Below are 46165 nucleotides of genomic sequence, written 5' to 3'. Positions count from 1 at the left end.
TGAAGCTAAGTACATCCATTGAATCTAATCCATATGGTGAATCTGGTCCAAACAAGTCTACATTATTATCTAATTCGTCAAGAGGAATAGAAATGTCAAATAACTCCAAATAAATTTCTTTTATTCTTGTAATCATGTATAACCTCTCCTTTTAATTATGAATATATCTAAAGCAAAGTGAACCCCATAAAAAGCCTGCTCCAATTGCAGAAAATACAATATAGTCGTTATCAGAAACGTTTCCTTCTTTGACTGCTTTATAAATGCTTGAAAAAATAGTGGCCGATCCTGTATTTCCATATTCCTGCACTGTTACGGTTGTTTTGTCATATGGAACTTGTAAAGTGTCTAATGCTTCTCTAATAATATTAAGATTAGCTTGATGAATAATAAAATGGTCTATATCTTTAATCGTTAGTCCAGCTGATTGAACTGTATGCTGAATCGAAGAGGGAATTGCTCGAGTCGCTACATTCCATACTTCTCTTCCGTTCATTTTAATAAATAGATCAGTTGCATCTATACCGGAAGAACGTAAAGCGTCAGTTCCTCCCCCAGGAATTTGAACAGCATCATTTACTTCATCTTGCAAATCAAATGATAGCAAACCATAGCCATCCTTTGTTTTTTGTAAAACCATTGCTCCAGCAGCATCACCAAAAAATACTCTGGTTGAACGGTCTGTTGGATCAGTGACTCTAGATAGTACTTCGGCACCGACTACTAATACATTATTAATATTTTCGCTTTGTAATAGGTGAGCAGCTAAATAGATAGAATAAATTCCACCTGCACAGGCAGCTTGGTTTAAATCATATGGAATCGCGTTTACTGCCCCTAATTTATCTTTTAGTATCATTGCAGTTGAAGGCAAGCTCTGATCTGGAGTTACAGTGGTTAAAATAATAATGTCAACCTCTTCTGCAGTTATTCCAGCATCTATTAATGCTTCATTACAGGCACCTACACATAAATCCGAGGTAACATATGGCTCTTCTAAAAACCTCCTTTCTTGAATACCTGTCTTTGTTTGTATCCACTCTTCTGTTGTATCAAGACCTTTGATGATTTCTTTATTTGTGACCACAGTTTCTGGTACTTGAAATCCAATACCTTGAATATTAATTGGAACTTTAAGGCCAGTTGCATACTTGACTTCTCTTTTTAATTCAGTGATTATACTCAAATTTAAACTCCTCCTTTCGTTTTAATCTAAAATTAAAGAAATAATTAGGTACGAACTGCTAGTTTATTTTTTATGGCATCTGTTGTTACTAAATGCTCTGCCTGAAAGGGGATATCTGTGAAATTTAGTGACTTGGTAATAAACTGACCAGGTCCTATTACGATTACTTTTTCTACGCCTTGACGATAAATATATTTTAATGATCCATACCACTGGACTGGATTAGTATATTGTTTAATGAGTTCCTCCTTAATTTCGGCAGAGGAGGTAATCTCTTTACCAGTTACATTGCTTAACAATGGCATCTCTACTTCCTTTATTGCTACAGAAGGGGCATATTCATTTATATATCTGCGTTCAACATTTTCCATTAATCTACAATGAGAGGGGGGGCCATAAGGAACAATTACCCCTAATCCACCTTGAGTGGCTGCTTTCGTACTCAATTTCTCTAAGCTGTCAAAGTCGCCATTTACGATCATTTGTGTAGAATTCCCGAACATAATAGGTTCTAATGTTCCACCTTGCTGTCGAAATTCTTCCATGTACTCTAACAGCAGATTATTATCGATATTATAGAAGAAGTAAACTCCGTACCGGTTATCGGGGAATTCACTTATTTCGATATCAACCATTGCTTTGACCATCCTCAAAGTATCTTCAAATGACATTCTCCCGCTACAATGAATGGAATTAATTAGGCCTAGGCTTGGACCTAGGTAATAGTCAGCCTTTGGTAAGGTGTCCTTCACCATTTCATGAACAGCAGAGCAAATCGTAACCGTGCCACATCTTGCCACGACTCCTTCATTGATGATATCCTCATCATCTGAATAGAACTTTTCCTCCAGATTGAAACCTAAAATTTCACTGGCCTCGGTAAATTTCTTACGGACTTCCGGAAATTCTTTATAAAAGTCTTTGTAATCATTCTTTTTTAATTTCATTAATGGTGGAAATAATATAGCTGTTTTCATGTCTATCCCTCCTTCATTTGCGATTACATAAGCCCGCCATCTACTACTAATGTTTGACCGGTAATATAATTTGCTTTCTCAGATGCCAAAAAAGAAGCAGCTTCGGCAATATCATTTGGAGATCCTAAACGTCCCATCGCAATCTTCTTTTTATATTCGGTCATCGTATCCTCCGGTATTCGGTGCACCATTCCAGTATCTTGAATATATCCTGGAGCTATCGCATTAACTCGAACATTAAGTCAAGTATTTTCTCAAGCCTTGGTGCATCGATGTTCTTGTTTACGCAATCTTGGTATATTGTAAGAGTTCTAAATTTAGAGGCTGCAGTTGGAATGGTTATGATCGGTTCCAGTATACCTCAAATTATGATGTTATTTATTGGAGGTGTTATTGCGGACCGGATGAATAAAACGAAGTTGATGTTCTGGTCGGGTATGACGAGAGTGATACTTCTTTTACTATCGTTCTATATTTGCTTTCTTTCTCTACAGTCCCGATATTTCTATTTGTTTTTTATGCTGTTATTTTTGGTATATTATGTGGGAGGAAATAGACAGATGAAGAAACTATGTATTGCCTTTATGCTCCTGGTTATGCTGCTTCTAATGGGTTGTGCATCCGATGGCGAGGAAACACAAATAGCTAACTTGGAAGATGTGAATACGATATATATTGAACAAGGAAGCCATGATATAATAATAGAAAGCGAGGATCAGCCGGATGTGGAAGCTAATTATGGACGTGGGGTAACATTGGAACAGAGTGGTGAGAAAATTACGATAGGTGTAAAGAAAAGTTTGCTACCCTTTGGTCCAAAAGTAAATCTAGGTGATGAATTTAAGGTTATCATTCCTACCGATTTTAACGGAGACGTTGTGATGGAAGGGAACTCAGGAGATATCAGCTCCGAACTGCTTGCAAATTATAATTTAGAATTTACAACAAAAAGTGGTGATGTATCTCTAGTATTTACTGAGTTTCAAAGTAATGTGAAAGTCGTATCGAAAAGTGGTAATGTTGATATTGTGATACAGGAAGATAATCCGAATATGAAATTAAAAACAAAAACGGCAAGCGGAAATAACACGATTGCTTTCCCTGTTTCATTGGATGAAGCAGATAATGGAAAAGAGATAGATGCGGTTTCTGGTGAGGGAACGTTTACGTTGGATATCGAAACAAAATCTGGGGATATCAGCGTGAAAAATAATTAACTCAACAGAAAAGGAATAGATATAATCGTGCATGTCGGAAATATTAATGAGAATGGAGTTGCCCTGCTTGAATTTTATTGCTTGGATGATTGTAGCTTGTGAAATTGCGTTTTGGTTGGTTATAATATTAGGATTAGTGGTAAGATATGTTCTTAAGAAAGATAGGCTAGGCTTGTTTTTCTTAGCTTTAACCCCAGTTATTGATTTATTACTATTAGTCATTACAGGCGTGGATTTATATCGAGGGGCAGTTGCCACGATGGCCCATGGAATTGCTGCGATTTACATCGGTGTTTCGATTGTCTTTGGAAAAAGTATGATCAAGTGGGCAGACGAAAGGTTTCGTTATTATGTAACAAAAGAGGGACCGAAACCAGTTAAACGCTATGGTATTGATTATTCCATTCACTATTTGAAAGGCTTCGGAAGACATATACTTTCATATATTATTGGTGCCGGAGCATTAGTGGCTATCATATACTTTATCAACGATGCTTCACGAACGGAAGCGTTAGTTCAAATATGGAAGATTTGGTCTCTTGCTTTAGGGATTGATTTTGTCGTCACCATTTCTTATTTCATTTGGCCCCCAAGACAGAAGAGTATCAACTGAGGAACAACAAATGAAGAGTAAATGTAATAAATGATGGAAAATACAATCAAACACTTATAATCAGTATATACTTAGTATATGATGATTATAAGTGTTTTTTATTTACTTAACTATGTGTTATGATTGTTTTTGGTTTTACACTTTCGGAAAGTATATACTTAGTATATAATATTTTTGTGAAGATGGGAGGAATGAACAGATGATTCAAGTAAAAGGTTTAAAAAAGGAGTTTGTACAGGGACAGGAGCGAACAGAAGTATTAAAAGGGGTAGATTTAGAAGTGGAGGAAGGAGAATTTGTAGCTATTATGGGCCCAAGTGGTTCTGGAAAAAGTACATTGTTACAACTTTTAGGTGGTCTAGATCTTCCTTCCGAAGGAGATATATTGATTCGTAATAGTAAGATAAGTAATATGACCGAAAAAGAACGTACCATATTTCGTAGAAAGTATATAGGGTTTATTTTTCAAAACTATCAGTTACTGCCTACCCTGACAGTCGAAGAAAATATTGCATTTCCTCTCCATGCGGATGGTAGTCTGAAAAAAGAAAAGTCTGAACAGATTATAAATTTGATGGATACTGTTGGGCTAGAAGGACTTGGTAAGAAACGGGCGAATTTACTTAGTGGTGGTCAGCAGCAGCGGGTAGCGATAGCTAGAGCTCTAGTCAATCATCCTTCTGTGTTATTGGCGGATGAGCCAACCGGTAACTTAGACAGAAGCCGTGCAGAAGAAATTCTTACTTTAATTTCTAAGTTCAACCGAGAGAATAAGCAAACGATTATTATGGTGACACATGATATTTTCGCAGCGGGGTTTGCCGATCGTATTATTCTTTTTAAAGATGGCGTTATTGATCAGATAATCTCTAGAAAGGATGGAGACTATACTAATTATGTGGCGAATTTCATGGCGTAATATTACCCAAAACAAGAAACGTTTTTTCATCTCCATGCTTGGAATTACTTTAGGTGTAGCATTTGTTACATCGATGCTCATTGCCGAGCGGACTACGAATGATGTCTTCGAGTACTATGAACAAATGTATGTTGCAAATGCAGATTATTGGGTGTTAAGTGATGAACATACGTATCCAGAATCTGAGGTTTCAACAATCCTAACTCATTCCTCTGTAACCGATACATTGATTGCCCTTGATAAACAAGCGTTTTTAGAGGTGGAGGGGGATTTATCTCTCCAACAGCGATCTGTTCGGATAACAGGTGTGAATGATCAAAATAGCCCATTATTAAAACTTCCGGTAACAGAGGGGACTTTAGATAATCAGGGCCTAGTTATTCCAGATGTTTTAGCTGAGCTACTAAATAAAAAAGTAGGAGATACGATCAGCTTCACTAATCTAGGTGAGGCTAGAATTTCTGCTATTGTAGAATATACACAACTACTCGCAAGCCCAAGTACGTGGGAACGAGCTGAGCAAATGAGTTTTCGTGTGATGGCGCCTCTCCAACTATTAAGAGAATGGATTGGGATTGAAGATGAGATTTCATATCTTCGATTTCAAACGAATGCAGGCGGAGAAGAGCTTTTTCATTTGTTAGAAGAGGAATATCGTGATTCCAGTGTATATATTCAGCCGGTAGTTGCGGATGACCTACAAAGCAATGACATCGGTGGACTCTACACTTTCTTCTATTTAATAGCAGCATTATCGATATTTATAAGTGGATTTATTGTATTTAACATGATATATACGAGTGTTACAGAGCGAAAAAAGGAATTTGCGATTATGAAAAGTTTAGGCTATCTCCAAAGTTCTGTTTCCAAACTAATTCTGGTGGAAGTTCTCCTATTATCCATGTTAGGTACTATAATTGGAGTGCCGATAGGAATCTGGCTTGGCGATTTGTTTATGAAAACGCTGCTTAGTGTGTTTGAATTTGACATGGTTTACACGTTGAATTGGGAAATTCCTACAATCATTGCTGTGATGAGCGGGATTATATTTCCTGTTATTTTTTCATTAGTACCGATTTATTACGCAGGAAAAACCTCAGTATTATTGACTTTGAAAAATGAAGATCAAGCTTCATCCACTACTAGATATTTCGTAATAAGAGCTATTATTGGGATTGGTTTATTAGTGTTTATCTTTGTTGATCATCCATTTTCCTATGTAGCTATAATAGCTAGCATTATACTATTATTTCCTTTGCTTCTTCTCGCTCTAAGTTCGATTTCAAGACCTGTTTTACAAATCATGTTTGGCTATGCTGGTAGCCTAGCCACTCACAGTCTAAAAAAACAGTTGAATCGAAATGCGAATACGTCGGCTGTTCTAGCGGTTGGGGTAGCAGTTATCTTGTTATTAAGTGCTGTAATTGAATCTGCTCCAGAGGGATATGAGCACGAAATTAGAAATACGTATGGAGGAGATATAAGGATTACATCCGAAACACCTTGGACTGAGCAGGATATGGAAACACTTCTAGGCTATGGTTCAATTGCTGATGTGGAGCCACTAATGGAAGCAACACCAATAACATGGAAAACAACAGATGGAGAGGGCAGGCAATTTTCCGTTTATGCTATCGATGAAGCAGGACCTTCCTTATTTGAAGAGGAAAGTGAGCATATATATGATATGCTAAAAAAGGAACCCTCTGTTGTCCTTGGAGAAAGGGCTTTTAATGAATGGGGAGGTAATGTAGGGGAGCGAATATTTATCCAGACCCCTAATGGTCCACAAGAATTTCCGGTACTTGGTTCTGTAAAAACATCGAATTATTCTAGCTATGTCGCCTTTATGGATAAGCGACATTTCCCTCAAGAATTTGGTTGGTCGAATAGTTTCACGATGCTTCTAACATTAAAGGATGGAAGTGAAGGGGATTCATTACGGGATCAACTATGGCTCGATTTTGGTGAGCATCTATCTAAAGTGGAGACGGTCGAAGATGAAATACAATCAACGACATCTGCATTAACTGGAATGAATGAATTAATATTAATTATGCTCATTCTGGTTATCGGCCTTGCCAGCATCGGTACAGCTAATACGTTATTAATGAACACATTTGAACGGAGATCAGAAATTGGAACCATGAGAGCAATTGGTTTTACGAAAAAACAAGTTCGCAAGATGGTTTCCAGTGAAGGTTTACTTATCGGAATTTCTGGTGTGACCGGAGGAATTCTTCTAGGAATACTGTTACTATACGTTGCAAGCCACTCCGAAATGTTTGGAGATTTTGTAAGTTTTCAAATCCCAATAGGGAACATGATATTAGCTTTCGTTTCGGGTATATTCTTAAGCCTCTTTGCTTCTTGGATTTCTAGTACAACAGCAAGTAAAATAGATATAATATCAGCACTTAAAGAAGGTTAGAATGTATGTCGGTTAAATACGGAATATTGGCTTTGCTTTATCAACAAAAAACTCACGGATATGAATTAAAACTTGAACTGGAGGCCTTTCTTGGAATTAAAGGGAAGATCAATCCAGGTCAAATTTATACTACTGTAGATCGTCTTATTCGTGATCAACTCGTTTCATCGGTTGGAACAGATGACCAAGAAAGAAAACTGTATGAAATTACCGGAGAAGGCAGAAGAGAACTTGAAAAATGGCTACTCGAACCTATACCACATTATTCGACGAAAGATGATTTTCATTTTAAATGGAGCTGTGCTCGTAAAATTGGTTACGGCAAGGAAAGGCAAATGCTTGATCAGCAAAAAGCAATAATCATGAAGGACGTTATGGATTTAACAAAATTAAAAACCGAATTTCTCATTCAAGGGGATGAACATCGGTATTTATTAATAACAGGTTCCCTATTACGACTAGAAGCAGACCTTCATTGGATTCATCAGATTGAAAATCGAAGTCAATAAAGTAATAAATAGTTCGATTAATTTACAATATCGAATCACTAAAATCAAAACGAAAAGCCAGAGAATTGAGTAATATTCAACATTCAAAACGTCTATTTATAGTAATGTAGGTAGGCGTTTTTTGTTTGCCTTTATGTTTCTTTTTGCTGTTTTATACACAAAATTATTCCAAATCGTGTTTATGGTGGCTTTAATATTTATACTAATTGGTTGAAAGTTTACTTCATAAAGCATTAATATTTGTCTCGCCTGAAACATAAATCAAAAGCATAAAAAAATAGCCACCGTTTAGGCGACTATAATCTGATTTTTTATATTTATGGAATTTGGAGGTTGATAGAATAACAAAGTAAAGCTCGCTTCCTATATTTTTTCTAGGAGCCTAGGAGTCTAATTTTTATTGTTGATCGCTTTTGTTTTTTGTTTGTTTTCTTTTAAATATTCTTTGTAATTCTCTCCCCATTCATTCATTAGAGAAATAATGGGTTCTAGTGTCCTACCGAATTCAGTTAATGAGTATTCAACTTTAGGCGGGATTTCAGGATAAACTTCTCGATGAACAATTCCATCATCCTCAAGTTCTCGTAATTGCAGTGATAACATACGTTTTGTAATACCAGGCATCAATCTACTGAATTCGTTAAATCGCTTCTTCCCATCTAACAAATAAAACAAAATGACCCCTTTCCATTTACCGCCAATTACATCAAGCGTTCCTTCAACCGGGCAACCTTCGGGGCATCCGTAACCTTTCTTTCGATTTCTCATCCGTGCTCATACCTTTCTAACTGTCTTCATTCTTTCCTAAATTTGTAACATAGTTCATATCAGATTACAAGAATAAGAATACTTCTTCTTTTCATTTCTTTCCGTGCTAGTAACATTGGTGATACCTGATAACAAGAATGTGCGTACTTACCCTTAGTATATTTATTTTTTATAATAAACATGAATCAAAAAGGAGGGCTTTAAATGAAAGCAGTTGGATTATACAAATATTTACCCATTGAAAAGGAAGAAAGTTTGCTAGATGTCGAAATTGAAAAACCTACACCAACAAACAAAGATATCCTTGTTAAAATTAAAGCTATTTCGATTAATCCGGTCGATGTAAAGGTTCGTGCTCCAAAGGATAAGGAAGAAACAGAACCGAAGATTTTAGGTTGGGATGCAAGTGGAGTTGTGGAAGAAGTTGGACCAGATTGTACAATATTTAAACCAGGAGATGAAGTTTTTTATTCTGGGGACCTAACACGACCTGGGACTTATAGCGAATATCATTTAGTTGATGAAAGAATCGTTGGACTAAAACCAAAATCTTTAAATTTTGCTCAATCAGCTGCTCTACCATTAACATCAATCACAGCATGGGAAAGTTTATTTGATCGATTAATGATTGATATAAATAATCATAAGGAAAATCAAACTAGCAGCATTCTGATTATCGGTGGAGCTGGGGGAGTTGGATCTATAGCTATTCAATTAGCTAAATTGGCAGGTTTAAAAGTTATTGCTACAGCATCCAGAGAAGAGAGTAAGCAGTGGGTGAACAAATTAGGCGCTGATTATATCATTAACCATCATGAAAACTTTCGAGTTCAACTAGAAGAGTACGGTATCAAAGGTGTTCAGTATATTTTATGTTTGAATGAGACAGAGCAACATTGGGGAAACATGGCCGATATTATTTATCCTCAAGGAAGAATTTGTTCGATTGTAGAGATGGATCATCCTATTGATCTCACAGCTTTAAAAAATAAAAGTGTAACATTTGCTTGGGAATTTATGTTCACAAGATCCATGTATAAAACGACAGATATGATAAAACAACATGAACTTTTATCAAAACTTAGTAAACTAATAGATGAAGGGAAAGTAAAAACAACCCTAACAGAAACCCTAAGACCGATTAATGCAGAACAGTTACGAAAAGCACATAAATTAGTGGAAACAGGAAGTATGATTGGAAAAATAGTAGTAGAAAATTGATGTAATCGATGAAATGAAAGGTACCTGATATGTACTGCACCGAAAAAAGTCAGGAAGCACTTCGATAGCAATAAATTTCTGAAAAGTATATAAATATTTACGTGAACTATTTCGAAAAAGAAATAAACGAACTGGGCATGTATGAAGCGTTTGAAACATGGAAAAAAAAGGCTTGGGGAATGGTCAATAGTAGCGGTGCGAAATCTGAATTCAAAAATGAAGACCTTGCGAAGAAATTTGAAATCGAAATGAACGGAATTTTATCTGAATTATAAAGTTTAATTAAAGGACGTCCACGCACGGGCGTCTTTCTATTTTTCCAAAAAAAGAGGTCATTTTAAGATGAATGTTATCTGTTATTCGTCTCCAGCTTTTACCTCAATTGTATTCGTTACTACTATCAAAATAGTAATCATGAGAGATAGGGAATACCTATTTTTTTTTGACACTAATATACTGAACTTTTTGAACGGAGGATAATCATTGGATGAGTTTAAACAGTTATTTTAAATATTTGCTATATGTATCAGGAGATAAACTCTTTACTGAGGAATTTACGCAAGAAACAATTATAAAAGCCTTTTAGTTTATATACACCTTTAAAGGACTGTGCCATTCCTTTTATTTATCATTCTTCTGATCTATTTACTCAATAATGAAGGGAGAAAAATTTGATGGGGAGTAAAGATGTATAGTTTCCTTAATCTGGGAAGTTTAATTCTCGGACTGATTGTTTGGATCCTTTTTCCTAATCAATTTAATTTTATATAAAAATCATGATCATAGTAAATGGTTCACTTTTTCCATTATTAGCTTTTATTAATTTGAAGCTACGGGAACAGCTATTTCAAGTCATGAGATAAAATTGGCTCTAATCTAGTGATTTTTCACAAAGTCAATCTAATCTTTATTATAATGGAAGAAATGAGATTCGATTGTTAAGGAGGAAAGGATGGTTTATTTACATGATTTTTCATTTCCGAATGCGGATATGGAATTTGACTTTTTCATGGATATAAAAAGAACGTGCTATGACTCGTATTATCCATTTAAGATTTTATCAAGAAATGGCTTTGACTCGATTGTATTTGAACCAGTGACGATTTTATATGGTGGAAATGGTTCAGGAAAATCTACTGCATTAAATGTGATAGCAGAAAAGACAGGAATCAAACGAGATTCTATCTATAATAAATCTAATTTCTATCCTGATTATGTCAATATGTGCGAGATGCAGCTTAAAACGAATATTCCTGAAAATAGCAGGATTATTACGAGTGATGATGTATTTGATTACATGTTGAATATCCGGAATCTCAATGAGGGAATTGACCAAAAACGGGAAGAACTTTTTGAAGAGTATTTGGATGCGAAGTATTCCCATTTTCAGATGAAATCAATGGCAGATTACGAGCAGTTAGTTAAAGTAAACACAGCTAGAAGCAAAACACAGTCTCGTTTTGTTAGAAATGAATTGATGGATAATGTGAGGGAATATTCGAATGGGGAAAGTGCGTTTAAGTATTTCATCGAAAAGATTGGCGAAAATGGATTGTATATTTTGGATGAGCCAGAAAATAGTCTTTCTCCAAAACGCCAAATGGAATTGATGAAATTTATTGAAGACTCTGCCCGGTTTTTTGGCTGTCAGTTTATTATATCAACACATTCTCCATTTCTGTTATCCATGAAGGAGGCAAAAATATATAATCTTGATGAAACTCCTGTTAAGGTGAGACGCTGGACGGAATTAGAAAATGTCCGGACATACTATGATTTTTTCAAAAGTCATGAAAACGAATTTTGAGGTTTTTTATGAGCAAATAATGTCCCCTTAAAAAACAGTCTTGCGGGTTCATAACTTTGCCCGGACTTAAATTGCTTCTGGTTAGTCAGAGAGAATGACATAAGAAATAATTAAAATTCAAAAGTTAGAAAAACTAGCTAACTTTTGAATTTTGCTATAATAAATAGAAGCATATATGAATCGGAGTGTAATAATGAAAAAGAAAAGATTCAAGCGCGATGATTTTGAAGATGATATGAACGATGAATTTTATTTTATCGCTGGCTACACAGATGGCGTGCAGCATTTGGACTTCGATGGGAAGAAATTATCCCGAAAGAGTTGAAGTTTAGACAAGCTATCAAAAATGATTCTAAAGAAGTGGTAGAGCTAATTCATCTTGCGATTGGAGATATTGCAGAGCGGTTAACAGGTCAAACAAAGGTGGAAAATATTCGTAAGACCCTCTCCAACTTTTTTCGAGAAGAAAACAATCGTGTTAGTTATCAAAATGTATGGATTGCGGAAGTTTTTGATGAGGTCACGGGAATGATCTTGACATATTCGGGAGCAGCTGCCTCACAATTGGACAAACCTCTACTTGAACGTTTAAGAAGAAAAACAAGGAATCAGAACATGTTCTTTGACCAAGAGGCGGATGTTGGCGATTTATATATTGATACGGTTTCTGTCTCACCGAAGTTTCAAGGCTATGGAATTGGGACAAAATTGCTGTGGAAGGCTGAAGAATTAGCGCTACAGAAGGGATATGAACGAATATCTCTCAACGTCGCTAAGAATAATCGCTATGCAAAAAAATTATACAATCGTATAGGTTATCAAGAAGATAAAGAGATACAGATTAATGGTCATACTTATGATTATATGGTGAAAAGATTGAAAGTTCATGCTAGTGGGGAATAAAATAAATGCTCAACCCTTGTCTAGAGTATCTCATTTCTGTTGAATTTCAATAAACCATGCTATAATACAACTTATTCAAAAACTATATAAAGTTCACTCATATAATAGCAAGGATATGGCTTGCGAGTTTCTACCGGTTCACCGTAAATGGACTGACTATGGGAAGCAATGAATAGGAATAGATTCATAGTCTGTAACCTATTCTTTTTCGACATATACATCGAAGAACTTGCTCCTCATAGATGAAGGAGTTGTCGTTCTTCGATTTTTTTATTTTACGGAAATAGGGGGAAAACAAGATGAAAAAAAGCGAATTGGCACACCTAATTGATGTAGCTGCAGGGCGAAAACCAGCAGATTTAGTTTTGAAAAATGGGAAGATCGTGGATGTCTATCAAGGAACGATTTTGACTGGAGATTTGGCGATTGTAGCAGGAAAAATCGCCGGGATTGGGGAGATATATGAGGGGAAAGAGGTTATTGATGTAAAGGGGAAGTATATTGCACCAGGTTTTATTGACCCGCATATTCATGTCGAATCTTCTTATGTGACTCCGGAAGAATTTGGCCGTTTGCTTGTCCCTCATGGAACGACGACGGTCATGGCCGACCCACATGAAATCGTCAATGTTGCAGGGCTTAAAGGGTTGGAATATATGATAGAAGCGGCAAAACATACGGCGTTAGACATTCAATACATGCTCCCCTCCTGTGTGCCGGCAACGAATATGGAGAATGCAGGAGCGGTATTAACGGCTTCGGATATGGTGGCACCACTAGAGGAAGGACTGGCTGAGGGACTAGCTGAATTTATGGATTTCCCTGGTGTGATTGGGGCCGAGGATAGTGTCTTAGACAAGCTTCTAGTAGCAAAAAATCTAAAGAAACGAATCGATGGACACAGTCCGATGGTAAGTGGAAAAGAGCTTAACGCATACATTGCGGCAGGAGTGGAGAACGACCATGAATGTTCGACTATTGAAGAGATGCAAGCCCGTATTTCACGTGGGATGTATGTCTTTCTAAGAGAAGGATCTGTTACCCAGAATTTACGCACATTGCTAAAAGGGGTTACGCCTCAAAACGCTCGCCGCTGCGTGTTATGCGGGGATGATGTTCAAGCAAAAACGATTTTAGAAAAAGGGCATTTAGACAATGCCATACGTATTTGTGTTGAAGAAGAGGTGGACCCGATCCAAGCGATTCAGATGGCTACCCTTAATACAGCACAATGCTGTCAACTTGATGATCGAGGAGCTATTGCCCCTGGATTAAAAGCCGATTTGGTTATTTTCAGTGATCTAGAAAAGCTGGTTGTAGAACAAACCTATATTGATGGTAAGCTTGTCGCAAAAGAAGGAAAGTATATTTTCCCCATTACAAGAGCAGATATTTCTGCTGTTCAATCTAGTGTCCATATCGGCGATTTTATAAAAGAGAAGCTTCGCCTTAAATTGGAAACCAATAAAGCAAGGGCGATTGAAGTAATTCAAACGGAAGCATTGACTAACGAAGCGATCATTGATGTGGAACGCGATAAATCAGGAGAGTTTGTGTTCAATCCGGAGAAGAGAATTTCAAAAATCGCCGTTATAGAGCGACATAAGAACACGGGAAATGTATTCGTTGGTTTATTGAAGGATTATGGAATTAAAACAGGTGCCATTGGGATATCCATAGCCCATGATTCCCATAACTTGATTGTGACGGGAACGAATGATGAAGACATGGCAGTGGCCGTAGAGAGTCTGAAAAAACAAGACGGTGGGGTGGTCTTAGTCAACAACGGTGAAGTTATTTGTAGCATGGCCTTACCGGTAGGTGGACTGATGAGTAATCTCTCTGGAGAAGAAGTCGTTAAACAACAAAGCAACGTCAATAAAGTGGCTCGTGAAATATTGGGAATTGCAGAAAATGTCGATCCAATCATGACTTTAGGTTTCATGTCCTTAGCAGTGATTCCAAAGTTAAAAATCACCGATTTAGGACTTGTTGACGTGACAAAATTCGAATTTGTACCAGTATCAGTGAACCTTTAAAAAAAATACAGAGGGACGGTTCTGGTGTTTCATGGTGAAACACCAGAACCGTCCCCGTGTTTTTGCGTGTTTTTGCAAAAAATTGCGTATTTTTTTTGTAGCAGGAAATAACTCATTATATGTCGAATAAGAAAGAAAAAGGGGGATTTTTCTGAAACAGGAAATCTAAAAATAAAGATCGGAGGTTACTATGGAAAAAGAAAGTCTATTACGGAATATTGCAGAAACACGAAATGACGTTAACAGGCTACAAAGTATTTATAGTCATTTGAATTCATTATATAAATCATCAATTCAATTGGGATGTATAGGACATGTAGTTGCCTTTATTGTATACTGGTCGCTTGGTGTTTGGTTGCTATCATTTATTCTAAAGATATTTTCATTTCTAGATGTCATCTTATATGCACTACTATCAGAAGCGATACTCGATAGTATTGCAACAATAATCGCTTATATCCTAATATTCGGTGTTGCATTTAGTTATCCATATGTTTTTAATCAAATTAATAAGAAGCGAATGAAAAAGAATGCTGAGATCGCTAAATCAGGCGAGGCCCAAAAGTTGGAACTGGAGAAACAAGCATTTATAGATAAAATTCAGAACAACTCAGTCATTCCAGTGGATTATTGCTATACGAAAGCTTTAAATGCATTTGAAAGATATTTGCTTAATCAGCGTGCAGATAACTTAAAAGAATGTATTAATCTATACGAACAAGAAAGAAGACATGAAGAGCAGATCCAAGAAATCAAATTGATGCAGCAACTCCAAGAGAAAACATATGAAAAAGCGAATGAAGCTACCACAATCGGATGGATCAATTTACTGACTAGAAGATAAATAAACTGGTTGTATAACCCAAAAGTATTCCCCTTTATACATAATACTTGGTGCCTGTCACCACGCATATTTTGTCGAAATTGTTGCGACAAAGTAAGTGTGGTGGCAGGCGTTTTTAATTTAATTTAACAATTCTAAAAATTGATTGCATATTAATCTAGAATTCTTATATAATAAATATGAAAATAAATTACATAATAAATATATTATGATAATTATTTTCATGAATTCAAAAGAATTATCATGGGGTCAATATTTGATTGTTAAATGGAGGGATAAGAATGTTTGAGAAACTGCAACGTTTAGGAAAAGCCTTTATGATTCCGATTGCTGTTTTGCCAATAGCAGGGATCATGCTTGGTGTTGGTGCAGCTTTTACCAACCCCCTTATGGTAGAAACCTATGGGTTGACTGGAATCCTAGGAGAAGGAACATTTTTGTTTTATATTTTAAGCACGATGTCTGCGATTGGGAATATTGTTTTTGCTAACTTGCCATTGATATTCGCAGTCGGAATTGCCTCAGGCTTAGCATTACAGGAAAAAGGGGCAGCAGGTTTATCAGCTGCGATCGCTTTTCTGGTCATGCATGTGATCATTGGTACCATTTTAGGTTTTCTCGGTCATACACCAGAAACGGCAACTGTTGACCATTTCTTATCTCAAGGTCTAGATCCAGTTGAAGCGGCAAAACAGGCAAACGTATATGGATATGAACTTGGACTTTTTACCGTTAGAATCGGCGTACTTGGTGGAATTATTGTTGGTTTATTGGTAGCCTTTTTAGCCAACAGATATTATGACAAGAAGCTTCCAGAAGCACTCTCATTTTTCTCAGGAGTTAGATTTATTCCAATTATTTCTGTGTTAGCCATTAGCGTAATCGGGGTTATTATTCCATTTATCTGGCCGTATGTTCACATTGGTATTTCAACTTTCTCAGAATTCTTTGGACGAACTGGCCCGATCGGAATGTTCTTCTATGGAACATTAATGCGACTTCTCAATATTTTTGGACTTCATCATGCAATATATCCATTATTCTGGTACACCCCACTTGGTGGAGAATTAGAGGTGGCAGGGAAAGTGGTACAAGGTGGACAAAGCATTTTCTTTGCACAATTGGCTGATCCGACAGTTACAAAATTCTCAGCTGAAGCAACGAAGTATTTCACTGGTGGATTCTTACCCATGATGTTTGGTCTCCCAGCAGCAGCTCTCGCAATGTATCGAACAGCTGATAGCAAAAATAAGAAAATTGTCGGTGGTATTCTATTTTCAGCAGCTTTAACATCGTTTTTAACAGGGATTACGGAACCGATTGAATTTACATTCCTTTTTGTAGCACCATTACTTTACGGAATCCATGCTATCTTAGAGGGGATCTCCTATGCCGTCTTATATGCTTTAGATGTATCGGTAGGGGTAACTTTCTCAAGAGGGATCATTGATTTTACACTATTCGGTCTCCTGCAAGGGAATGATAAAACGAACTATATTTGGATTCTTATTCTTGGAATTCCAACAGCACTCATTTACTACTTTATCTTTAAAACACTTATTCTAAAATTGAATCTAAAAACTCCTGGTCGTGGTGAGGAATCTGAGAATAAGTTATATACGAAAAAAGATGCATTATTAAAAGACATTGCGATAGAGGATGTTATTACAGCCTTAGGCGGAAGAGAAAACTTAGTGGATGTCGATGCATGTATTACGAGATTAAGAGTAACGGTCAAAGATATTAATAAAGTTGCCGATGATTCCGTTTGGAAAGATGAACTAAAGGCAAAGGGGCTCTTTAAGAAAGGCTCAGGTGTTCAAGTTGTATACGGAGCCCTTGCAGAAATCTTAAAGAATGAGATAAACAAAGTAAAATAGTTTAAAAGCTTAATAGGTGGAGTCGTAGCGATGTCATGTTCTAAGCTACCTCCACTATTTCATTTTTTAAAAATTGAATTTGTATAGGATACAATAGAGCACATCAACAAGATAGAAAACAGAACTAGTGGGTGAGTAAATAAATGTTAGAATATATAAAAAAAGGCCTCGTCGTTTCATGTCAAGCCCAGAAAAATGAGCCACTTCATAGCTCATTCATCATGTCAAAAATGGCCCTAGCTGCCAAGCAAGGTGGGGCAGTAGGGATTCGGGCAGAATCGAAGCCAGATATTATCGCAATAAAAAAAGAAGTGGATTTACCTGTCGTCGGAATTGTGAAACGAGATTATCCAAATAGTGAGGTCTTTATCACGGCAACAAAACAGGAAGTCGATGAATTAATTGAATCAGGTTGTGAAATGATTGCAATGGACGCAACACAAAGAGAGCGTCCAAATGGAGAGAAATTAGCTGATTTAGTTTCATATGTAAAAGAATATCATCCTAAAATTCAATTAATGGCAGATATCTCTTCATTAGAAGATGCATTAGAAGCAGTACGATTGGGATTTGATTGTGTGTCCACAACCCTTTATGGTTATACAAATGAGACAAAAGGATGTAAACTATACGAGAATGATTTTGAATTTATCAAAATAATCCTAAAAAATGTCTCAATCCCTGTTATAGCTGAAGGAAATATTATCACTCCTGAAATGGCGGGAATGGTACTTGACTTGGGGGCTTATTCGGTAGTTGTCGGTGGAGCGATCACAAGACCACAGCAAATCACAAGTCGCTTTGTCGAAGAAATAAAGAGGGGTTGATGACCCATCATTTAGGTGGAAGGAGTCATCTATGGTTACGCTCTTGAAGGAAATTCAATCGAAATATTCTTCCTTCTCCGATAAAGAAAAAGGCATAGCAGATTATTTGCTTTCTTCGCCATCAGAAGCTTCAAAGCGCAATATTAAAGAAATAGCAGAAAAGACGAATATATCTGTTGCGACGATCACTCGTTTCTGTAGAAAAGTATCTTGCCAAAACTTCGTCGAGTTAAAAATGAAACTAGCAAGAGAAACACACCGTGAAGAAACGGAAGATATGGATTCCAAAATAAGAAATCAATATATGGATGTAATCCGCGATATACAAAGTTTAAACAATCGCGAATCGATAACAAATGCACTAAAATTAATAACGAATGCAAAGCGGATCTTTATTTATGGTTTAGGGAGCTCAGGGCTTGCTGCACAAGAATTAAACTATCGATTGAGTAGGATGGGTTTTGCCAGTGAAGCTGTGACCGACCCACATTTAATGATCATTCGAAGCACTTTATTAAAAAAAGGTGATTTGCTATTAGCTTTTTCACGTTCAGGGCAAACTCGGGAGTTAATTACATCTGTTAACGAAGCGAAGAAAAAAGATGTTAAGTTAATCTCGCTCACGGCTTATGACCAAACCCATCTTACAAAATTATCGGATGAAGTGCTATGGACCATCCATCCTGTTCGCAATGCTTATTTATCAACTGGTCTTGATTTGAGTGCACTATTCCTCATCGATTTAATCAGTATGCATTTCTTGGAAGAGCCTGATAGGAAAAAAATCTATCAAGAGACCATCTCCGCAGTATCTTCTGAAACTCAAAATAAACAGGGGGACGGTTCTGGTGTTTCATGGTGAAACACTAGAATCGTCCCTGCGTGTTTTTATCATAAATATTAAAGTTCACCTATATTTCATAAAAGTTAGAATTTTAAAGTAGTTCTATTATTATTTTTGTAATAGAATGAAGCTTGTGGAGGGTTATTTTTCATAAAATATGGTAACTTTTTCGTGAAGTTATCAAAGGAGAGGATCATGATGAAAAAGATTATTAACGACCCTGATTTAGTAGTGCAAGATATGCTGAAAGGTTTAGTGGCGGCATATCCAAGTAGCTTCAAACTGGTTCCAAATACTACCGTAATTGTACGGAAAGATGCCCCAGTAACTGGAAAAGTTGGATTAGTTAGTGGTGGAGGTAGTGGACATGAGCCTGCACATGCCGGTTATGTAGGTGAAGGAATGTTAGATGCGGCTGTTTGTGGAGAGGTGTTTACTTCCCCAACTCCTGACCAAATTTTTGAAGCCATTAAAGCAGTAGATGGCGGTGCTGGTGTGTTTTTAGTTATTAAAAATTACACTGGTGATGTCATGAACTTTGAGATGGCAGCAGAATTAGCACAAGCAGAAGGAATTGAAGTGGAGCATGTTATCGTGAATGATGATGTTGCGGTAGAGGATAGCTCATTTACTACTGGACGTCGTGGAATTGCAGGGACTATCTTTGTTCATAAAATGGCAGGTGCAAAAGCGCAGAGTGGCGGATCATTACAAGAGGTAAAGACAGTTGCTGAGAAAGTGGTAGCAAATGTTCGTTCAATGGGAATGGCCTTGAGTCCATGTACGGTTCCTGCTGCTGGAAAACCAAGCTTTGAACTTGCTGAAAATGAAATGGAAGTAGGAATGGGAATCCACGGAGAACCAGGTACAGAACGTAAAGCAATTGCAACAGCAGATGAAATAGCTACAGAGTTAACGCAAAAAGTATTAGATGATATGAATCTATCTAGTGGTGATGAAGTAGCGGTGATGATAAATGGGCTTGGTTCTACACCAGAAATGGAACTATATATCGTGAACGGAAAAGTAAACGAAATCTTAAATGAAAAGGGTATCCAAATTTATCAAACCTTTGTTGGTGAATATATGACAAGTTTAGAAATGGCTGGATGCTCTGTAACCCTCTTAAAACTTGATGAGGAATTAAAAGAATTGCTTGATGCAGAGTCCAAATCCCCAGCTTTTTAGCAACGAATGAACAGGAGGAATAGGCAATGGAATTAGCTGTTCAACAAGTCTTAAATTGGCTGGAAAAAACAAATGAAAAGATTCAAAGGAATAAAGAGTACTTAACTTCACTAGATCAAGCAATTGGCGATGGAGATCACGGGATTAATATGTCCCGTGGTTTTCAGGAAGTAATGAGCAAAACAAGCGCTACATCTTACAATTCTGTATCAGATTTATTAAAAGATGTGGCGATGACGCTTTTATCTAAAGTTGGCGGAGCCTCAGGACCCCTGTATGGTACAGCCTTTTTAAAAATGTCTATGGCTGTAAAAGGGAAGGAACCAATTGATAAGCCAGCTTTAGAAGATGCCTTTGAAGAGGCACTTAACGGTATTCTTCAAAGAGGAAAAGCTCAATTAGGTGATAAAACCCTTGTAGACGTATGGACCCCAGTTGTAAATTTTTTGAAGGAACATACTGGTATAGAAGGTCCTCAATTAGAGGAAGTAGCCAAAAATGCGATGGAGTCTACTAAAGAAGTCATGGCGAAAAAGGGACGTGCAGCCTATTTAAAAGAACGTTCAATCGGCCAGCTTGATCCAGGTTCCGTATCCTCTTACTATTTATTCGCTTCTTTAGCAGAAGTGTTAGAGGAAGGGGAGTAACGAGATGTCAAATGTCGGTATTGTTCTAATTTCCCATAGTTCAAAAGTGGTAGCAGGCATAAAGGAAATTATTCAACAGGTCGTTCATAATGTTCCACTTGAAATCGCTGGTGGAACAGACGATGATGAGATCGGCACAAGTGTTGAAAAGATTAACAATGCGATCACGCAAAGTTATAGTGAAAAAGGTGTCCTCTTATTCTATGATTTGGGCAGTGCGCGAATGAACGCTGAGCTTGCGATAGAACTTTGCGGTTATGAAAATATTAAAGTTGCGAATGCGCCATTAATAGAAGGGGCATATGTTGCAGCAGTTGAATCAAGTATTGGCAAATCGTTAACAGAAATTGAACAATCTTTACAGAAGCTTACGAAAGAATGAAAAAAGAGGGACGGTTCTACTGTTTCAAAATTAAAAGGAATGAGTGAAACGGTAATTGAGTTCAACAAAGTAAATCTTGACCAAATTATTAATTCAAACCATGAGTTTAATCGTTTATCAGAGCATGTGGAATTGACTGATGGAGAAACTATCAAAAAAACATGGTTCTTTCCCGAAAAAGAGAATGTTTCTTTTTTACATTTGTAACTGCTAAAACAAGATTTGGAAACATATAGCGGTTTCCAAATCTTGTTTCTTGTATCTCGGTGAAACATTAGAACCGTCCCTGCATTTCCTCCAAAAATGGCAATAGCTCTTTCAGTACGGATTCGGGCTGTTCCTCGGGTACGTAATGACCGCAGTTGGCAATTGCTTTTCCGCTTATGGTTGTTGCGACTTCTTTCCAGTAATCAAGAACGGGTAGGTTAGCTAAATTTCCGTTTTCTCCCCATAATAACAGGCAAGGCTGTGTCAGTTTTCGTTGAACTTGACGCTCAGCCCGATACTTTGGTAAATCGACTTCATAAGTGGCGCGATAATCATGAAGCGTAGATTGATAACCGCCAGGCTCCTTCCAGACTCGGAGGTATTCCTGCCAAACTCCTTCTCTCTTCAATTTCTCGAGCAGTTCAGGGCTGCGGTTAAATAAAAACTGAAGATAAACATCTTCGCGCCCTTCAATTAACGCTTCAGGCAAGTTAGGCACCAGTTGGAATGTCCAGTGCCAATATTTTTTTGCAGCATCGGCAACAGAAAGCTGATCATAAATCAATTCCATCGGAAGAATATCTATAAGGCTAAGTGCAGTGACTGTATCAGAATAATCTAGGGCAAAGCGTCTTGCCACCCGTGCGCCGCGGTCATGGCCAATGAGTGAGATTTTTTGAATCCCCATTGAAGCAAGCAATTCGTAAACGTCACGCGCCATCGTTCCTTTATCATAGCCGTTGATTCCCGCAGGTTTCTCCGAATCGCCATAGCCCCTTAAGTCAACAGCAATGACATGATAGCGTTTTATTAATTCAGGTAGGAGATAACGCCACATCAGCCAGCTTTGCGGGAAGCCATGTAAAAGGACGACGGTTTGATGATGCTCATTTCCTGCTTCCACATAATGAATCCGAATACCGTTTACTGTTGCATATTGCTTAGTAAGTCCTGCTTGTTGAAGATTTTGCCAATCATTCATTTTCTAATCACCTCTCAAATTAATAGTTTGCTTAGTACAGTTTAACTCTTTTAATATATAATTAAAAATGATTGTTTTTGAATGATTCAATCACTTATTTTGATGATTGTTGTGAAGGAGAGTCAAAGATGCATTTTAAGGATCTGCTTATTTTCAAAACGCTCGCTGCTGAACAAAACATCACAAAAACAGCGGAACGGCTAAACTATGTCCAATCGAATGTGACGGCAAGAATGAAAAAGCTGGAGACGGAGCTAAACACCCAGCTATTTTATCGTCACCCACGCGGCATCAGTTTGACGGGAAAGGGAAAATTATTATTAAAACAAGCCGAGGAAATTTTGTTGCTTGTCAATGAAACAAAAAAAGCGATCCAGGACTCAGAACAACCTCATGGCTCACTTACTCTAGGCACAAATGAAACAGCCGCTGCGACCCTATTGCCAAAGTTGTTGGTGAATTATAATGAGAAATTTCCGAATGTCGAGCTATCATTGCGCGTTGCGTTAACTACTCAGCTCGTTCAGGATGTGCTTGCACATAAGCTTGACGGAGCTTTTGTCATTGGACCGATTGCAGACAACCGGCTGGAAGTCATTCCAATATTTCAAGGGGAGCTCGTGATTATTTCAAATGCAAAGCAAGACATTGAGTTCAGTGCTAAAAATATATTGACACGTCTTCATTGTCCGTATAAAACAAGACTTGACCGCTGGCTTGAGAGAAAGAAAATTTCTCCAGGCAACCAGTTGGAGCTCAGTACCTTGGAAGCGATTTTGCATTGCATCGAGGCAGGTCTCGGGATGGCGATTCTCCCCAAAGCCCTTGCTAGCCAGCAAATCAAAGCAGGAACGCTCACGGTTCATACACTTCCTCCTGACGAGCAAACAGTCGATTTCAGTTTCATCCACCGAAAAGACATTTATCTTGACCAAGCCTACCTTGCTTTTTTACGTTTGATAAAACAGTAAAAACAAAAAACAAAAAACAGAGGGACGGTTCCGGTGTTTCACTTTGGAGCACTGGAGCTGTCTTTTTTCACGAATTCTCCACATTTCTTTTTCCATTTCAAGAACTATTTATTGAATATTCCCCATTATATGGTATAGTATTTCTTATAATCCTTTAAACCGATTAAACTCATAGGAATTGTTATTAATAAACGAATGATTTTTAAGTTTACATAGAAAAAAATACTGTTAAGTTACCTTGCAACCAAATAGAATTTTCATAATTTTTAAAGTAATATCTGTTCATAGCCTATTAGGGATTTAGATTAATTGAACTCGTTAAAAAAAGATTCTAAATGTGGCTATATAATTTTTAAATTCAATAATTGTATACAATTATACAAATGTTTCAGAAGTTAATAGAATTCTATTTTACTTTTTAACCGAGAGAATGTGCTTCCAAGGGGGAGAGGGGATGAGCTTAATCCAAAAACGCCGATTAACGAAAGATGTTGCTTATTCACAAGTTAAACAGAAAATTATTTATGGTGAATTAAAGCCAGATCAAGTTGTTCGAGAAGAAGAATTAGCGAATATGTTGGAGATAAGTAGGACACCACTTCGACAAGCAGTTCAAATGTTGGAAATGGAAGAGTTCCTTGTAAGGCAACCGAATGGAAGACTAAAAGTTGCTTCAATTACAAAAAAGGAAGTAGAAGAAATTTTTATGATTCGTAGCATGCTTGAAGGGAGCATTGCGAAAAATGCTGCTCATAATGCGATGAAGCACGATATCGAGATTCTTACAGAAATCTTGGAGAAGCTGCGTCAATCTTTTCACTTAGGATATGGACAGGAATTTGTCTCATATGGAAATGAATTTCATGATTATTTAGCGAAAATAAGTGGACTAAATACGTCCGTTAGAGTTCTTAATATGATTAAAGATCATGCAAATCGCTATTGTCATTTCGTTTCGATGTATGGGAAATGGAATGATCAAGCTGATGAGGAACATAACCTTATTCTCCAGTATATCAAAAATAAAGATGGCGTCTCTGCAGAAAAAGCTATGCAAAATCACATCCTTAGTAGCTTACATGATGTTTTAAAACGGATTGAAGATAAAGATAGATAAGCAAAGTGAGGGGATCACAATGATTGAAATGAAGAGTGTTTACAAGACATATAAACGAAAAAATGTGACAACGGAAGCTTTGAAAGGGATTGATTTAAAGGTCGAAGAAGGGGATATTTTCGGTGTGATTGGCTATAGTGGTGCTGGAAAAAGTACATTGGTTCGACTTGTGAATTATTTAGAACGTCCCACTGGAGGACAAGTAACAGTTGATGGGCAAATGTTGGGAAACCTATCCGATAGTCAATTACGGACTATGAAAAAACAGATCGGGATGATCTTTCAGCATTTTAATTTACTAGAGTCAAAGACAATTTTTGATAATGTTGCTATCCCACTTGTGTTAACGAAAAGACCAAAAGCAGAGATCAAGAAACGGGTGATGGAATTACTTGATTTCGTCGGCTTAAGTGAAAAGGCGCAAAGTTACCCAAAAGAGCTATCCGGCGGGCAAAAACAACGGGTTGGGATTGCACGAGCATTGGCATCGAATCCGAAAATATTACTTTGTGATGAGGCAACGTCGGCACTTGATCCTCAAACAACGCAATCAATCTTGCAGTTACTAAAAAGAGTGAATAAGGAATATAACATTACGATTATGATTATCACCCATGAGATGTCCGTAATCCAGGAAGTGTGTAATCGTGTCGCTGTGATGGAAGCGGGAGAAATCATTGAGCAAGGCTCTGTGTTAGATGTATTTGGACATCCAAAGCACCCTACAACAAAGAATTTTGTGAAAACGGTGATTCATAATAGTATTCCAGAAAGTGTGAAGCGCTCGTTAAAGAAGACAGAAAATAGTAGAGTTTTTCGAGTGGAAGTAAAAGGGGAAGTTGCTTCCGAACCGATTGTTCAGCAAGTGATGAAAAATTATGACGTCGAAGTGAATATCTTATTTGCCAATATGACCGAGATTCAAGGGACGACTCTTGTCATTATGTATATGCAATTTGAAGGGGATGCTTCTGCAATAGAGAGAGCTTTACAATATTTAAGGGAAAAAGGTGCAGGTATTGAGGAGGTCGTTGAATAATGTTTGAAACCGTCATTACGTTAGATCAATTCATACAAGCAAGTATTGATACGTTATATATGGTAGGAATGTCCCTCTTAGTTGGTTCATTGATTGGGATCCCTTTAGGAATTGCACTTGTTGTGACAAGACCTGGCGGGATTATCGAAAATAAAATATTTTACTCGATATTGAATCCGATTATTAATATTGTTCGTTCATTGCCATTCATCATTTTAATGGTTGCGATCATTCCATTCACGCGGATGGTTGTTGGGACATCGATAGGTACGAATGCCGCCATTGTTCCACTCATTATTTTTATATCGCCATTTATTGCGAGATTAATCGAAAACTCGTTGCTAGAAGTTAACCCTGGAATTATCGAAGCAGCAGAATCAATGGGAGCAACACCGTTTCAAATTATTTGGTACTTTTTATTACCAGAAGCATTTGGCTCTCTTATTCTATCGATCACGACAGCAACGATTGGATTAATTGGTGCAACTGCCATGGCTGGAACAGTTGGTGGCGGTGGGGTTGGGGATTTAGCCATTGTCTATGGTTACCAACGTTTTGATACATTTGCGATGGTCACTACCGTAATCATTTTGGTCGTTTTCGTACAATTCATCCAATCATCTGGTAATGCGTTAGCTCGAAAAGCAAGAAAAGAATAGAGAAAAGGAGTTCATTCGTCTATGAGTATCTCAAAAAAACAACGATTCGAACAAATATTAAACGGAGAAAAATCAGATCGTTCGATTGTAAGTGGTTGGCATCATTTTCTAGACAAAGAACAATCAGCAATTGATTTGGCAGAAGCAACGATTGATTTTGCGAAAAAGTATGACTGGGACTGGATTAAGATTAATCCACGCGCTACCTATTTAGCAGAAGCTTTTGGTAATCAATATGATTTCAATGATTATCGTTGGGTGTTTCCGAGACAAAGTCAATCAATCATCCAAAACTTTGCGGATATTTGGAATGTGAAGGAAGTTGAAGTGGCAACATCTGCGCCACTTCAGGAACAACTCGAGGCTGTACAATACATTCGAGAAGGGTTACCAGAAACGCCCATTATTCAAACGATGTTCTCCCCATTAACGATCTTAATGTTTTTAACGGGAAATTCATCATATGTTAATCAAACGATGTATGGCAGTGAAAAACCTCTTGATTTTAAAAAGCTATTATTGTCTGAACGTGCCGGAGTACATCAAGCATTACATGCGATTGCTTTGACAATGGCGAAATATGTGGAGGCATTAGAAGCGGTCGGAGTAGATGGAGTATTCTACGCAGTAACTGGTACAGCTCATCCACAATTATTTGATGAAGCGACCTTTAATGAATTTTCTCGTCCATATGATTTAATCGTCTTAAATGCGATGAAAAAAGGAAAACGAATTCTGCATACATGTGGTGCGCATGCACAGCCTGCCCGCTTTGATGACTATCCGGTTGAAGGGATTAGCTGGGATACAGAAGCAAAGGGAAATCCAGGGTTAGAGCTTCCATTAGAAAAAACGAAAGTAGCCGGTGTTGATCACGAAATTTTTGATGGGATGAATGATGCTTTAATTGAGCAACAAGCAAAAAGAGCGTTAGAAATCATGGATGGTCAATCCTTTTTATTAGTGCCAAACTGTGCTGTTTCTGTGAAAGCAACAGAAGGTGCGTTAAATACGTTACGAAACAGTGTTTTGTAATTTTTAGTGGGTATGATGATTTACCAATAAAAAAGTAGAAAAAGAAGGGGAATTATAATGAAGAAACTGTTGTCAATTTTTGTATTATTTACTGTTTTGCTATTGGCTGCTTGTGGAAGTGATAAGTCTAGCGGTGATAGTGGTGAAGAGAAAAAAGACCTTGTATTTGGGTTTGGGGTCGGGACTTATGAGGAGCAATTCCGCAATGGAATATTACCGATTTTAGAGGAAAAAGGCTACAATGTCGAAGTAAAAGTATTTTCACAAAATATGCAAGTAAACCCAGCGATGGCTGAAGGAGCAATTGATGCTAGTGTGTTCCAAAGTACTGCCTATATGGAAGGCATTAATGAAGAATTAGGAATTAAGATGACCCGACTAGCATTCTCTCCAGGTGCACCACAAAGTTTGCGTTCTGAAAATCATGATTCTCTTGATGCGGTTAAGGATGGTTCAACTGTAGCGATTCCTAATGATCCTGTTAACCAAGAACGTGCGGTACGAATCATGGAGGAGCTTGGTTGGGTATCGATTGCTGATGATGCTGGAACGACAGACTTCAATTTAAATAGTGTATCACCAGCTGACTATGATATTAAGTTACAAGTACTAGATCCAGCCCAAATTTTAGTTTCATTGAAAGATGTTGATTTTGGTGTGGTGAATGGGAATTATATTGCCGATGCTGGTTTGAAAATATCGGATGCTTTAAAAATTGAAAATACACCAGAAGAACATCGCATTATCGTATCAATATTAGAGGAAAATTTAGATACGCAATGGGCGAAGGATGTAAAAGCGGCTTATGAATCGCCTGAATTCGAAGAATATATTTTATCTCAAGAAAAATATGATGGATTTATTTTACCAGAAGCTTGGGAAAATAATTAATTTTTGATTGTCATAAGTGGGGGCGTTATGGTCCCTACTTATTTCTATTTTGAAAATAAAGTAGGAGGTTATGAGATGATTCATTTTATCGGTGGAGGCCAAATGGTTGAAGCAATTATTCGTGCTATTTTGGCAAACGAAACGGTCAATAAGGATGAAATTACGGTTGCGGATATTTCCGAACAAAGAAATACCTATTTAATGGAAACCTATCAGGTAAAGGCAAGTGGTGAGCAAATGGAAGCTTTGAAGAAAGCAGACATCATTGTCATTGGGGTTCGCCCACAAGATGATTTGGCATCAGTAGGAGTGCAAATCCGTGAATATAGCCGAAAAGATGCCGTTGTCGTTTCGATTGTGGCGGGTGTGACGATGGAAAAATTAGCGAACTTTATAGGGGAGGAACGAGCAATTGCCCGTGTCATTCCAAATACGTTGACTGATACTGGGTATGGATATAGCGGAGTGGCCTTAAATAGCTATGCCTCAAAAGAGCAAGTGGATGAGTTCTTAAACGGCTTTGGAAAAGTGATGTATGTTGAAGAACGATTGATTGATATTTTTACAGGATTCGGGGTCGCTGGACCAAATTATGTCTATTATTTTATCGAATCATTTGCGGACGCTGGTGTATTGGCTGGTTTGTCCCGTGAACAAGCATGGAATATCGTGTTGGAGAATGTTGTTGGCTCTGTTGAAATGCTCAAGCTATCGGGCAAGCACCCTCGTCAGCTATTAGATATTAATAATTCTGCAGGCGGCGTTGGAATTAATGCCCTTCATGAGTTGAATCGTTCAGACTTTGCAGCTGGTTTGCAACGCAGTGTACTCAAGGCAGTGAATCGAACGACAGAATTGGGACAAGAGTAAGGAGGAATCTTGAATGGCTAAAATAAAATGGGATCATACCGTTCACTACGTTAACGACCTACAAAAAGCAATAGATCGGTTTAAAGAAGAGGGATTAATTGCATTTAGCGGTGGTTCACATAAGCAATGGGGAACTTATAATGCGTTAAGTTATTTTGATCTTTGTTATATTGAGTTTCTAGGTGTTGAGGACCGTGCGTTGGCAGAGAATGTGAAAGAGCCAAATGATGTGGTGCGGGATTCGGTTAAATTATTGCCGGCCCGAGAGGAATTGAGTCGAGTTGCTTTAAGAACGGATGATATTGAAGCGGTTAGGCAACAGTTATCGGCATTCCAATTAGATATGTCTCCGATTATGGATGGAAAACGTTTGGATGCACAAGGGAATTTAATCGAATGGAAAATGATGACGATTGCCGGTGATTATCAAGGATTGCCATATCCATTTGTCATTCAGTGGATGGGAACCGATCAAGAACGAAGAGAAAGATTAATAGACTCAAAGATTATTCAGAAACATCCAGTCGGTGATGTGCAAATTGTGGAAGCCGTATTTGATGTAAAAGATCCAGTAGCTGTGGCAAAGCATTGGCAGGAATTGTTTGGATTTGAAAATGAGAGTACAGAAGTTGCAAAATTAATCGTCGGTGACCAAACCTTCGTATTTAAAAAAGGGACTCTGAATCGACTGCAAAAACTTATTTTTCAAACAGCGAATCCTGACCTTAAAGGAAAAACGATCACAATCGGGGAAGGAGAATATCAATTTTTGTAGAGGAGATGGCGTCTATGGACTTTACCAATAAAGTTGTATTAATAACTGGTTCAGGAGCAGGAATTGGTAGAGAAACGGCTATTCAATTCGCTCAAAATGGGGCTAAGGTGATCGTTAATTCTCGTAGTAAGCGAGGAGAAGAAACGTTAAAGATTTTAAAAGAACAAGGTTTTGATGCTATTTTTGTACAGGCAGATGTATCGAAGCTAGCGGATATAAAGAAAATGGTCCAAGCAGCCATTGATGCATATGGTCGGATCGATATCCTCGTTAATAATGCGGCAGTTGTTTTACCAGGTACGATCGAAACGACTACGGAAGAGGATTTATTAGAGACGTTGTTGGTCAATGTCCAAGGAACCTTTTTAGTATCGAAGTATGTGGTGAAAGAAATGAAAAAACAAGGTGGCGGAGTGATTGTAAATGTAGGCTCTGTGGCAGCTGAAAAAGGGCACAAAAATCGAAGCGCCTATTCTGCATCTAAAGGTGCCGTTTTAGCATTAACGAAATCGATTGCCATGGATTGTCTCGATGATAACATCAGAGTCAATTGTGTTTCACCTGGGACGACCATTACTGAAGGTGTTCAAGCAAAGATTGATAATGCCGAACATCCAGAAGCCATGCTTGCGATGTACTTAGCAAGACAGCCAATGAACCGTCTCGCAAAAAGTTCCGAAATTGCCCACACGATCTTATTTGCAGCCTGCGAGGAAGCGGCCTTCATGAACGGGAGCAATATCACGATTGATGGGGGACTGTCTATTTAAAAGAGTCTTAATCAAGAAGAGCCAGCAAACGTAAATTTAGCGGAGTTTTTCCGGTTATAAGTAACAATGGAACTCATATCGTGGTCAATAACAGGAGATTTTCCGCTAATGCAGTGGAGAATCTCCTGTTTTTGCTTTTTTTAGCTAACAAGCGGAATTTTTCCTTCTATTTATCCTATTTTTAATGAGAATTGCAACATAAGGGAAATTTCTCCGTCTATTTATTAGTGTGATAATGAGGAGAGTGGTCTATATCCCAGAAAACACTGAGACTATCCCTGCTTTTTCTTAGTAAATATGTGAAATTAGTAATAGCTCAAACCTTCTAATTTCTAAATTCCTCCTTTACAACAATATATACACAGTGTTACACTGTGTATATTCATATAAACACCATAACACTATAGGGGGAATTTAAAAATGAATATATTGGAATATTTGTGGGCTTATGTCCTTGTTTTTATACTTGCAGCAGCGCCGTTTTTTGAAGGGTATGGGGTGACTGCGTTAGCGATGATTGCGGGGCTGTCTCCGTTAGCCGTTATTATTATTGCGATTGTGGGTAATGTTGCAACGGTATTATTATTAATTGCTTTTGTGGATAAAATTAAAGAATGGAGAAGGAAGCGAAAAGGTGGGGAAGAGAAGGAACCTGGGAAACGGATGGTTCGTGCACAAAATCTTTGGAACAAGTATGGTTTGCCAGGATTAGCGCTTATTGGACCTTTAGTAGTTGGAAGTCACATTACTGCGTTTGTGGGTCTGACATTAGGAGGAACAAAGAAGAAAACGGCCTATTGGATGATTGCAAGTATTGTGATTTGGTGTATCGTCTTTGCTCTATTGGTTCATTTCGGTATTGATTTCCTAGGCTATGCAGATCGCCCAAATCTTTTTAACTAAGAGGAGGAAATGGTTTGTTTCAGCAAGTAGTTTGGTTAGTGAAAAATGAACTAAAGACACAATGGATAGCGATGGCTTTTACAGTCATCGTTACCATCTTTATGGGACTCGTTTCTGCAAATGTTCTTGAGCAGTCTGTCCAAAATTTATTTGTGGCAGAATCGCCGTTTTATAATCATATTGTATCGGATATTATTTTTATCATACTAACACCATCGTTTGCAGTGGTCTTTATGTCTAGACCTTATTTATCTTTTCAGACGATAAAGGAGGACCCATTTAGCAAAAGAATGGCTCTCCTTCGTACATTGCCGATTTCAATTCCTATTCTGGCGTTAAGTCGAATCGTATTTATGATGATTACTTTTGTCGTCATGTCTGTGACTTTTTATGTTGTCATGACATTTACCTTAACTGATAGTTTCTTTAATCATGTGACGCATTCGGAGTATTGGATCTTTATCCTGTCTTGGTTCGGTTATGCGTTAGCAATAGGAGGAATGAATCCTGTTATTGAATACGGGACAAACGGGAAAATACTACATATTTTTGCTTGGTTTTTAGTCTTGGTCTATCTCTTAATCATCTTTCTTTTCTATATATTTATGGAGCAAGGGTTTGTTGAATGGGTATTGCTCCTTATTAAGAATCATGGCTGGTTAGTTGCTGTCATTCCCCTATTGATCGGTATTGGTAGTTCAATGTTTTGGAATAAATTACTGATCATGAGATTAGCAAAAAAAGATTACTGGTAAGGGGGGCGGGGAAGCAATGAAACTGCCGATTCATGTTTCAGAGGAAAGTAGAGAACCGATCTATCACCAAATCGAAATGCAACTAAGAGCGCTTATCGTAGGTGGATCTCTTGCGCCGGGAACATCGCTCCCGTCCATTCGCGTCTTGGCTAGTGAGTTACAATGCAGCGTGATTACAACGAGACGAGCCTATCAAAATCTAGAGAATAGTGGTTATATTAAGACCGTTCAGGGAAAAGGGACGTTTGTAAAAGCGCTTGAAGAGGTGCAGAAGGAAGAAACGAAGCAAAAAGTTGTGTATGATGCATTTGAAAAGGCAATTGAACAAGGAAGACAAGTTGGGTGTACGAAGGATGATTTGTCAACGATTTTTGCTGATGTGTTAAGTCGACATTTTCATGGATAATAATGGGGGGATAAACATGAGTACCTCAATGATTGAGATAAAAGGGTTAACAAAGCATCACCAGAAGTTTTCGTTAGGACCAATCGATCTACAGGTGGATGAAGGGACAACGGTTGCCGTGATTGGGGCGAATGGTTCTGGAAAATCTTCTCTTTTCAAAATGATGATGAATCTCCTTCAAGCTGATGGTGGGTCGATTCACTATTTTGGGCAAGCCATGACTGAAAAAGAAACTGACATTAAGAGGGAAATAGGGTATGCTGGTGAATTACTTGATCCATATGGGTATTACTCGATTAAAGAATTATCTTCATTGATTTCATATTGGTATCCGAACTGGGACCATCAGTACTGTAAATTTTTGTTTGAACGATACAGTATCGATGTGGAGCAAAAGTTTGAGAAGTGTTCAAAAGGGACAAAGAAAAAGGTAGAGTTTATCTTTGCCATCTGCCATAATGCGAAAATATTGCTATTGGATGAACCTTCTGCAGGGGTAGATATCATTTCACAGCGGAAAATGAAGGAAGATTTGATGCAGTATATGGAGGCTGGGGATAGGAGTCTTGTTCTAGCCACCCATAATAATGATGAAGTGAAGCAATTATGTGATTATATTACGATTTTGGATCAAGGAAAAATTATTACTACGTTTGAAAAAGATGAAATATATGAAAAGTGGGCAAGACTTTGGGTATCCCATCTTCCAGAAACATTGAAGAATCATCCACATGTGATGAAGGTGGACGAATCTCTTCTCCAAATCGTAACTGATGATGTGTCGTTGTTGGAACGTGAGTTAGAGAATGCGGGTATTTCAATCAGCCATCGTAATTGGTTATCGATTGAAGAAATAATTGAGTTTATCATTACTCGTGGTGCATAAAGTCGGTGTTAGGTAGAAAGGATAAGATGTCTTGTCCTTAATCAAGAAGATCCAGCAAACATAAATTAAGCGGATTTTTTCGGTTATAAGTAACAATGGAACTCGTATCGTGGTCAACAACAGGAGATTTTCCGCTAATGCAGTGGAAAGTCTCCTGTTTTTGAATTTTTTTTGGCTAACAAGGGGAATTTTTCTGTTTGTTTATTAGATCGATATTTTTAGGTGCCTGTCACTACCCGAAATATGTCGAAGTTATATCGACAAAGTATGGGAGATGACAGGCACTTTTTAAGTATTATCCTAGTTTACTATTAAATTTTCTTATTATTCACATAAAAATGAATCATTTAACAATTCAAATAACTGATTGTATAATTTAAAGAACTAAGACAAGATGTTTCAACATCTTACGGGTCTAAGTTAAATCGTTATAGGAGTGAATTAAATGAAGTATAGTTATGTCTCACATCTTTACTGCCCGAAATGTGGTAATACTTTTGATACAAAAAAGAAACACCAATTGTGTACATGCGGTTCTCCGTTATTAGTTAATTATGATTTAGAAAGTATAAAGGAGAATCTCAAACCAGAGACTTTAAAAAATAGGGAGGCTTCATTATGGAGATATCACGAGATGCTTCCTGTCGAAGATAAAAAAATGTAATTTCGCTGGGGGAGGGAATGACTCCTTTATTGCCATTGCAGAAGTTGGGGGAAGATATGTCCTTAAAAAAACTCTATATGAAAGACGAAGGGTTAATTCCTACCGGTACATTTAAAGCTCGGGGTGCTGCTGTTGGTGTATCAAAAGCAAAAGAGGTAGGAGTACATGAACTAGCCATGCCAACTAATGGAAATGCCGGAGCTGCTTGGGCACTGTATGCCGCTAGAGCTGGATTGAAAACAACAATTGTCATGCCGAACGATGCACCTAAGATTACTAGGAATGAAGTGGCATTATCAGGAGCAAATCTTTATTTAGTTAATGGGTTAATAAGTGATGCAGGAAAAATTGTGGGTAAGGCAGTAAAAGATTATCAACTTTATGATGCTTCTACATTAAAGGAACCTTATCGAATAGAAGGTAAAAAAACTATGGGGCTTGAAATAGTAGAACAACTTAATTGGGAGATACCAGATGTTATTTTATATCCAACTGGTGGTGGAGTTGGTCTGATTGGTATTTATAAGGCCTTAAGAGAATTGAAGGAACTAGGGTGGGTAGAAGGAAAAATGCCTAGATTAGTAGCTGTTCAATCCACGGGTTGTGCTCCTATTGTTAAAGCCTGGGAAGAAGGAAAAAAAGAATCTGAGTTTTGGGATGACTCTGAAACACTCGCATTCGGGATCAACGTGCCCAAAGCACTAGGAGATTTCCTTGTACTAGACGCTATATATAATACGAGTGGATGTGCCATTGCAATTGGCGATGAATCAATGATTCAAGAGCAAGAAAGGATTGCACATTTAGAAGGGAGCTTTATATGTCCAGAAGGTGCGGCAGCATTTGTTGCAGCTCGTAGATTAAGGGAAAAAGGATGGATTTCGGAAAATGATACGGTCGTAGTATTGAACACAGGGGCAGGAATCAAATATCCAAATACAGTTAATATTGAGCCGGAAATACTGCAGAAGCCAGATAAGATAATAAGAGAAAAGAAAAATTTAATGAATCATTAAGAAATGTGTTTAATTGAAAGGGATGTTAATGTATGAGAGCTATCTTTACCAAACAAGCACCATCAGCGATTGGTCCTTATTCACAGGCGATAAAAGCGAATAATCTATTATTTGTATCTGGTCAATTACCTGTGGATCCAATTACAGGAAACCTTGTTGAACCTAATGTTATTATTCAGGTAAGCCAAGTGTTAAAAAATATATCAGCGATATTAGAGGCGGAAGAATTGACACTTGAACATGTAATTAAAACAACCATCTTTGTAAATGATATGGAACATTTTAATTTGATAAATGAAGAGTATGGAAAGTATTTTACGAAACACCAACCAGCAAGGGCCACAGTTGAAGTTAGTCGTCTTCCAAAGGACGCTTTAGTAGAAATAGAAGTAATCGCAACGTACGAAATATAATGCAAAATCCCACTTTCATTCTGGGATTTTTAGAGAAAATGTTAGAAAGCGTTTACAATAAAAAGTTGATAAGGTGGGGATAAAATGGAAGATGTAATTAAATTAAGGCGTGAGTTTCATCAACGTCCTGAAGTTGGATTTACAGAATTTTGGACAGCAACTAAAGTGGTAGAAATATTGCAATCTCTTAAATTTGAAGTTTTATATGGTGAAGATGCATTGGATGAGGGTTCTCGCAGAGGTGTTCCATCCGAAGAAGAACTAGATCATGCGTATGAAAGAGCCATTAAGGATGGGGCGAATCCGAATATTATTAGGAGAATGAAGGGAGGACTAACCGCTGTTGTAGGAGTACTAAAAGGAAGGAAGCCTGGTCCGACTATTGGGTTTCGGTTTGATATGGATGCCCTTCCTGTAGAAGAAAGTTCTGACGAACAACATTTCCCTCAAATACATGATTTTAGATCAAAATATAAAGGGAATATGCATGCCTGTGCACATGATGGTCATACAGTAATTGGGCTTGAGTTTGCGAAAAAAATGGCTAACTGTGATTTTTCTGGAACTCTAAAATTAATCTTTCAACCTGCTGAGGAAGGAGGCAGAGGAGCCTACTCCATGGTACAAAAAGGTATCGTCAATGACATAGATAAAATCTATTGTTTGCATTTAGGGTTAGATGTCCCATTAGGAGAAATCAGTGGTGGTTCCAACCAATGGCTTGCAACAACAAAGATGGTTGCCCATTTTTATGGGGTTCCGTCTCATTCTGGTGCCTCTCCAGAAAAAGGGAAAAATGCTTTGATAGGAGCTGCAACTGCCCTTTTAAATATTCATAGCCTACCAAGACATAGTTCTGAACAAACTCGAGTGAACGTTGGATTACTAGAAGGAGGAGCTGCACTAAATATAGTTCCACAATATGCAAAAATGTTAATTGAAACAAGGTCAACGTCTGCAACCGTTAATGCGGAATTGGAAGAACGAGTGAAGAGGATAGTCGAGCATAGTGCCGAAATGCACGGACTTGGTTTTGAAACAGAAGTTATCGGAAGTGCAATAACATTCTCTTGTGATGAGGACCTAATTAATGTTGTTAAGGAAGAAGCTGAATATATAGAAGAGTTTCACAGTATACTTGATTACCATAAGGGGGGAGGCAGTGAAGATGCCAGTTTCCTTATAAATAAGGTTCAAGAAAATGGCGGAAAAGGTACCTATATGTTGATTGGAACTCCTATTCCTGCACCACATCATAACCAAGCGTTTGATATCGATGAACAAGTTCTAGTGCCATCAGTTAATCTTTTGGAAAGAATAGCACGTAGAGAACTGCATGGGGATTAAGGGGGGAGCGATTATGGGAGAAGAAGTTACAATTGCGGCTACGGGTGATAGCTTTATCACCCGTAGGTTGCCAGATGAAGATTATAACTCAAAAGTGATATCCGATGTTCTCATGAAAGCAGATGTGCGTTTTACCAATTTAGAAGTTACTGTACATGATTTTGAGGGGTATCCATCTGCGGAAAGTGGCGGGGCATGGGCTGTTTCCCATCCTAGTGTATTACATGATTTAAAAAAATATGGATTTAACCTTCTTGCTTGGGCAACCAATCATACACTAGATTTTTCAATTGGTGGTCTTGTAGCAACAGAAAAATATCTAAATGAAAACCAATTTGTTCATGCTGGTGCCGGTGAAAATTTAGCTGAGGCAAGTAAACCTAGGTATCTAGAGACCAAAAAGGGGAGAGTAGCGATTATTTCTGCCACCTCTACTTTTTATGAATCTTGGAGGGCAGGGGAACAGCGCCCGGATATTATAGGAAGACCGGGTATTAATCCTCTTCGTCACGAGATAGTTTATGAGGTTACTAGGGAGCATATGGATGCATTAAAAGACATTGCAAGTGAAACTGATATTAATGCAGTGCGTAATTTACATGCAAAATTGGGAATTGAGAATCAAACCGTTGGGAATATCTTTTCATTTGGAAAATACAATTTTAGGATTGGTGAAAAAGGACGACAAGTTACCACAGTTAATAAGGAAGATATGAATAGGATATTAAATTCTATTTCTGAAGCAAAAAGGCAAGCCGATATTGTACTTGTTAGTATTCATTCGCATGAAATGACAGGAGATAATCTTGAAGAACCCCCTCAATTTTTAAAGGAATTTTACCAGAGCCAAAAAAGAAATTTAAATTAATGATGCCGGATACGTATGTAGTTTTGTTTTTATTAATGATCGTATGTGCGATTGCCACATATGTGATTCCTGCAGGTGAATTTGAGAGAATTGAGAAAGATGGTATTACAATAGTAGACCCTGAAAGCTATCAACAAGTAGAGAAAACTCCAGTTGGTATAGCAGATGTCTTTTTATCGTATCCACTTGGAATGATTGACACTGCGAATATTATTATATTAATTTTGTTCATCGGTGGAGCTTTTAGAGTAATGGAAGCCTCAGGAGCGGTTAATGCAGGGATTATGGCGTTAATAAACAAATTAGAAAATCGCAAGTTTGTTTTAATAACCATATTAGGTATTTTATTTTCCTTTCTATGTACTACTGGTTTTTCCTCAAATGCAACGATTGCATTTATACCTATCGGGATATTGATCGCTAAAGCTCTAAAGCTCGATGCAATTGCTGGGGTCGCAATCGTCTTTTTAACGAGTATGGCAGGTTTTAATACTGCCTTTTTAAACCCAAAAACATTAGGAGTTGCACAAGAAATAGCAGAACTTCCTATGTTTTCAGGATTAACTTATCGTGTCATTTTGTATGTTATATTCGCGGTAGCAACCATAATTTATGTGATCTGGTACTGTAATAGAATTTTGAAAGATCCTTCGAAGAGTTTTATGGGAGAACAAAAATTTTCAAATAAGGATCAGGAAACAAGTTTAAACAAAGATCAAAAGTTTACCACTAGACATGCATTAATTTTATTGCTTTTCGTAGCTGGAATTGCCTTTTATGTATATGGTTCACTGACTTATGATTTTGGTATGAATGACATGACAGCGATATTTGTAGTAATTGCGATTGGAGCAGGGATTATTGCGAGAATGAATTCTACAGAAATTGTAAATAATTTCATGGAAGGTGCACAAAATTTAGTTTATGGTGCTTTAGTAGTAGGAGCAGCGAGGGCTATAGTCTTTATATTAGAGGATGGAAGAATATTAGATACTGTTATACTTGCTATGTCTAATACGTTGGAACCACTTTCGCCCATTACAGGAGCAATAGGAATGTTATTTGCAAATGGATTGTTTAATTTCTTTGTTCCATCTGGTTCTGGTCAAGCTGTTGTAACGATGCCAATTTGGACACCATTAGCAGATATTTTAGATATAAATCGCCAAGTCGCAGTTCAAGCATTTCAGTTAGGGGATGGTTTCACGAATAGTCTATTTCCTACTTCTGGTATTCTAATGGCAAGCTTAGCTATTGGTGGTGTTCCATACTCCGCTTGGCTAAAATTTATTTGGAGAATTATGCTGATTTGGTTCGTTTTAGGTGCAATTGCATTAGCAATAGGACAATTAATTAATTGGGGTCCTATGTAAAGTGAAAGAGAGCTATCAATCTAAGCAACAAGAATAAATTAGATTATCAAGAAATTTTACCCATCAAAAAGCCTTTAGGATATCAAATCTAAGGGCTCTTACGTTGTAAAGATTTACTTTTAAAGCCAAAGTCTTTGTGACACTAGGCTTTCGATTATAAGAAAATAGTAGAATTATATGATTAACGCTTACTGAAGAGGAGCAATTGATTATGAGTCAAACGCTTTGGAAAAGTTAGAAAACGGGTAGGTATTAAGAAATTCGAGAAAGGTATCCATGATTCGAGTGTGGAACTTTGATTGATGAATCACATAGGAAAAGTCTCTCACAATTGGATTGTCCTTGATTCGTAAGGGATGGAGGGTACCTAATGTGACTTCTTTTTGGATAGCATATTTGGACATGATTGATATCCCTAACCCTGCCTCTACGGACTCTTTGATGATCTGAGAGCTCCCAAAGGACATGATCTCATTGGGAGAAAAATTTTTAGAAGAAAATAGACGGTCAATCGTTTGTCTCGTACCAGAACCATCTTCACGTAGAATCCATTTTTCTGAATTCAAATCTTCTAAATAGACTTCATTTTTATAGGCAAACGGATGTTTAAGAGATGTAATTACCAGCATTTCATCCTGTGCAAAAGGTTGGATAACTAGGTTAGGATGTGAGATAGCACCTTCTACTATTCCAACGTCCAATTCATGTCGCAAGAGTCTAGTAATGATCCGCTTGGAGTTTCTAATCGAAATATCAGGTGTAATAAGAGGGTAGGACTCTTTAAATTCCGAAACAATTCGGGGTAGCAAATACTCCCCAAATGTAAAGCTAGACCCTATAAATAACTGGCCTTCTACGGAGTTGGACAAGTCGTCAATCAATCTTTTGGTTTGTTTGTATTTATTGATTATTTCTTTAGCTTGATGATATAGAACCTCACCCGCTTTCGTTAAACGGACATATTTATTAGTTCGGTCAAAAAATTTTACTCCATATTCTTTTTCTAGTCCTTTGATGGTCAAGGTAACAGCAGATTGCGTGATATGTAAAGCCTCTGCCGCACGGGTGAAATTTTTCTTTTCAGCAACTGTAACGAAGGTAACAAGATGATGATCCACGAAACACCTCCAAAATTCAATGAAAAGTTTTTGTTATCGTTCTAATAAAAATAATTCGTTTTACTTATAGTTTATTCTACTATATTTTTGAATTATAACAAGATTTAGAATTCGTTAACAATGAAAGATACGACAAAAATGGAGGATGAACATGGAAAAACAATCAGCACTTAGAAAGCCTTTACAAGAAAAACCTAGCATGCAACAAAAAGGAAATCCTAATCCAAAATATATGTGGATAGCTGGAATTGGATTTACTTTTTTAATTGCGGTCTTAGGCTATTTATTAGCTAAAGTACCTGGATTTCAACTTATAGGACCGTTAGCAAGTGCAATTGTTATTGCCATTATATACCGACAAATACGTGGATATCCCGAATTACTAGATGAGGGAATACAATTTTCTTCAAAAAAACTATTGCGGCTTGCCATCGTTTTATACGGATTAAAACTAAATATGAATATTGTTTTACAGGACGGTCTGGGATTAATAGTTCGAGGTTCAGCTACTATCATAATGGCAATCTTATTAACCATGTGGATTGCCAAATTATTAAAGGCTGATAATATGATTTCCCTTCTAGTTGGTGTGGGGACAGGTGTATGTGGAGCAGCTGCCATTGCCGCAGTTGCACCAATTATTAAATCAAAGGATGAAGATACGGCTATTGGTGTCGGCATTATTGCTCTTGTGGGTACAATCTTTTCCATAATTTATACGATGATACGCCCCATTCTCCCTATCACAGATATTGAGTATGGGATTTGGTCTGGCATAAGCTTACACGAACTTGCCCATGTTGCCCTTGCGGCGGCGCCAGCAGGAGGAGATGCATTGGCGATTGGTCTACTGGCAAAACTAGGAAGAGTATTTCTTCTCATTCCATTATGCTTTATATTTATATATTGGATAAAGCATAAATCAAAAATTAATCAATTTGATGCAAAGATCGCATTTCCTTGGTTCTTAATCGGATTTATAATAATGAGTGTGTTTGGAAGTTATGTACTGGGGGATATTATTCCGGTTACTCAAAAGTTCTTAGACAATGTTTCATTTGTTTCAACTTTTATTTTAACCATGGCGATGGTTGGACTCGGTTTAAATGTTAGCCTTCAAGCCCTACGAACGAAAGCTTTAAAACCACTGTTAGCTATGAGTATAGCATCAGCTCTACTTTCTGTAATAACGTATTTTACACTTTGAAAAGTTGGACCAGACTCTGTTTGGATTAGATGTTTGTCACGATCCAAATTAAAAAGTACGTGATGTGGGTGGGACTATAAGATTAAGAAGTATCCAGCAAACATAAATTAAGCGGATTTTTTCGGTTATTAAGTAACAATGGAACTCGTATCGTGGTCAAAAACAGGAGATTTTCCGCTAATGCAGTGGAAAATCTCCTGTTGTTGAATTTTTTTGGCTAACAAGGGGAATTTTTCTGTTTGTTTATTACCATGATCGAGAAGGACCTACATCCCAAATGAAAATAACATCTTTCCTTTGATTTTTCCCTCTGGTATGGTGCCGATGTCGGAACTTCTGCTGTCAAGACTTTCTCCAGGTTCTCGATTATCACCCATGACAAAATAGGAGCCTTCAGCAACCAATTGTTTTTCCATATCATTTGCTGTTCCAACTATGTATTCTTCTTCTATTGGCTGTCCATTCACGAAAACCAAGCCGTCTTTAATTTCAATCGTTTCATTGGGTAAAGCGATCACTCTCTTAATGACATCGAAGCCATTTTTATCTTGAAAAATAACAATGTCGTTTCTTTCAATTGTATATAGTAATTGGTTGGATAACGTAATATTTTTATCATTAAGAGTGGGAGCCATTGATTGACCACTTATAACGGTTATTCCAATCGCATAATGTGTGGTGAAAAAGATAATTGCCAAAATGAAGAGAAATCCTAGCCAATTTAACAAACTTCCTTTTTTCTTTTCTGTTTTTTCCAGTTCTAATTGGTTTGCATTAATAGGATGTAAGTCCACTTCCAATCTCATACACCGTACACCTTCCATCATTTTATTTTGAAGTATCCTTATCCCCATCTGGGGCGACCACAGGTTGGGAAGCGATTGCGTCTATCTTATTTTTTGCATCTTGAATAATGGCTTCTAATTGACTAGTAACATTATTTTTTTCTTCTGACTGGTCAATCTCAATAGAGTTGACAAGTTGGTCTGCATGCTTTTGAATTTCTGAAATACTGTTTGCTTTCATCTTATCGGTGTAATTCTCCAATTGGCGCTCTGCATTTTCTATTCCTAACCGCAACTCTTCTTTTAACCGCTCTGTTTGAATTTCTTGTTCTATCGCAACTGCTTCTTCAATCTCTGCAATTGAGTTCGAACGTTCAGTCTGAAACCAACTCGATAATAGAGAATGAATATCCTGTCCGGCAAAAGCAACATTGACACTACTTCCTACTATTAATATTAAAAAAAGAGCTCCAACTAGGAATTTTTTACTTTTTAGATTAAACACTGGGCATCCTCCTTTGCTAAAAGGTTAGGACCTAAGTTTTTAGGTCCTAACTTGGATTTATTAATTATTGATTCCAGAAACCAATGTGTCTAAGCTAGCTTTTGCATCTTCTTCAAGTTCGTCTGCCTTTGCAACAATCAATGCTTGTTGCTCTGCTACAAGTGTGTCTAAAATATCCTCAACTTGCTCCTGTAAATCCCCGATCTGCCAATCTACTTGATTTTTAAGGTTGCGAGTTGTATATTCTTCCGCAGTATCTAATGAAGCAGAAAGTTCTTCTTTAGCGAGCCTAATCGCTTCTTCTAATTCTGAAACAGCTCTTTCTTTAGCATCTGTTAATCCTGTTGTGACAGAATTAATTGCTTCAGTTCCAGCATTTCCTGTCTGTGTGCTTAAGTCACGATTTGCATAGTTGAATGCTTCATTACTAGCTTGTTGAATTTTATAAAAACCTTCTAAAAATACATCTTGATAAAATTGTTGTCCCATTTGCCCCAAGATTTCTTTCTTTGAACCTTCTAATGATTCAATGTGACTATTCTTCGCAAGTTCAATTGCACTTGAACTACTTTCTAATTCTGAATCACCTGTTTGAGAAATTTCTGTTAATCCAGCTGCTTTCTTAGTGTTGTATTCGTCTAACAAACCAGGAATTTTCCCTTGAGTGTATGCCCCGACGTCTCTTTGAACAGACTCCACAGTTTTATTGAACTGTGCATCATACCAGTTTTTTAATGCGCCGCCTGCATCTGTGTTTGCGAATGCCATCCCTATACCTGATACCAATCCAACCGTTACGACTCCTGCTACTAATTTTCCTTTTACGTTCATGATTAAAAACTTCCTTTCGCCATTTGATTTTTATATTTGTTATTCATGAAAACCTAATTTGATAGAATTTCTTCTAGAAATCCTTCAATATCCTGAGAAATTTCAATATCAATCTCTTTGCTTTTTTCTTGGGAAAATTCTTGGAAGTCTTGTTTTAATAATTGATTCTTTGTTTTCATTAATTGCGTTTGATGACTTTCTTTATAATTCTCAATGTCCTTCTGTGCATCAGTAGATGAAATAAATAAAAAATCAGTAAGTGCTGTTTCTGTTTCCTTGAATAATGTTCCTATTGTTTTGATTGAAGACTCCTTCAAGCGACTCGTCTCATCTGATACAATGTTTTCCACGTTTTCCTGCTTCGTATGGATAAGATTTTGATATATATTTTGGAGTCTTTCTCCCGAATCTGTATGAGCATAGATGGGCGAACAGCTTAACAACAGGAAGCAAGTTATAAAAAAAGCGAGAAATTTCTTCAAGTTCACCTTTCCTTCCATGTTCATTAAGTTTGAGTATGTATTTTTTCTTTGTTGGTGTAGATGAATCTATCTCTTCTAGTGAAAATGTCCCTCCTTTTTGTTCGTCATCGGAATATATTCTTTATAACGAACATATTAAGCGTAGTTTAGAACAAATTCCTCCTTTTGAAAAACGTCAAAAAGAACGATTTGTTCAATATAATGAACGGAATACTCCAATTTCCACCAAATATCTCTATTATTCTTAAAATTTCAAAATAATGAACATTTTTTTCTTTATTGAGAACTGATTAGAAACAAGGTTACGATTAAAAAAATTCCAATCATTTGGCAGAATATAAAACTTTCTCTATTCTCATACGTAAATATTAATAAGGGAGGAATCGATAATGAAGGAAAAAGGCTGTGTGAAATGTGGTTGTCAAGAGGCTAAGACGAAGGAGATTGCAACAACTGGAACAGGGCTTTCTAAGATGTTCGATATTCAGCATAATCGGTTTACAGTTGTTTATTGTACAAACTGTGGGTATTCTGAATTCTATAATATGAATGCTTCTGGTGTTTCTAATGTCATTGACCTTTTCTTTGGATAGAATTTTTATAGGAGGACATGAAAATGAAGAATGAAGACAGCTGTTTTGTAGCGAATAATGCTGAAGAACTTCTTCGCGGATTAAACAACAAGGAATCATATATTTTAATAACCAAGGACTACATGAAGGATTTTATAGAACAAACAGAATTGCCGTTATCTGAAAATGAACAGTTGGGATTTAATTTGGGTTTTCGTGGAGGAGCTGGGATCTTTAGTGAGATTCTCTATCAGTTAATCAATAAATTTAGTGATGGAAGTAAACAGCAAAAGCAAATTGATAGTAGAATACGAAAATATATTGTGAAAAAATTAGATGAAGGTGAAATTCTATTGTATTTACGTCAATTAGACTACTAAGATAAAACAGTATTGGATAAGGCAAGGTATTCTTAACGAAACCTTGCCTCTTTAAATCCGCTAATCGAAGGGAACAGTATGATGTTCCACTTGGTTTACTATCCAATAACATCTATCTTTCCTTTTTATAAACACGCTCTAGTCGTGAACCAAGTCTACTTAATAGTTCATTCGTAATGGTACTACATTTTTCAGCAACATCTTCAGCAGTAATTTCTTCTGCGCCGTCTGTGCCGATAATCGTTGCAATATCATTTGCTTGGATATTGGCGATGTTGGATACGTCGACAATGAGTTGATCCATACAGATTCTCCCAATAATAGGCGCTTTTTGAGCTTGAATTAGAACATGCCCATTTTTAAAGTTTCTTGGCAGACCATCCGCATAGCCAATCGTGACAACCGCTGTTTTCAGCATCTGCTCTGCAGCATAGCATCTACCATAACTGACAAACTCACCAGGTTGAACTTTTTTAACCATTGCAACTCTTGCTTTAATGGTTAATATAGGCTTAAGTTCCACGTTGGAAAGGACTTCATCATTGGTGCTTAAGACACCGAAAAGTGCGATGCCGGTGCGAACATAATCATACTGTAAATGAGGGTAATTCAATACCCCATAACTCGCTTGAATATGTTTTCTTCCAGTGCGAAATTGGTGGGATTGGAGCCAATCAATAGTCTGATCATATTTCGCAATCTGTTCATTAGTAGCTTTTATATCATCTGGAGCTAGGTTATCAGACACGGATAAATGTGAGTAAATACCTTTTATATTTAAGTGGTGGCAGCGATAAATTCTTTTTAGTTCAGTCAGCTGTGTTGCCTCGACTCCTAAACGATGCATGCCTGTGTCTAGCTTTACCTGAACATCTATCTTGATTCCGTACGTATCTAATTCACGAGCGTAAGATAAAGCGATGATCGTTTGTGTTAATCGATATCTTTTGAGGAGACGGATATTTTCTGGGTTTGTATAACCTAGAACGAGGATATCCCCTTTGATTTTATTTTTTCTTAACTGAATACCCTCAGCTAATGTAGCTACCGCAAATGATTGTATTCCATTTTTATTTAATTCTTGTGCAATTCTAACCGCACCATAGGATTCATCTGGTCACCTCATACTTATAAAA

At 37.3% G+C, this 46165-nt stretch carries 47 protein-coding genes, 3 pseudogenes and 1 riboswitch; of the genes and pseudogenes, 39 read left to right on the top strand and 11 right to left on the bottom strand.

Annotated elements, in window-relative coordinates:
• Nucleotides 1–151: 151 nt before the first annotated feature.
• The 3 genes and pseudogenes from BMSHG_RS06195 to BMSHG_RS27395 form a co-directional block, all read right to left on the bottom strand.
• Entirely contained in the window at nt 152–1186 is a 1035-nt protein-coding gene (locus BMSHG_RS06195; protein ID WP_019153574.1) for a 3-oxoacyl-ACP synthase III family protein, read from the bottom strand.
• Nucleotides 1187–1230: 44 nt separating this feature from the next.
• Nucleotides 1231–2163 (bottom strand): ACP S-malonyltransferase, encoded by a 933-nt coding sequence (locus BMSHG_RS06190; protein WP_019153573.1) that lies wholly within the window; start codon nt 2161–2163, stop codon nt 1231–1233.
• A gap of 23 nt (nt 2164–2186) precedes the next feature.
• Nucleotides 2187–2390, bottom strand: a pseudogene (locus tag BMSHG_RS27395) (SDR family oxidoreductase); the annotation flags it as partial.
• 333 nt (nt 2391–2723) lie between these two features.
• On the opposite strand from BMSHG_RS27395, the gene BMSHG_RS06180 reads away from it, so the two are divergent.
• The 5 genes from BMSHG_RS06180 (at nt 2724) to BMSHG_RS06160 (ending at nt 7852) form a co-directional block, all read left to right on the top strand.
• Nucleotides 2724–3380 (top strand): DUF4097 family beta strand repeat-containing protein, encoded by a 657-nt coding sequence (locus BMSHG_RS06180; protein ID WP_019153571.1) that lies wholly within the window; start codon nt 2724–2726, stop codon nt 3378–3380.
• 67 nt (nt 3381–3447) lie between these two features.
• Nucleotides 3448–3993 carry a hypothetical protein gene (locus tag BMSHG_RS06175; RefSeq protein WP_019153570.1) on the top strand — a complete coding sequence of 182 codons (546 nt, stop codon included), beginning with the start codon at nt 3448–3450 and terminating at the stop codon, nt 3991–3993.
• Nucleotides 3994–4192: 199 nt separating this feature from the next.
• The gene (locus tag BMSHG_RS06170; RefSeq protein WP_019153569.1) at nt 4193–4912 is read left to right on the top strand and encodes an ABC transporter ATP-binding protein; all 720 of its coding nucleotides are present in this window, start codon (nt 4193–4195) and stop codon (nt 4910–4912) included.
• On the top strand, nt 4890–7343 hold the full coding sequence (locus BMSHG_RS06165) for an ABC transporter permease (RefSeq protein ID WP_019153568.1): 2454 nt from the start codon (nt 4890–4892) through the stop codon (nt 7341–7343). The genes BMSHG_RS06170 and BMSHG_RS06165 overlap by 23 nt, the downstream gene beginning before the upstream one ends.
• A gap of 5 nt (nt 7344–7348) precedes the next feature.
• Nucleotides 7349–7852, top strand: coding sequence for a PadR family transcriptional regulator (locus BMSHG_RS06160; RefSeq protein WP_019153567.1), 504 nt, complete (start codon nt 7349–7351; stop codon nt 7850–7852).
• Nucleotides 7853–8242: 390 nt separating this feature from the next.
• On the opposite strand, the gene BMSHG_RS06155 is transcribed toward BMSHG_RS06160, so the two are convergent.
• Nucleotides 8243–8620: a winged helix-turn-helix transcriptional regulator gene (locus BMSHG_RS06155; protein ID WP_019153566.1), complete on the bottom strand. Its 378-nt coding sequence runs from the start codon at nt 8618–8620 to the stop codon at nt 8243–8245.
• A 204-nt stretch (nt 8621–8824) separates the two neighbouring features.
• On the opposite strand from BMSHG_RS06155, the gene BMSHG_RS06150 reads away from it, so the two are divergent.
• The 13 genes from BMSHG_RS06150 to dhaM all read left to right on the top strand — a co-directional run bounded on the left by BMSHG_RS06150 (nt 8825) and on the right by dhaM (nt 21202).
• On the top strand, nt 8825–9841 hold the full coding sequence (locus BMSHG_RS06150) for a zinc-binding alcohol dehydrogenase family protein (protein WP_019153565.1): 1017 nt from the start codon (nt 8825–8827) through the stop codon (nt 9839–9841).
• A gap of 101 nt (nt 9842–9942) precedes the next feature.
• Entirely contained in the window at nt 9943–10116 is a 174-nt protein-coding gene (locus tag BMSHG_RS28160; RefSeq protein ID WP_154651047.1) for a hypothetical protein, read from the top strand.
• Nucleotides 10117–10793: 677 nt separating this feature from the next.
• Nucleotides 10794–11648 (top strand): AAA family ATPase, encoded by an 855-nt coding sequence (locus tag BMSHG_RS06140; RefSeq protein ID WP_019153563.1) that lies wholly within the window; start codon nt 10794–10796, stop codon nt 11646–11648.
• 193 nt (nt 11649–11841) lie between these two features.
• Complete coding sequence (locus tag BMSHG_RS29225; protein WP_019153562.1) at nt 11842–11973, top strand: hypothetical protein; 132 nt, start codon at nt 11842–11844, stop codon at nt 11971–11973.
• 35 nt (nt 11974–12008) lie between these two features.
• A complete protein-coding gene (locus BMSHG_RS06130; RefSeq protein WP_187371856.1) occupies nt 12009–12551 on the top strand; it encodes a GNAT family N-acetyltransferase in 543 nt (180 codons plus the stop codon).
• 77 nt (nt 12552–12628) lie between these two features.
• Nucleotides 12629–12730: riboswitch (purine riboswitch) on the top strand.
• 120 nt (nt 12731–12850) lie between these two features.
• Nucleotides 12851–14590, top strand: coding sequence for an adenine deaminase (ade, locus tag BMSHG_RS06125; RefSeq protein ID WP_019153560.1), 1740 nt, complete (start codon nt 12851–12853; stop codon nt 14588–14590).
• A gap of 190 nt (nt 14591–14780) precedes the next feature.
• Nucleotides 14781–15434: a hypothetical protein gene (locus tag BMSHG_RS06120; RefSeq protein WP_019153559.1), complete on the top strand. Its 654-nt coding sequence runs from the start codon at nt 14781–14783 to the stop codon at nt 15432–15434.
• Nucleotides 15435–15715: 281 nt separating this feature from the next.
• Complete coding sequence (locus BMSHG_RS06115; RefSeq protein ID WP_019153558.1) at nt 15716–17314, top strand: PTS transporter subunit EIIC; 1599 nt, start codon at nt 15716–15718, stop codon at nt 17312–17314.
• Between the two features lie 143 nt (nt 17315–17457).
• Complete coding sequence (locus BMSHG_RS06110; RefSeq protein ID WP_019153557.1) at nt 17458–18141, top strand: N-acetylmannosamine-6-phosphate 2-epimerase; 684 nt, start codon at nt 17458–17460, stop codon at nt 18139–18141.
• A gap of 31 nt (nt 18142–18172) precedes the next feature.
• Nucleotides 18173–19003 (top strand): MurR/RpiR family transcriptional regulator, encoded by an 831-nt coding sequence (locus BMSHG_RS06105; RefSeq protein WP_019153556.1) that lies wholly within the window; start codon nt 18173–18175, stop codon nt 19001–19003.
• Between the two features lie 180 nt (nt 19004–19183).
• Nucleotides 19184–20173 (top strand): dihydroxyacetone kinase subunit DhaK, encoded by a 990-nt coding sequence (gene dhaK / locus BMSHG_RS06100; protein ID WP_019153555.1) that lies wholly within the window; start codon nt 19184–19186, stop codon nt 20171–20173.
• A gap of 26 nt (nt 20174–20199) precedes the next feature.
• Nucleotides 20200–20820: a dihydroxyacetone kinase subunit DhaL gene (dhaL, locus tag BMSHG_RS06095; protein WP_019153554.1), complete on the top strand. Its 621-nt coding sequence runs from the start codon at nt 20200–20202 to the stop codon at nt 20818–20820.
• Between the two features lie 4 nt (nt 20821–20824).
• Nucleotides 20825–21202: a dihydroxyacetone kinase phosphoryl donor subunit DhaM gene (dhaM, locus tag BMSHG_RS06090; protein ID WP_019153553.1), complete on the top strand. Its 378-nt coding sequence runs from the start codon at nt 20825–20827 to the stop codon at nt 21200–21202.
• 274 nt (nt 21203–21476) lie between these two features.
• On the opposite strand, the gene BMSHG_RS06080 is transcribed toward dhaM, so the two are convergent.
• Complete coding sequence (locus BMSHG_RS06080) at nt 21477–22391, bottom strand: alpha/beta fold hydrolase (protein ID WP_019153551.1); 915 nt, start codon at nt 22389–22391, stop codon at nt 21477–21479.
• A gap of 128 nt (nt 22392–22519) precedes the next feature.
• Here BMSHG_RS06080 and BMSHG_RS06075 point away from each other — a divergent pair, with 128 nt between their 5' ends.
• From BMSHG_RS06075 to BMSHG_RS05990, 18 genes and pseudogenes are all read left to right on the top strand, one after another.
• Nucleotides 22520–23362: a LysR family transcriptional regulator gene (locus BMSHG_RS06075; RefSeq protein ID WP_019153550.1), complete on the top strand. Its 843-nt coding sequence runs from the start codon at nt 22520–22522 to the stop codon at nt 23360–23362.
• A 454-nt stretch (nt 23363–23816) separates the two neighbouring features.
• Nucleotides 23817–24479: a GntR family transcriptional regulator gene (locus BMSHG_RS06070; RefSeq protein WP_019153549.1), complete on the top strand. Its 663-nt coding sequence runs from the start codon at nt 23817–23819 to the stop codon at nt 24477–24479.
• Nucleotides 24480–24498: 19 nt separating this feature from the next.
• Nucleotides 24499–25518: a methionine ABC transporter ATP-binding protein gene (locus BMSHG_RS06065; protein ID WP_019153548.1), complete on the top strand. Its 1020-nt coding sequence runs from the start codon at nt 24499–24501 to the stop codon at nt 25516–25518.
• Nucleotides 25518–26177, top strand: a complete 660-nt coding sequence (locus tag BMSHG_RS06060; RefSeq protein ID WP_019153547.1) for a methionine ABC transporter permease — start codon at nt 25518–25520, stop codon at nt 26175–26177. The genes BMSHG_RS06065 and BMSHG_RS06060 overlap by 1 nt, the downstream gene beginning before the upstream one ends.
• Nucleotides 26178–26198: 21 nt before the next feature.
• Nucleotides 26199–27212: a uroporphyrinogen decarboxylase family protein gene (locus tag BMSHG_RS06055; protein ID WP_019153546.1), complete on the top strand. Its 1014-nt coding sequence runs from the start codon at nt 26199–26201 to the stop codon at nt 27210–27212.
• Between the two features lie 57 nt (nt 27213–27269).
• A complete protein-coding gene (locus BMSHG_RS06050; protein WP_019153545.1) occupies nt 27270–28103 on the top strand; it encodes a MetQ/NlpA family ABC transporter substrate-binding protein in 834 nt (277 codons plus the stop codon).
• A gap of 75 nt (nt 28104–28178) precedes the next feature.
• Entirely contained in the window at nt 28179–28973 is a 795-nt protein-coding gene (gene proC, locus BMSHG_RS06045; RefSeq protein ID WP_019153544.1) for a pyrroline-5-carboxylate reductase, read from the top strand.
• A gap of 13 nt (nt 28974–28986) precedes the next feature.
• On the top strand, nt 28987–29748 hold the full coding sequence (locus BMSHG_RS06040) for a VOC family protein (RefSeq protein WP_019153543.1): 762 nt from the start codon (nt 28987–28989) through the stop codon (nt 29746–29748).
• Nucleotides 29749–29762: 14 nt separating this feature from the next.
• Entirely contained in the window at nt 29763–30518 is a 756-nt protein-coding gene (locus BMSHG_RS06035) for an SDR family NAD(P)-dependent oxidoreductase (protein WP_019153542.1), read from the top strand.
• Between the two features lie 420 nt (nt 30519–30938).
• Nucleotides 30939–31421, top strand: a complete 483-nt coding sequence (locus BMSHG_RS06030) for a small multi-drug export protein (protein WP_019153541.1) — start codon at nt 30939–30941, stop codon at nt 31419–31421.
• A gap of 14 nt (nt 31422–31435) precedes the next feature.
• On the top strand, nt 31436–32176 hold the full coding sequence (locus BMSHG_RS06025) for a hypothetical protein (protein ID WP_019153540.1): 741 nt from the start codon (nt 31436–31438) through the stop codon (nt 32174–32176).
• 16 nt (nt 32177–32192) lie between these two features.
• Nucleotides 32193–32582, top strand: coding sequence for a GntR family transcriptional regulator (locus BMSHG_RS06020; RefSeq protein WP_019153539.1), 390 nt, complete (start codon nt 32193–32195; stop codon nt 32580–32582).
• 16 nt (nt 32583–32598) lie between these two features.
• Nucleotides 32599–33468, top strand: a complete 870-nt coding sequence (locus tag BMSHG_RS06015) for an ATP-binding cassette domain-containing protein (RefSeq protein ID WP_019153538.1) — start codon at nt 32599–32601, stop codon at nt 33466–33468.
• A 445-nt stretch (nt 33469–33913) separates the two neighbouring features.
• Nucleotides 33914–35148, top strand: a pseudogene (locus BMSHG_RS25810) (threonine synthase).
• A gap of 32 nt (nt 35149–35180) precedes the next feature.
• Entirely contained in the window at nt 35181–35561 is a 381-nt protein-coding gene (locus BMSHG_RS06005) for a RidA family protein (RefSeq protein ID WP_019153537.1), read from the top strand.
• Between the two features lie 84 nt (nt 35562–35645).
• Nucleotides 35646–36908 carry an amidohydrolase gene (locus BMSHG_RS06000; RefSeq protein WP_019153536.1) on the top strand — a complete coding sequence of 421 codons (1263 nt, stop codon included), beginning with the start codon at nt 35646–35648 and terminating at the stop codon, nt 36906–36908.
• 13 nt (nt 36909–36921) lie between these two features.
• Complete coding sequence (locus tag BMSHG_RS25805; RefSeq protein WP_019153535.1) at nt 36922–37776, top strand: CapA family protein; 855 nt, start codon at nt 36922–36924, stop codon at nt 37774–37776.
• A complete protein-coding gene (locus BMSHG_RS05990; protein ID WP_019153534.1) occupies nt 37776–39149 on the top strand; it encodes a YfcC family protein in 1374 nt (457 codons plus the stop codon). The genes BMSHG_RS25805 and BMSHG_RS05990 overlap by 1 nt, the downstream gene beginning before the upstream one ends.
• Nucleotides 39150–39358: 209 nt before the next feature.
• Here the strand turns inward: BMSHG_RS05990 and BMSHG_RS05985 are convergent, their stop codons facing one another.
• Entirely contained in the window at nt 39359–40267 is a 909-nt protein-coding gene (locus BMSHG_RS05985; RefSeq protein ID WP_019153533.1) for a LysR family transcriptional regulator, read from the bottom strand.
• 151 nt (nt 40268–40418) lie between these two features.
• Here BMSHG_RS05985 and BMSHG_RS05980 point away from each other — a divergent pair, with 151 nt between their 5' ends.
• On the top strand, nt 40419–41474 hold the full coding sequence (locus tag BMSHG_RS05980; protein ID WP_019153532.1) for a YeiH family protein: 1056 nt from the start codon (nt 40419–40421) through the stop codon (nt 41472–41474).
• Nucleotides 41475–41740: 266 nt separating this feature from the next.
• On the opposite strand, the gene lepB is transcribed toward BMSHG_RS05980, so the two are convergent.
• Genes lepB through BMSHG_RS05960 form a run of 4 tightly spaced genes read right to left on the bottom strand, consistent with a single transcriptional unit; the run spans nt 41741 to nt 43945 of the window.
• Nucleotides 41741–42280, bottom strand: coding sequence for a signal peptidase I (gene lepB / locus BMSHG_RS05975; RefSeq protein ID WP_019153531.1), 540 nt, complete (start codon nt 42278–42280; stop codon nt 41741–41743).
• A gap of 22 nt (nt 42281–42302) precedes the next feature.
• Nucleotides 42303–42764, bottom strand: coding sequence for a hypothetical protein (locus BMSHG_RS05970; RefSeq protein ID WP_019153530.1), 462 nt, complete (start codon nt 42762–42764; stop codon nt 42303–42305).
• A gap of 60 nt (nt 42765–42824) precedes the next feature.
• Nucleotides 42825–43595: a hypothetical protein gene (locus BMSHG_RS05965; RefSeq protein ID WP_019153529.1), complete on the bottom strand. Its 771-nt coding sequence runs from the start codon at nt 43593–43595 to the stop codon at nt 42825–42827.
• 53 nt (nt 43596–43648) lie between these two features.
• Nucleotides 43649–43945, bottom strand: a complete 297-nt coding sequence (locus tag BMSHG_RS05960; protein ID WP_148346798.1) for a hypothetical protein — start codon at nt 43943–43945, stop codon at nt 43649–43651.
• A gap of 521 nt (nt 43946–44466) precedes the next feature.
• On the opposite strand from BMSHG_RS05960, the gene BMSHG_RS05955 reads away from it, so the two are divergent.
• Complete coding sequence (locus tag BMSHG_RS05955) at nt 44467–44670, top strand: zinc ribbon domain-containing protein (protein WP_019153527.1); 204 nt, start codon at nt 44467–44469, stop codon at nt 44668–44670.
• Between the two features lie 23 nt (nt 44671–44693).
• Nucleotides 44694–45029: a hypothetical protein gene (locus BMSHG_RS05950; protein ID WP_019153526.1), complete on the top strand. Its 336-nt coding sequence runs from the start codon at nt 44694–44696 to the stop codon at nt 45027–45029.
• Between the two features lie 112 nt (nt 45030–45141).
• Here BMSHG_RS05950 and vanT read toward each other — a convergent pair.
• A pseudogene (gene vanT / locus BMSHG_RS25800) lies at nt 45142–46122 on the bottom strand (serine racemase VanT catalytic subunit); the annotation flags it as partial.
• Nucleotides 46123–46165 lie beyond the last annotated feature (43 nt).

The sequence above is a fragment of the Robertmurraya massiliosenegalensis JC6 genome (genome assembly GCF_000311725.1).
In the GTDB taxonomy this organism is placed as follows: domain Bacteria; phylum Bacillota; class Bacilli; order Bacillales; family Cytobacillaceae; genus Robertmurraya; species Robertmurraya massiliosenegalensis.
The sequence above is the reverse complement of the archived record's forward strand: the minus strand, read 5'-3'. Positions and strand labels throughout refer to the sequence as shown.

Coding starts and splice junctions, on each gene's coding strand:
- BMSHG_RS06105 (WP_019153556.1), top strand. CDS start 18,173: ATGGTTACGCTCTTGAAGGAAATTCAATCGAAATATTCTTCCTTCTCC.
- lepB (WP_019153531.1), bottom strand. CDS start 42,280: ATGAGATTGGAAGTGGACTTACATCCTATTAATGCAAACCAATTAGAA.
- dhaK (WP_019153555.1), top strand. CDS start 19,184: ATGAAAAAGATTATTAACGACCCTGATTTAGTAGTGCAAGATATGCTG.
- ade (WP_019153560.1), top strand. CDS start 12,851: ATGAAAAAAAGCGAATTGGCACACCTAATTGATGTAGCTGCAGGGCGA.
- BMSHG_RS06120 (WP_019153559.1), top strand. CDS start 14,781: ATGGAAAAAGAAAGTCTATTACGGAATATTGCAGAAACACGAAATGAC.
- BMSHG_RS05950 (WP_019153526.1), top strand. CDS start 44,694: ATGAAGAATGAAGACAGCTGTTTTGTAGCGAATAATGCTGAAGAACTT.
- BMSHG_RS06150 (WP_019153565.1), top strand. CDS start 8,825: ATGAAAGCAGTTGGATTATACAAATATTTACCCATTGAAAAGGAAGAA.
- BMSHG_RS05965 (WP_019153529.1), bottom strand. CDS start 43,595: ATGAACGTAAAAGGAAAATTAGTAGCAGGAGTCGTAACGGTTGGATTG.
- BMSHG_RS06160 (WP_019153567.1), top strand. CDS start 7,349: ATGTCGGTTAAATACGGAATATTGGCTTTGCTTTATCAACAAAAAACT.
- BMSHG_RS06000 (WP_019153536.1), top strand. CDS start 35,646: ATGGAAGATGTAATTAAATTAAGGCGTGAGTTTCATCAACGTCCTGAA.
- BMSHG_RS05955 (WP_019153527.1), top strand. CDS start 44,467: ATGAAGGAAAAAGGCTGTGTGAAATGTGGTTGTCAAGAGGCTAAGACG.
- BMSHG_RS06070 (WP_019153549.1), top strand. CDS start 23,817: ATGAGCTTAATCCAAAAACGCCGATTAACGAAAGATGTTGCTTATTCA.
- BMSHG_RS06080 (WP_019153551.1), bottom strand. CDS start 22,391: ATGAATGATTGGCAAAATCTTCAACAAGCAGGACTTACTAAGCAATAT.
- BMSHG_RS06190 (WP_019153573.1), bottom strand. CDS start 2,163: ATGAAAACAGCTATATTATTTCCACCATTAATGAAATTAAAAAAGAAT.
- BMSHG_RS06115 (WP_019153558.1), top strand. CDS start 15,716: ATGTTTGAGAAACTGCAACGTTTAGGAAAAGCCTTTATGATTCCGATT.
- BMSHG_RS06065 (WP_019153548.1), top strand. CDS start 24,499: ATGATTGAAATGAAGAGTGTTTACAAGACATATAAACGAAAAAATGTG.
- BMSHG_RS06110 (WP_019153557.1), top strand. CDS start 17,458: ATGTTAGAATATATAAAAAAAGGCCTCGTCGTTTCATGTCAAGCCCAG.
- proC (WP_019153544.1), top strand. CDS start 28,179: ATGATTCATTTTATCGGTGGAGGCCAAATGGTTGAAGCAATTATTCGT.
- BMSHG_RS06055 (WP_019153546.1), top strand. CDS start 26,199: ATGAGTATCTCAAAAAAACAACGATTCGAACAAATATTAAACGGAGAA.
- BMSHG_RS06005 (WP_019153537.1), top strand. CDS start 35,181: ATGAGAGCTATCTTTACCAAACAAGCACCATCAGCGATTGGTCCTTAT.
- BMSHG_RS06030 (WP_019153541.1), top strand. CDS start 30,939: ATGAATATATTGGAATATTTGTGGGCTTATGTCCTTGTTTTTATACTT.
- BMSHG_RS06170 (WP_019153569.1), top strand. CDS start 4,193: ATGATTCAAGTAAAAGGTTTAAAAAAGGAGTTTGTACAGGGACAGGAG.
- BMSHG_RS06140 (WP_019153563.1), top strand. CDS start 10,794: ATGGTTTATTTACATGATTTTTCATTTCCGAATGCGGATATGGAATTT.
- BMSHG_RS05980 (WP_019153532.1), top strand. CDS start 40,419: ATGGAAAAACAATCAGCACTTAGAAAGCCTTTACAAGAAAAACCTAGC.
- BMSHG_RS05990 (WP_019153534.1), top strand. CDS start 37,776: ATGATGCCGGATACGTATGTAGTTTTGTTTTTATTAATGATCGTATGT.
- BMSHG_RS25805 (WP_019153535.1), top strand. CDS start 36,922: ATGGGAGAAGAAGTTACAATTGCGGCTACGGGTGATAGCTTTATCACC.
- BMSHG_RS29225 (WP_019153562.1), top strand. CDS start 11,842: ATGAAAAAGAAAAGATTCAAGCGCGATGATTTTGAAGATGATATGAAC.
- BMSHG_RS06165 (WP_019153568.1), top strand. CDS start 4,890: ATGTGGCGAATTTCATGGCGTAATATTACCCAAAACAAGAAACGTTTT.
- dhaM (WP_019153553.1), top strand. CDS start 20,825: ATGTCAAATGTCGGTATTGTTCTAATTTCCCATAGTTCAAAAGTGGTA.
- BMSHG_RS06020 (WP_019153539.1), top strand. CDS start 32,193: ATGAAACTGCCGATTCATGTTTCAGAGGAAAGTAGAGAACCGATCTAT.
- BMSHG_RS06075 (WP_019153550.1), top strand. CDS start 22,520: ATGCATTTTAAGGATCTGCTTATTTTCAAAACGCTCGCTGCTGAACAA.
- BMSHG_RS06155 (WP_019153566.1), bottom strand. CDS start 8,620: ATGAGAAATCGAAAGAAAGGTTACGGATGCCCCGAAGGTTGCCCGGTT.
- dhaL (WP_019153554.1), top strand. CDS start 20,200: ATGGAATTAGCTGTTCAACAAGTCTTAAATTGGCTGGAAAAAACAAAT.
- BMSHG_RS06015 (WP_019153538.1), top strand. CDS start 32,599: ATGAGTACCTCAATGATTGAGATAAAAGGGTTAACAAAGCATCACCAG.
- BMSHG_RS06180 (WP_019153571.1), top strand. CDS start 2,724: ATGAAGAAACTATGTATTGCCTTTATGCTCCTGGTTATGCTGCTTCTA.
- BMSHG_RS06050 (WP_019153545.1), top strand. CDS start 27,270: ATGAAGAAACTGTTGTCAATTTTTGTATTATTTACTGTTTTGCTATTG.
- BMSHG_RS06035 (WP_019153542.1), top strand. CDS start 29,763: ATGGACTTTACCAATAAAGTTGTATTAATAACTGGTTCAGGAGCAGGA.
- BMSHG_RS06040 (WP_019153543.1), top strand. CDS start 28,987: ATGGCTAAAATAAAATGGGATCATACCGTTCACTACGTTAACGACCTA.
- BMSHG_RS06060 (WP_019153547.1), top strand. CDS start 25,518: ATGTTTGAAACCGTCATTACGTTAGATCAATTCATACAAGCAAGTATT.